We start from the raw sequence: 43843 nt of genomic DNA on the forward strand, positions 1-43843 counted from the left end.
CACGGTCACCAAAACGCCCGAAGAACGGTGTCGCCAATGCCCCACCGGCTCCGACCAGCGCGAACAAGGCAATGCCGCGCTGGCCGAGCAGGAAGGGCGGCTGGACCAGCCGCAGGGCGACCACCGTCCAGATCAGGCTGAAGCTCGCCATCACCAGCGCCGCCGACAGCGCGCGCCGGCGCAGCACCAGCTCCTGCCGCAACAAATGCCAAAGCGAAGTGATGAGAGCAGGATAGCTCACTCGCGCTTCCGGCCAGCGGCGCGGCAGGTTGCCGGCGAGGACGAAGGCCAGCAGTGCCATGGCGCCGGCGCTGACGACATAGAAGCCGCGCCAGCCCCAGGCATCGGCAAGGAGGCTGGCGAGCGGGCGCGCCAGCAGGATGCCGACCATCAAGCCGCTCATCACATCGCCGATCACAGCGCCGCGCTTGGCTGGCGCCACCATCGCGGCTGCGATCGGCACCAGGATCTGAATGGCCGAGCAGGCTGCACCGAGCGCGATCATCAGGACGAGCAACGCCGGCAGACTTGGCGCGACCGCGGCCAGCGCGGCGGCAAAGATCGCGCAAACCAGCATGCGCAGGATCAGCACGCGGTTCTCGACGAGATCTGCCAGCGGCACCAGCAGGATGAGGCCGACCGCATAGCCCAGCAACGGCGCCATCGCGACGAGGCCGCTCGCCACCTCCGGCAGACCGAAGCTCGCGCCGATCGCCCCGACCAGCGTCTGCGGTGCGAACAGGTTGGTGACGATGACGCCGACCGCGATGGCGAACAGCAAGATGAGCGCAGCCGATAGCCCGTGCTCCTCGGGCGCCTTCGGCAGGGATTGGCAGAGAGCCTGATCTTGGGCGGACACGGTGACAGCTCCGACATATTGACACGCATATTGTCGGAAAACTTTATTCCCTTTGAGCATTATGCTACAAATCGATTGTCACTATAATGATTATGCGAGCTTGCTATGAACCTGCGCGATCTGGAGGCCTATGTCGCCGTGGTCGAGACCGGCTCGATCATCGGCGCCTCGGCCAGGCTCAACCTGACGCAGCCCGGCGTCACCCGGCGCATCCAGAACCTCGAAGACGGCCTCGGCGCGGTGCTGCTCGACCGGCAATCCAAGCCGCTGCGGCCGACCAATGCCGGGCGCGAGGCCTATGAGCAGGGCCTGCGCGTGCTGCGCTCGGTCGCGGACCTGAAAGCGGGCGTCGCGCCGGATGGCGAGATCCGCGGCGAGTTCCGGCTCGGGATCATGCCCTATCTGTCGGAGGCCGCGCTGGCGGTGCCGCTCGACCGGCTGCGCGCGACCTTTCCGGAGCTGACCTTACGCATCACCATGGGCTGGTCGCCGCAGCTGCTCGAACAGACCCTGCGCAACGAGCTCGACGCGACCGCGCTCTGCCTCGCCGACGGGCTCGCCCCGCCGGATGGCCTCGCCTGCGACGATCTCGGCCCGCAGGAGGTGCTGCTGGTCGCGGCGCCATCCCTAAAGGTACCGCGGCCAGCCGATCTCGCCATGCTGGCCGGCTATCCTTGGGTGATGAACGCCAATGGCTGCGGCTTTCGCGCCTTCATCCGCCAGCAATTCGAGGCGGCGCATCTCCACTTCCAGGTCGGGGTCGAGGCACTCAGCGCCGATCTGCGCCTGTCGCTGGTCGCGCGCGGCCACGGCATCGGCATCGTCACGCCGGCGGCTTTCCAGAACAGCCCATGGCGCGACGCGGTCGAGATCATCGACGCGCCCGATTTCCGGCCGCGCGTGCGTTCCTGGCTGCTGCACCGCCCGCCCGCAGGACGACTGGCGCAGCCGATCGCCCTGTTCCGGCAGGCGCTGCTCGACGGGCTGCGCCCAGGGCTCGGCCTTCTCGCCTGATCAGGCAGTCTTGCGGAAGACGCGCAGCGTCTTGAACTCGCCGATCTCCTCGACTTGCCGCGACTTCGCCCAGTCCGCGATGATCGGCTTGGCACTCTCATAGGCGAAGGAGCCGGTGTAGAACAGGATGTAGCCGCCGGCATCGGTCTGGTCGGTGAAGAGCTGCATCACCTCCAAATCGGTCAGCGCGCCATAGGCGTCGTTCTTCTCGCTGCGGAACTCGCAGGAGTGGAACAGTGTGACGATGTCGAAGCGCGGCAACAGTCGGGCGTTGCTGGTGTAGATGTCGCCGAAATAGGCTGAATAGGTCTTGGTGATTGTCGGATTGTCGATCGCCAGCTTGACGAAGGCCTCGTATTCCTTGGGCGAGGCGGTGATCCCGAGCACGGTGCAGTCCAGCTCGGGCTCGGCGCAGCGGATGCCGACATAGTGATGGCCGCCGGTGCCGAAATGATAGATGCGCTTACCGGTCAAGCCCTGCTCTTCCAGCCATTCGACGAAATGCACGTCGCAGGGGCACTGCTCGACCCGCAGGCCCCAATAGACGTCCCAGATGTTCAGCATGCGTTTGACTCCATTTCGGAAGGCGCCGGCCTGGCCGGCGCGGATGAGTGGATCGGTTTGAACATCAGCCGCCGCCAGCCTCGGCCAGCGTGACCGGGCGCGGCATGTCCGACGAGGCGATGCGGGCGACGCCGCCGGCACGGCGCATGGTGAGATGATGATCGGCGGCTTCAGTGAAGCCGGGGCTCTGGCCGATCAGCAGCATCACCGCATCCGGCCGCGCCGCTCTCAGCCGCGAGAGCAGGTCGAGCGCCGCCTCAGTCTCGAGCCCGCTCGTCGCTTCGTCGAGCAAGAGGATGTCGGGGGCCGCGAGTTCGGCCCGCGCCAGAGCGAGACGCTGGCGATCGCCGGTGGTCAGCGCCTTGTCCCAGTCGCGCGAGAGGTCCAGCTGCGGCACGAGGCCTGAGAGACCGTAGTGCCGCAAGGTCGCCTCCGCCTGCGCCGCGCCGTGGCCGCCGATCGGGTCGAGAGCGGCGCGCAGGCTGCCTTCCGACAGATGCAGGTGCTGCGGCAGCACGGCGATGCGCGCCTCGTCCGGCAGGGCGACGGCGCCACGTCCCCAGGGCCAGAGGCCGGCAACGGCCTGGATCAGGGCAGCCTTGCCATGGCCGAGCTCGCCGGCAACGTGCAGTGTCGCGCCAGCGGGCAGGACGGTCGAGAAGTCGGCGAGGAGCGTGCGGCCATCGCGATCCGTGAGAGTGAGCTCGTCGAGCCGCAGGCCGCCATCGTCGCTGGTCAGGACCGCGATATCGCTCTCGGCCGCGCCGGCCTCGATCGCATGAAGCGCGATGGCAAGTTCATCGACACGCCGCGCCGAGGCAAGCCATTCGGCGATGCGCATGAAGTTGTCGAGCACCCAGTTGAATGCATTCTGCACGGCGACGAAGGCGGCGGCGACCTGGACGACGTCGCCCAGCGACATCTCGCCGGAAAGATATTTCGGCGCCGCCAGCAAAAGCGGCACCACTGGCACCAGCGCGCCGCTGCCATTGGTGATCCAGGTCAAACGGCCGCGCTGACGGATCATGGCGAGCCAGCGCGTGACCAGCGTGTCATAGGTCGCGGCGACGGCGCGGCGCTCGCCGGTCTCAGCCCGCGAGAGCGCGATCGTCTCGCCATGGTCGCGGATGCGCATCAGCGAGAAGCGCAGGCGCGCCTCGCCCTCGTTGCGGGCGGCGATCAGGCGCGGCAGCGGCCGCCCGACCCAGGTGATCAGGCCGGAGACCAGCACGGCATAGATGATCGCCGCCAGGACCATATAGGCGGGGATTTCGAAGGGAACGCCGCGGATCTCGACGCTGAGCGAGCCGCCGATCGACCAGAGAATGCCGATGAAGGTAATCGCGGTGATCACCGCCGAGAGCAGGCCAATGGCGAAGTCGACCACCGGCTCGGTCGCCCAGCGGACATCGTCGGCAATGCGATATTCCGGATTGGCCGGCTCGTAGCCGGAGAGACCGAGGCGATAGAAGCGGCGCTCGCCGATCCAGCCATCGGCGAGCTTTCCGGTGACATATGCGCGCCAATGGACCTGGAAGGTCTCGCGCGAGATCAGGATGATGACGCCGAGGCCGGCTGCGATCAGCACCAGCACCGGGAAGACCGCCATGGCGATCAGCGCGCTCTCGCCGTCCTTCTTCTCGAGCGCGTCGAAGAACCAGCCGTTCCAGCGGTTGACGGTGACATTGGCGAAGACGGAGAGGATGATCGCGCTCGCCAGCGTCAGCGACCAGAGCCAGGCCCGCCCGGCGGTACCGCCGCGCCAGAAGCCGCCGGTGAGACGGGCGAAGCTTTTTGTGACCTGCCAGTCGGATGGCGGGCCGGCAGGCACGGTGTTCGGATCGACGGCCTTCAGCACAGTCGAGTGATCCCCCCGGATCGCGACATCGGAAGCGGCACCAGCCGGGTTTTCCCGGTTCAGATGCCGCCAGCATGCCGGTTAGCCGGCCGGGGATGAACTGTGGCTGAATGGAGCTCGCGCTCCATTCAGCCTGCGTCGCCTCACGCCGCCGCGTTCGCCGGCTCGCCGAGCAGTTTCGCCAGCGCCTCCATGAGCTCCCGCGAGCCCTCCTCGCGCTGGATGGGAGCATCCTTGCCGTCGAGATAGGCGCCCTGCTCGGTGAAGACGAACCGGGTGCCGGTGCCCTCTGGAACGAACTCCATGGTCAGCAGCGAACCCGAGATCGGCGCGCCGTCGACGGTCATGGTGTAGGCGAGGATGATGCGCTCGTTCGGCTGGATCACCTGATAGACGCTGTCATTGGTGATCGGCGGACCGCCCTGGAAGCGGAAGCGGCTGCGTTCATGGCCGCCGACGCGGAAATCGACGTCGAACTGCTCGACCTCCCAGCCCTCGCCCTCGGCGAACCAGCGGCGCTTCTGGGCGGGGTCGGAAAAGGCGGCGAAGACGCGGGCCGGGGATGCGGCATAGCTGCGCTCGATGGTGAAGCTGGCATGGATGACGGGATTGGCGGTCATGGTTGTTGTTTCCTTTGAGTGGTGGTGAGGGTCGAAGCGGGTCGGGCTAGCGGAAAAGCTCGGCATCGCCGGGATTGCGCGGGAAGAACTGGAAAAAGGGCTCGGCTTCGGCCAGCACACGGGCGAAGGACGGCCTTGTCCGCAGGCGCTCGAAATAGGCGGCAAGGCGCGGATAGCCGCTCTGGAACGAGACGCAGCGCTCGGCATAGAACAGGGCCGGCGCGGCCGAGCAGTCGGCCATGCTGAAGCTTTCGCCCGTCGCCCAGGTCCGGCCGTCGAACTCGGCTTCGAGCACGCCATAGGCGCGCTTCAGCATCTGTCTGGCCTCCTCGACGCCGGGCGGGTCCTTGCTCTCCGCAGGGCGGATACGGTCGAGCACGATCTTCTGCATCGGGGTGGTGACATAGAGATCGAAGAAGCGGTCGAGCCGGCGGACATCGAGCGCGGCAACCGGATTCTCCGGCAGCAGCGCCTGCGGGCCGGCATGATGCAGAGCGAGATATTCGATGATGACGCTGCTTTCGGGTACCAGATGTGCGTCGTCTTGCAGCAGCGGGAATTTGCCGATCGGCCAGAGCGCGAGGAACTCGGCGCGCTCGCCGGGATCGCCGAGATTGACCAGCTTCGGCGTGAATGGCGTGCCGTTCTCATAGAGCGCCACCAGCACCTTCTGGCAGTAGCATGACAGTGGATGGAAATAGAACGTCAAAGACATGACAGGTCCTTCCTGCGGCCGGATCGGCGCGGGTTGAAAGGTCTGAATTGATCGGAATGGTCAGGCGGGCGTGGTTTCCCGCGCCAATTCCGCCGCGAGCCGGTCGAAGCCGATGCCGGTGCCCTGCTCGCGCATTTGCGGGCTGTCATGGCCGTCGAGGAAGACGGACTGCTCGGTGAAGGCGAGGCGGGTGCCGGCGCCTTCGCCGCGGAATTCCAGCGTCACCAGCGAGACCGAGATGCGCAGATCGTCGCGGAACATCTCGTAGGAGTAGACGAGGCGCTCACGCGGCACGATCTCATGATAGATCGCCCGCATCGCATAGACGCTGCCCGGTCCGGGCGCACCGCGCATCGTCTCGAAGCCGCCTTCGCGGAAATCGAGGCTGTATTCGCCGAGCCCGCCCTCGTCATGGCAGGTCGACCAGCGCCGTTTGGCGACCGGATCGGCAAAGGCGGCAAAGACGCGGGCCGGGCTCGCCGGATAGCGCCGCTCGATGGTGAAATCGGCGTGGATGGCGCTCCGTTCGCTCATGGTCCGTCCCCTTCCTTCAGATCCTGCTCGGCGAGGAAGGCGCCGAGCCGGTCGAAGCGTCGCTCCCAGAGGGCGCGCCTTTCGCTGATCCAGCGCTCCGCCGCCCGCAGCGCCTGCGTGTCGAGCTGGCAGGTGCGGACCCGCCCGATCTTCTGCGTACGCACCAGCCCTGCTCCCTCGAGAACGGCGAGATGCTGCACCACCGCCGACAGCGTCATCTGCAGCGGCTGGGCCAGCTCGCTCACGCTCGCCCGCCCCTCGCAGAGCCGTTGCACCATCTGCCGGCGGTTCGGATCCGCCAGCGCCTGGAACATGAGATCGAGCTGATCCGGTTGGTGAAGCATAAGCTTAAGTATCGCGGTACCTGCGTCCTGTCCAGCAGAAACTTTAGAGACTGCTAAAGTTTCTGGCCTGCGGCATGCAGCCGGCTCCCTCCGCATTGCCCCAACGGGTTCTAGCGGCTATGAATCCCGGCACGCTCCCTGACGCCGCGTGCGCCTGTTTTGACCTGCGCCAGCCGCCGGAGCTTTGATCATGCGCATCGAGAACGATCCGAAACTCGACTTCCGCGACGTGCTGATCCGTCCGAAGCGCTCGACGCTCGGCAGCCGCGCCGAGGTCGACGTCAACCGGAGCTTCCGCTTTGCGCATACCGGCCGCGAATGGACCGGTTTTCCGCTGATCGCCGCCAATATGGACGTGGTCGGCACCATGGCGATGGCGCGCGCCCTCCTGAAGCACGGCGCCATGGTTGCCCTGCACAAGCATTACGACGCCGACGAGCTGATCGCCTTCTTCAAGGAAGAAGGCTCGGCCAACGCCTTTTATTCCCTGGGCACGACCGATTCCGACCATGACAAGCTCAAGGCCGTTCACGCCAAGGCGCCGATCGACAAGATCTGCCTCGACGTCGCCAATGGCTACACCGAGAAGTTCGTCGACACCGTCAAGGCGACGCGCGAGGCCTTCCCGAACGCAGCGATCATGGCCGGCAACGTCGTCACCGGCGACATGACGGAGGCGCTGATCCTGGCCGGCGCCGACATCGTCAAGGTCGGCATCGGCCCCGGCTCGGTCTGCACCACCCGCAAGATGACCGGCGTCGGCTATCCGCAGCTCTCGGCGATCATCGAGTGCGCCGATGCCGCCCACGGCCTGAAGGGCCTGGTCTGCGGCGATGGCGGGCTGACCGTGCCCGGCGACGTTGCCAAGGCCTATGGCGGCGGCTCCGATTTCGTGATGATGGGCGGCATGCTCGCCGGCCATGACGAATGCGAGGGCGAGATCCGCTACGAGACCCATGACGGCGAGAAGGTGCCGGTCGCGATGGTGTTCTACGGCATGTCCTCGGACACGGCGATGAAGAAGTATTCCGGCGGCGTCGCCAAATACCGGGCCTCCGAGGGCAAGACCGTCGAGGTGCCCTATCGCGGCCCGGTCGAGGGCACGATGCAGGAGATCATGGGCGGGGTGCGCTCGGCGATGACCTATATCGGCGCGGTCCGGCTCAAGGAGATGCCGAAGCGCACCACCTTCATCATGGTCGGCAGCCAGCTCAACACCGTGTTCGGCAATTGAACGCACCGGACGTCGCCATAATCGGCGCCGGCCCGGCCGGGCTGATCGCCGCCGAGCGGATGGCGCAGGCCGGCTATCAGGTCGCGATCTACGAGCGGATGGTCTCGCCGGCGCGCAAGTTCCTGCTCGCCGGCCGCGGCGGGCTCAACCTGACGCATTCGGAACCGCTCGACGCACTTCTCGGCCGCTATGGCGAAGCGCGGGCCTGGCTGGAGCCGGCGATCCGCGCCTTCCCGCCGCAGGCGCTACGCGACTGGGCCGACGGGCTCGGCGCGGAAAGCTTCACCGGTTCGAGCGGGCGCGTCTTCCCCAAGGCGATGAAGGCCTCGCCACTGCTGCGCGCCTGGCTGGCACGGCTCGACGGGCTCGGCGTGCAGCTGCATGCGGGGCGGCTCTGGACGGGTTGGGACGAAAGCGGCGCGCTGCAGTTCTCCGTCCGAGGCGGTGGCGAAGAGATCGTGAGGCCACGCGCAACCCTGCTGGCGCTTGGCGGGGCGAGTTGGCCGCGGCTCGGCGCCGATGGCTCCTGGGTCGCGTTGCTGGAGCAGAAGGGAATCGCGATCGCCCCCTTACGTCCGGCCAATGCGGGCTTCACCGTCGCCTGGTCGGCGTTGATGCGAGATAAATTTGCCGGCTTACCATTGAAGCGGATTGCTCTGGGCTTTGCCGGGCAGCGCGTCCTCGGCGAGGCGATGATCGATGCTGGCGGTATCGAAGGCGGGGCGGTCTACGCTTTGTCGGGCCCGTTGCGCGAGGCGATCGCGCGCGATGGTGAGGCAATCCTAACGATCGATCTGCGCCCTGACCTGACCGAGCCTGACCTTGCAACCCGGCTGGCCAAGCGTCGGCCAGGCGAGACGCTGAGCAACCATCTGCGCAAGGCGGCCGGGCTTTCGCCGGTGGCGGCGGCTGTGTTGCGCGAGGCGGAGACGGGACCGCTGCCTACTGAACCTGAAGCGCTCGTGCGCCTGATCAAGGCGGCGCCATTGCGTCTCACCGGCATGGCCTCGCTCGCCCGCGCGATCTCGACCGCCGGCGGCGTCGGCACGGGCGAGATCGATCGGGACTTCATGCTGAAGTGCCTGCCCGACACATTCATAGCCGGCGAAATGATCGACTGGGAGGCGCCGACCGGTGGCTATCTCCTGCAGGCCTGCTTCGCCACGGGGGTGGCGGCGGCGGAAGGGATCGGGCGCTTCCTCGCCACACGTCATGCTCGGGCTTGACCCGAGCATCTCAAGCAAAATGGGGCTCAGCTAGCGCCTTCTCGTCCTGAGATTCTCGGATCTCCGCTTCGCTCTGTCCGAGAATGACGGCTGGTCAGTTCAGCCGCTTGAGCCTGTAGAGCGCCTCCAGCGCCTCGCGCGGGGTCATCTCGTCGGGGTCGAGCCCGGCGAGCGCCTCGCGCAATTCGTCGGGGCCTGTGACCTGCGCTGCAGCCGGCGCGGGCCTGCGCATCTGCACCGCAAAGAGCGGGAGATCGTCGACCAGCGCCGCGACTGGCTTCTCGCGTTCGCTCTTCTCCAATTCGGAGAGGATGGCGCGGGCTCTCTCGACCACCGCCGGCGGCAGGCCCGCGAGCTTGGCGACCTGGATGCCGTAGGAGCGGTCGGCCGCGCCGGGCACGACCTCGTGCAGGAAGACGACTTCGCCGTTCCATTCGGTGACGCGCACGGTGGCGTTGGCGACGCGGTCGAGCCGCTCGGCGAGCGCGGTCAGCTCGTGATAGTGCGTTGCGAACAAAGCCCGGCAGCGATTGGCCTCGTGCAGATGCTCGATCGCCGCCCAGGCGATCGAGAGCCCGTCGAAGGTCGCGGTGCCCCGGCCGATCTCATCGAGGATGACGAGCGCGCGCGGCCCGGCCTGGTTGAGGATCGCCGCGGTCTCGACCATCTCGACCATGAAGGTCGAACGGCCGCGGGCGAGGTCGTCGGCGGCGCCGACGCGCGAGAACAGCCGGTCGACCACACCGATATGCGCATTCTGCGCCGGCACGAAGGAACCCATCTGGGCAAGCACCGCGATCAGCGCGTTCTGGCGCAGGAAGGTCGACTTACCCGCCATGTTCGGGCCGGTGATCAGGCAGATGCGGCCGTCGCGGCTCTTGCCGGCAGCAGAAAGTTCGCTGTCATTGGCGACGAAGGGCTGGCCCTGGCGTTTCAGCGCCGCCTCGACCACCGGATGGCGACCGGCCCTGATGGTGAAGGCAGCGCCGTCATCGACCAGCGGCCTCGTCCAGCCGCCATCGATCGCAAGCTCGGCCAGGGCGGCAGCGACGTCGATCACGGCGAGCGCCTGCGCCGCCGCCTTGATCGGCTCGGCCGCGGCGAGGACCGCCTCGGTCAGCGCCGCGAAGATCGAGAGCTCCAGCCTCAGCGCCCGGTCGGCGGCGGAGGCGATCTTGGCCTCGAGCTCGCCGAGCTCGACCGAGGAGAAGCGCATCGCATCCGACATGGTCTGGCGATGCACGAAGACGGCGCGCCAGGGCTCCCTGAGGAAGGTCTCGCCAACGGCCTGCGGTACCTCGACAAAGTAGCCGAGCATGGAATTGTGCTTGATGCGCAGGGTCCGGCAATCGGTCTCGGCGGCGTAGCGCGCCTGCAATTGCGCGATCACCTTGCGCGAATCGACCTGGAGCAGGCGGAGCTCGTCGAGCGCGGGATCGAAGCCCTCGCGCACGAAACGACCGTCGCGCTTCAGCAGCGGCAGCTCGTCGGCGAGCGTGTTGGAGAGGCGGGTCGCAAGATCCGGATCGGTGCGGCCGAGCGCCAGCGCCGCCTCGCGCAACTCATCCGGCAGATCGCCCTGGCGCAGCAATGCGGCCGCGACGCCGCGCGCCGCGTCCAAACCGGCGCCGAGCGCAGCGAGATCGCGCGGGCCGCCGCGGTCGAGCGAGAGCCGCGCCAAAGCGCGGGCGATATCGGGCACGCGGGCGAGGTCACGCCGCAAAGCCTCGCGCAGCGACGGCACATCAACCAACAGCGCGACCGCATCATGCCGCCTGCCGATCGCCTCGGGATCGGTGAGCGGCCCGGCCAGGCGCTCGGCGAGCAGGCGGCTGCCGCCCGGCGTTTCCGTGCGGTCGATGGTGGCGAGCAGGCTGCCGGTGCGCTCACCGGCGAGGGTACGGGTGAGTTCGAGATTGGCGCGGGTCGCCGCGTCGATCAGCATGGTCGCGCTCATGCCCTCGCGGACGGGCGGCGACAACGGAGGGCGGGCGCCGAGCTGGGTCCGCTCGACATAGGCGAGCGCGGCCGCAGCAGCGGCGATCTCGGCGCGGCTGAAGGCGCCGAAGGCATCGAGCGTGGCGACGCCGAAGAACTCCTTCAGCCGGCGCTCACCGGAGGCCGGGTCGAGCCCTTCGCGCGCCAGCGGCGTCACCGGCGCGGCGACATCGCGCCAGAATTCCCTGAGCTCGGGGTCGTCATGGATGGCGTCGGGACAGACGATCTCGCGCGGCTCCAGGCGGGCGAGCTCGACGGCAAGGCCGCGCTGGTCGGTCTCCAGCACGGCGAAGCGGCCAGTCGAGATGTCGAGCGCGGCGATGCCGTAGGCATAAACCTCGTCCGAGAGCCGGCGCCGGGCGACGGCGACGAGCAGGCTCGCCCGGCCGGGATCGAGCAGGCGCTCCTCGGTGATGGTGCCCGGCGTGACGAGACGGACGACGTCGCGCTTCACCACCGATTTGGCGCCGCGCTTCTTGGCCTCGGCGGGGTCTTCGGTCTGCTCGCAGACGGCGACGCGGTGGCCGGCGGCGATCAGCTTTTGCAGATAGTCGTCGGCGCGTTCGACCGGCACGCCGCACATGGCGATGTCCTCGCCCAGATGCTTGCCGCGCTTGGTCAGCACGATGCCGAGGGTGCGCGAGGCGATCTCGGCGTCCTGGAAGAACAATTCGTAGAAATCGCCCATCCGGTAGAACAGCAGGCAGTCCGGATTATTGGCCTTGATCTCGACGTACTGCGCCATCATCGGCGTGACGCGGCCGGCATCGGCCGCAGGGGCGGGCTTGGCTTCCGCGATGTCGTCTGGCGTGGTGTGGCGCATGGGGCGCGCACGCTAGCAAATCGCGCCGGCAAGACCATCCGTTAGGACTGCTTTCAACATATTTAAGCAGGGTCCGCAGGCCGTTCCGGCCAAGGGCCCGTCATGTCGCTGTTCATCAATCTGATCGAAAGCCTGTCCTTTCTCCTGCTGGCGGCCCTGATCCTGACGGCAAGCGCCAGCTGGATCGACCGGCGCCCGCTGCTCCGCCAACTCGCCGTGGGCGTGCTCTTCGCGGCCGGGGCGCTGTGCAGCATGGCTAATCCCTTCGTGATCCAGCCCGGGCTCGTCGTCGATTCCCGCAACACTTTCGCGATCCTGGCCGGGCCGATCGGCGGGCCGATCGCGGCCGTACTGGCTGCCGTCCCCCTCGTCGCAGCGCGCTACAATCTCGGCGGCGTCGGCATGCCGACCGGGATCGCCGGGATCGTCCTGCACGCGGTCGCGGGCGTGATCTATGCCGCCTGGATCGGCCGGCAGAAGCGCGCGCTGACGCTCGGCGACCTCGCCTGGCTCAGCCTGGTCAGCGCGGGCTGCCTGCTCGCCTCGACCATCTTCATGCCGCACTGGGCCGCGGCGGAGCGTTTCCTGCGCGAGGCGGTGCCGATCATGATCGTGGTCAGCACGATCGGGACCATCCTGGTCGGGCTCGTCCTCAGCAACGACCGCGAGCGGCGCGAGACGGCCTATCGCTACAAGACGCTGCTCGATCATGTCCCCGGCACGCTCTATCAGCGGATCGACCGGTCGGACGGCGAACGCCGCTACCGCTTCGTCAGCTACCGCCTGGATGAATTGCTCGGCATCGGTCGCGAGGCGATCGAGCGCGATCCGGAGGTCCTGTTGTCGAAAATCCTGCCGGAGGACCGGCAGCGCTGCTCGTCGACGGGCGAGGAGGAACAGACCAACGAGTTCGGGCACCGGCGCACCGAATTGCGCTACAGCGGGGCCAATGGTTCCGTCGTCTGGCTGCGCAGCGAGGCGACGCGGCGGCGCCTGCCCGACGGCACCACGATCTGGGACGGCATCCTGCTCGACGTGACCACGGAGAAGACGCTGGCGAGCGGCCGGCAGGAAATCGAGACGCTACGCAAGGCTGCGCTGGAGGAGCTCGCCGTCAATCTCGAAGTGACCGTGGGCAAGGCGCTGCACCGGGTCGGCGACTCCGCCCGCAGCATGCTGGAGGCGGCGCAAGGCATGGCCGCCAATGCCGACCGCACCACCGCCCGCGCCGGGGAAGCGACGGAGCAGGCCGAGCTCGCCTCGCAGCGCGTCGGCAGCGTCGCCCATGCGGCCGAGCGGATCGACGCCTCGATCCGCGAGCTGACGCGCCAGACCGATCTCGCCGCGCAGACCGCCCGGCAGGCGGCAAGCCATGTCCGCTCGACCAGGACCGATGTCGACGGGCTCGCGGTCGCCGCCGACAAGGTCGGCGCCGTGCTCGCCTTCATCGAGGACATCGCGGTACGCACCAACCTGCTCGCCCTCAACGCGACGATCGAGGCGGCGCGCGCCGGCGCCGCCGGGCGCGGCTTCTCTGTCGTCGCCGGCGAGGTCAAGAACCTCGCCGAGCAGACCCAGCAGGCGACGCAGGACATCGCCGCAACGCTGCAGGAGATCCGCAGCGCCGCCGCCGCCGTCGCCGGTGCCGTCGGGCAGATCGAAGGCACGATGGGCACGATCGAGACGACCTCGGACGCGATCGCGCAGGTCGTCACCCGCCAGGGCGGGATCGCCTCGGGCATCGCCCTCGACGCCCAGGCCGTCGCCGGCTCGGCCGCCACCGTCACGCAGAACGTCGCCAGCGCCGGGGGCGAGGCCCGCGCCACCGGCGAGGCCGCCGCGCGCGTCGTCGCGGCGGCGCGCCTGGTCTCCGAGCAGGCGGTCGAGCTCGACCGCTATGTCGGCGACAGCGTCGCGCGCATGCGCGCCGGCCTCTGAGCTCTCCGGATCCCGCGGCGATCCCTGCCGTCGCGGTAAAACTGCTGTCGCGCAATCGCGCTTGTCGAGCAAAGCGGGGCTGCCCTATGGTCGTTTCCCCCTGAGGAAACGCCTGTGAAAAAGAACAAGCGCATGAACGACCGCTCCCCGCCGACCAAGCGCACCCGTCCGACCTTCACCGACCAGGAGGCGCTGCTCTTCCACTCGCAGGGGAGGCCGGGCAAGCTCGAGATCATTCCAACGGTACCGATGGCGACCCAGCGCGACCTGTCGCTGGCCTATTCGCCGGGTGTCGCGGTGCCGGTCCTCGCCATCGCCGAAGACCACAGCCGCGCCTATGACTACACCGCCCGCGCCAATCTGGTCGCGGTGATCTCGAACGGCACTGCCATTCTCGGTCTCGGCAATCTCGGCGCGCTCGCCTCCAAGCCGGTCATGGAAGGCAAGTCGATCCTGTTCAAGCGCTTCGCCGACGTCGATTCGATCGATCTCGAGGTCGACACCGAGGACGCCGACAAGTTCATCGAGGCCGTGCGCTATCTTGGCCCCTCCTTCGGCGGCATCAATCTCGAGGACATCAAGGCGCCGGAGTGCTTCATCATCGAGCAGCGCCTGCGCGAATTGATGGACATCCCGGTCTTCCATGACGACCAGCACGGCACTGCGATCATCGCCGCCGCAGGCCTGATCAACGCGCTCGACCTGACCGGCCGCGACGTCAAGTCGACCAGGCTCGTCATCAATGGCGCCGGCGCCGCCGCGATCGCCTGCATCGAATTGCTCAAGGCGATGGGCTTCAAGCCCGACAACGTCATCCTCTGCGACACCAAGGGCGTGATCTACCAGGGCCGCACCGAGGGCATGAACCAGTGGAAGTCGGCCCATGCGGCGGTCACCGACCGGCGCACGCTGGCGCAGGCGATGGAAGGGGCCGACGCCTTCTTCGGTCTGTCGCAGAAGGGCGCGGTGACGCCGGAGATGGTCGCCTCGATGGCGGAAAACCCGATCATCTTCGCCATGGCCAATCCCGATCCGGAGATCACGCCGGAGGAGGTGCATGCCATTCGCGAGGACGCGATCATGGCGACCGGGCGTTCGGATTATCCGAACCAGGTCAACAACGTCCTCGGCTTCCCGTTCATCTTCCGCGGCGCGCTCGATGTCCGTGCCACCACGATCAACATGGAGATGAAGATCGCCGCAGCCGAATCCCTGGCGCAGCTCGCCCGTGAGGACGTGCCGGACGAGGTCGCGGCCGCCTATCAGGGCGCGCGCCCGCGCTATGGCAAGGACTACATCATCCCGGTGCCGTTCGACCCACGGCTGATCCATGTCGTGCCGATGGCGGTCGCCAAGGCAGCGATGGATACCGGCGTCGCCGGCAAGCCGATCGTCGACACCGGCGCCTACAAGGCGCAGCTCTCGGCGAGGCGCGATCCGGTCACCGGCGCGCTCAACCGCATCTTCGAGCGCGTCCGGCGCTATCCCAAGCGCGTCGTCTTCGCCGAGGGCGAGGAGGAGCAGGTCATCCGCGCCGCCGCCTCCTTCGTCAATCAGGAGCTCGGCAAGGCGATCCTGGTCGGGCGAGAGGAGCGTATCAACGAAACCGCCGAACATCTTGGCGTCGATCTCGCCGCCAAGGGCATCGAGATCCAGAACGCCAGGCTCTCGCACCGCAATTCGGCCTATGCACAGTATCTCTACGAGCGGCTGCAGCGGCAGGGCTATCTCTTCCGCGACTGCCAGCGCCTGATCAACCAGGATCGCAATCATTTCGCCGCGGCGATGGTCGCGCTTGGCGACGCCGATGCGATGGTCACCGGCGTTACCCGCAACTACTCGATCGCGCTGGAAGAGATCCGCCGCGTCATCGACGACCGGCCGGGCCACCGCCTGATCGGCGTCTCGATCGCGATCACGCGCGGACGCACCGTTCTGGTCGCCGACACTGCGATCACCGAGATGCCGACGGCGCAGGAGCTCTCCGAGATCGCGATCGAGGCGGCCGGCGTCGCACGCCGCCTCGGCTACGAGCCCAAGGTCGCGATGCTCGCCTTCTCGACCTTCGGCCATCCGGCAGGGGAACGCTCCGAGAAGGTGCGCGAAGCGGTGACGATCCTCGACGGCCAGCGCGTCGATTTCGAGTATGACGGCGAGATGGCTGCCGATGTCGCGCTCAACCGCGACCTGATGGCGCAATACCCGTTCTGCCGCCTGACCGGGCCGGCCAACGTGCTGGTGATGCCGGCGTTCCACTCGGCCTCGATCTCGACCAAGATGCTGCAGGAACTTGGCGGCGCCACCGTGATCGGTCCGCTGCTGGTCGGCCTCGACAAGCCGGTGCAGATCGTGCCGCTCGGCGCCAAGGATTCCGACATCGTCAACATGGCGGCGCTGGCGGCGTTCAACATCGGCGGGTGAGGAGCTGCCGTCATGCTCGGGCGAAGACCCGAGCATCTCATGACAAAAAGGCGCCCTTGAAGGGGCGCCTCATCCTGCAGGAGATTCTCGGGTCGGCGCTGCGCACCGCCCGAGAATGACGCCCTGTCGCCGCGTCAGTTCGTGCGCGGGCCGAGATCGCGCGGGGCGGCGTTGACGGTGACGATCTGGCCGTTGCGCAGCTCGAGCACGGCAAGGCCACGCTCGTTCAAGCCATCCGGGCGGAAGCGGAAGACGCCATCGGCACCGGCGAAGCCGGAGGCGTTGGTCAGGACGCTCTCCGAGAAGCGCTGGCTGCCTTGTGTGCGGGCGAGCGCCGCCGCCAACGAGACTGCGTCATAGGACAAGGTCGCCGTGCGGGTCGGGGCGCTGTTGAAGCGCTTCTGATAGCGGCCGGCGAAGGCGTTGAAGCCGGCGGTGTCGGGCGAGGCGAACCAGCCGCCCTGGATCGCCGGGACGCGCGCGACATTGGCGTCGTTCCAGACGCCGGTGCCGAGCGGCTTGACCTTGGCCGGGTCGTAGCCGGCCTGCTGCAGGAGAAGGCCGAGGCTCGCCATCGTCGCCGCATCGGCCGGCACGAACAGCGCGTCCGCCTGCTGCAGCGCCGGCGCCAGCCGCGTGGCGGCGGCGCGCATGCTGTTCTGGTCGGAGCCGAAGCGCTCGATCACCACGACGCGGGCGCCGCGATTGGCCACGGCCTGCTGGAAGGCGCCCTCGACGACCTTGCCATAGGCGGTCTCGGGCACCAGCGCCGCGAAGGACTTGCGCCCCTGTGCTGAGGCGTAGGTGATGACGCGGTTGACGTCGTTCTCAGGCGGGAAGGAGAGCAGGTAGACGCCGCGCGCGGCGACGTTGCTGTCGCTGGAAAAGGCGATGACCGGCTTGCCGGCTCCGCGGGCAACCTGGCCGACGGCCTGGACGGAAGGCGCAAACAAGGGGCCGATGATCAATTCGGCACCTTCGCGCAGAGCCTCCTGCGCCGCTGCCTGAGCGCCGTCCGGCGTGCCGCGATCATCCTTGACCAGCAGCGTCAGGTCGGCGCCGGGGAATTCGGCGAGCGCCATCTCGGCGGCGTTCTTGAGCGAGTTGCCGACGGTCGCGCCGGAACCCTCGGCGGTCAGCGGCAGGATCAGGCCGACCTTGACCGAGCCGGTGCCGATGGTCGGGCCGCTGGGCGGCGCGTTGCCGCCGGCCTGGGGCGCGGAGGGGCCATCGAAACCGGGGAAGCCACCGGTGCCGCCGCTGCAGGCGGCGAGCGCGGCGCCGACACCGGACAGCAGGATCAGCCGGCGGCTCGGCGGAGTGAGGAGCTTGCTCTGACGCGACACGGCTTTCGTCTCCACTCCTCGGCGAGGCACGAGACGCGCCCGCATCGGCTGAATCTCGTTCCGAACCGTGAACAAGTCCTGCCAGTGAGCAAGGCTATTTTCAAGTTGTTAACTCTAGGTTGCTGGGCAGAACGCCGGGGAATGGTGGCATCTTATCGATCGGTGTGGCAGTTTCGCCGCCATGTCCGGCATGTCTTCCGCCCCGCCTCCCGTTGGTCGCGCCCCGAGCTATGCGGCCTTCGGGCTCCGGGCCGAGGCCGAGCCGCTCGCGCCCGGGCTGCACATCGTCGCGACGCCGATCGGCAATCTCAAGGACATCTCTTTCCGGGCGCTGTCGACGCTCGCCGCCGCCGACGCCGTGCTGGCCGAGGACACAAGAACCTCGAAGACGCTGCTGGCTCATTACGGCATCGCGACGCCGCTTCTGCCCTATCACGAGCACAATGCCGCGCAGATGCGCCCGAAGATCCTGGAGAGGCTGCGCCAAGGCGGCAAGCTCGCGCTGATCTCGGATGCCGGCACGCCCCTCGTCTCTGACCCCGGCTACAAGCTCGTCGCCGAGGTCGTGGCGGAAGGTTTGCCGGTCACCGGCATTCCCGGCCCTTCCGCCGTGCTGGCGGCTTTGGTGCTGGCGGGGCTCCCGACCGACCGTTTCTTCTTCGAGGGCTTTTTGCCGCCGAAAACTGCGGCCCGGAAAGCCCGCCTCACCGAGCTTGCCGCCATTCCCGGCACGCTCGTCTTCTTCGAATCGCCGCGCCGGCTCGCCGAGATGCTGGCCGACGCCGCTGCGGTGCTCGGCGCGCGCTCCAGCGCGGTCGCACGCGAGCTGACCAAATATTACGAGAACGTCCGCCGCGGCCCGCTGCCCGAGCTCGCGACCCACTACGCCGAGGCCGAGGAGGCGCGTGGCGAGATCGTCGTGGTGATCGGCCCGCCCGACGCTTCCGCGGCAGCCGCGCAGGGCGACACGCTCGACGAAGCCTTGCGCACCGCGCTCGCCAAGGTCTCGCTGAAGGAAGCGGTGGCGCAGGTCGCGGCCGCCAGCGGCCAGCCGCGCCGCGTCGTCTATGCCCGCGCCCTCGAACTGACGCGCACGCCATGAGCGAGGCGCTGCGCAGCCGCCGCGCCCGCCATTCCGGCCTGTCCGGCCGCCGCGGCGAATGGCTCGCAGTCGCCTTTCTCAGCCTCAAGGGCTATCGCCTGCTGCAGCGCCGGTTCGGCGGCAAGGGCGGCGAGATCGATCTGATCATGGCGCGCGGGAACAACATCGTCTTCGTCGAGGTCAAGGCGCGCGCGGCGCTCGACGATGCCGCGAGCGCGATCACACCGGACAAGCGCCGGCTGATGGAAGCGCGCATCAGGCAATGGCTGGCACGCAATCCCTGGGCGATGCAGCGCAATTTGCGGGCCGACGCCGTCTTCCTCGCGCCTTGGCGGCTCCCCCGCCATGTCCCGCGCGTGTTCGAGCTCGTGCTCTGACGCAAGGCGAGCCCTCTTGCGCTGCCGCGGTACCGCAGCCGATATAACGGCCGCAACCGGAGCTTCCGCCATGCCGCTGAACGTCGCCATCCAGATGGACCCGATCGAAAAGGTCCGCATCGCCGGCGACACCGGCTTCGCCCTGATGCTGGAAGCGCAGGCGCGCGGCCACAGGCTCTTCACCTACACGCCCGACAAGCTGACCTTGCGCGACGGCAAGGTCACCGCCGTGATCAGCCCGGTCGAGGTGCGCGACGTCGAGGGCGACCATTTCACGCTCGGCCAGTCCGAGCGGACCGACCTCTCGACGCTCGACGTGGTGCTGCTGCGCCAGGACCCGCCCTTCGACATGGCCTATGTCTCCTCGACCCATATGCTCGAGCGCATCCATCCGAAGACGCTGGTGGTCAACGACCCGACCGAGGTCCGCAATGCGCCCGAAAAGCTGTTCGTCACGCATTTCCCCGAGCTGATGCCGCCGACGCTGATCACGCGCGACCGCGCCGAGATCGAGGCCTTCCGCGAGGAGTTCGGCGAGATCGTGATGAAGCCGCTCTACGGCCATGGCGGCGCGACCGTGTTCAAGACCGGCAAGGGCGATCCGAATTTCGGCTCGCTCTACGATCTGTTCGCCAACCTCTTCCGCGAGCCTTGGGTGATTCAGGCCTTCCTCAAGGAGGTCACCGAGGGCGACAAGCGCATCATCCTGATCGACGGCAAGGCGGCAGGCGCAGTCAATCGCGTGCCGGCCGTGGGCGACCTGCGCGCCAACATGGTGCGCGGCGGCGCGGCCAGGCCGACCGACCTGTCGAAGCGCGAACTCGAAATCTGCGAACGCATCGGCCCGGCGCTCAGGGAGCGCGGCCTCTTGCTGGTCGGCATCGACGTGATCGGCGGTAAGCTGACCGAGATCAACGTCACCGCCCCGACCGGCGTGCGCGCCATCAAGAAGCTCGGTGGCCCCGATCTCGCGGCCCAGCTCTTCGATGTGATCGAAGCGAAGCGCGGCGCAAAGTAATTCAGGCGGCGACGCCGGACGTCCCGTTCAGCGGATTGTCCGGGTCCCAGCCATATTTCATCGTCTCGAAGCGCATCGCCATCGCGTCGACCAGCAGGAGCTTGCCGACCAGCGGCTCGCCAAAGCCGGTGATCGCGCGGATCACTTCCAGCGCCATCAGCGAGCCCATCATGCCGGCGAGCGCACCGAGCACGCCGGCCTCGGCGCAGGGCGCGACCGTGCCGGGCGGCGGTTCGTTCGGGAACAGGCAGCGATAGGTCGGGTTGGGCTGCCCGTCCGGACTCGTCTCATGCGCGCGGATCGTGGTCAGCGAGCCGTCGAAGCGGCCGAGCGCCGCCGTCACCAGCGGCTTCTTCTCATGGAAGCAGGCATCGGAGACGGCATAGCGCGTCGCAAAATTGTCCGAACCGTCGGCGACGACATCGTAGAAGGCCACTAAGGCACGCGCGTTGTGCGGGTCGATCCGGGTGACATACTCCTCGATCTCGACCCGCGGGTTGAGTCGCGTGACGAAATTGGCGGCGGCGACCACCTTGCGCGCCCCGATATCCTCCGAGCCGAAGATGATCTGCCGCTGCAGGTTCGAGAGCGAGACATGGTCGTCGTCGACGATGCCGATCGTGCCGACGCCGGCCGCCGCGAGATAGGGGATCAGCGGCGCCCCCAGCCCGCCGGCACCGATCACCAGCACCCGGGCGCGCTTGAGCTTGGCCTGGCCGGGGCCGCCGATCTCCGGCAGCACCAGATGGCGGGCATAGCGCTCGATCTCGGCATCGTTCAGCGTCATGGCCGGCAAGCTAGGCCGATCCGCTCGCGCCAGCAATCGGGTGCCCTGCCGTGACAGGAAGCGGGTGTCTGCACGAGCCGCCAGCCTGCGATCACCCGCGCCGCATTCCCTGAACAAGGACACAGGACATGACGGCACTGAAGGACAAGGTCGCGATCGTCACCGGCGCGAGCTCTGGCATCGGCCGGGCGGCGGCGAAGCTGTTCGCCTTGGAGGGCGCCAGGCTGGTCATCACCGCGCGGCGGCAAATCGAGCTCGACAGGCTAGTAGACGAAATCGCAGCGGCGGGCGGCGAAGCGATCGCAGTCGCAGGCGACATCCGTCAGGAGGCGCTGGCGCAGCGCCTGGTCGAGACCGCGACCGAGCGCTTCGGCGGCCTCGACATCGGCTTCAACAATGCCGGCATCATCGGCGAGCTCGGCCCGATCGGGCAGATGGCGAGCGAAAGCTGGCATGAGGTGATCGAGAGCAACCTGACCAGCGCCTTTCTCGGCGCGAAGTACCAGGCGCCGGCGCTGGAAGCGCGCGGCGGCGGCTCGCTGATCTTCACCGCGAGCTTCGTCGGTTACACCGCCGGCCTCGCCGGCATGTCGGCCTATGCTGCCAGCAAGGCCGGGCAGATCGGCCTGGTAAAGGCGCTCGCGGCCGAGCTCGGCGGCAAGCGCATCCGAGTCAACGCCCTGCTGCCGGGGGGCACCGATACACCAGCCGCAACCACCAATGCGCCCGGCGCCGGCCCGGAGGTACTCGCCTTCGTCGAGGGCATCCACGCGCTGAAGCGGATGGCGCAGCCCAAGGAGATCGCCCGCGCCGCGCTGTTCCTCGCCTCGGATGCGTCGAGCTTCGTTACCGGCACGGCCTTCCTCGCCGATGGCGGCGTCTCGATCCAGCGTGGCTGAGGCGACTGTTCATATGTGACACATATCGCCGGGCGGGCCTGCAAGCCCGCTTGGCCCCGTCCGCAAGCCGTGCCATCGTGACCGCAGGCAGGAATGGCGCAACCATTCCGCGTGTGACAGGGGAACGGCTCGATGCGTTTGAAATCTCTCGCGCTCGCTCTGGCGGGCGTCGCCCTTTCGGCCATGGCGGCCATGGCCCAGACCGCGATCAAGCCGGCGATCGTCTATGACAAGGGCGGCAAGTTCGACAAATCCTTCAACGAGGGCGTCTTCGTCGGGGCCGAGAAGTTCAAGGCCGAGACCGGCGTCGAGTTCCGCGATTTCGAACCGACCAACGACGCGCAGATCGAGCAGGCGCTGCGCCGCTTCGCCCGCGACGGCCATTCGCCGATCATCGCTGTCGGCTTCTCGCAGGCGACCGCGCTGCAGAAGGTCGCAGCCGAGTTCCCGAACCTGAAGTTCACCATCATCGACATGGTGGTCGAGCTGCCGAACGTGCAGTCGGTCGTGTTCAAGGAGCATGAGGCCTCCTATCTCGTCGGCCTCCTCGCCAGCCTCGCCTCGAAGACCGGCAAGGTCGGCTTCGTCGGCGGCATGGACATCCCGCTGATCCGGAAGTTCGCCTGCGGCTATGTCCAGGGCGTCAAGGCCGGCAAGAAGGACGCCGAGATCTTCCAGAACATGACCGGCTCGACCCCGGCCGCCTGGAACGATCCCGTCAAGGGCGGCGAGCTCGCGAAGTCGCAGATCGACCGCGGCGCCGACGTGATCTACCACGCCGCCGGCGGCACCGGCATCGGCGTGCTGCGCGCTGCGGCGGATGCCGGCAAGCTCGGCATCGGCGTCGATTCCAACCAGAACATGCTGCATCCCGGCAAGGTGCTGACCTCGATGCTGAAGCGCGTCGACGTTGCCGCCTACACCTCGTTCAAGGAGGCGCGCGACGGCACCTGGAAGCCCGGCGTCTCGGTGCTCGGGCTGAAGGAAGACGGCGTCGGCTGGGCGCTCGACGACAACAACAAGGCGCTGATCACGCCCGAGATGAAGGCCGCCGCCGACAAGGCCCGCGCCGACATCATCGCCGGCACCGTCAAGGTCCACGACTACATGTCGGATTCCAAGTGCACGATGTGAGCCGGCACCACCGGTGACGAGCCCGCACCCCGCCATCGAGCTCAGCGGCATCAGCAAGGCGTTCGGCCCGGTCAAGGCCAACAAGGACGTCTCGCTCTCGGTCGCCGCCGGCTCGATCCACGGCATCGTCGGCGAGAACGGCGCCGGCAAGTCGACGCTGATGTCGATCCTCTACGGCTTCTACGAGGCCGATGCCGGCGAGATCCGGGTCGGAGGAGAGGCGCGAAGGATCCGCTCCTCGTCGGATGCGATCGCCGCCGGGATCGGCATGGTCCACCAGCACTTCATGCTGGTCGAGCCGCTCAGCGTCGTCGAGAACATTGTGCTCGGCGCCGAGGGCGGAGCGCTGCTCAAGCGCGGCATCGGCAAGGCCCGGGCCGAGCTGGCGCGGCTGTCCCAGGAATACGGGCTCGCCATCGATCCCGACGCGATCGTGGGGGAGCTTTCGGTCGGCCTGCAGCAGCGCGTCGAGATACTGAAGGCGCTCTATCGCGGCGCGCAGGTGCTGATCCTCGACGAGCCGACGGCGGTGCTGACCCCGGCCGAAGCCGACCAGCTCTTCGAATTGCTGCGGGCGCTGAAGGCGCAGGGCAAGACGGTGATCCTGATCACCCATAAGCTGCGCGAGATCATGGCGGTGACCGACCGCGTCTCGGTGATGCGGCGCGGCGAGATGGTCGCCCATGTCGAGACCGAACGGACCTCGCCGGCCGAGCTCGCCGAGGCGATGGTCGGCCGGCGCGTGTTGCTGCGCGTCGAGAAGGCGCCGCGCCAGCGCGGGGCACCGGTGCTGGAGGCGGCCGGCCTTTCCGTGATCGACGAGCGTGGCTGCGAGACGCTGCGCGACGCCAGCCTGACCCTGCATGAAGGCGAGATCGTCGGCATCGCCGGCGTCGCCGGCAACGGCCAGAGCGAATTGCTCGATGTGCTCGCCGGTCTGACCCAGCCGGCGCGCGGCGTGATCCGGCTCGGCGGGACGATCCTCAACGCCACCGACCGCAACCCGGCCAATCTGCGCAAGCTCGGCCTGATGCATATTCCCGAAGACCGGCTCAGGACCGGCCTCGTCACCGCCTTCGCCGCGGCCGAGAACGCGATCCTCGGCTATCATGACGACCCCGCCTTCGGGCGAGGCCCCTTCCTGTCGCCGACATTGGTCGAGCAGCACGCCCGCGCCGGCATGCAGGATTACGACGTCCGTCCTGTCGATCCAAACCTGAAGACCGCCAAGTTCTCCGGCGGCAATCAGCAGAAGATCGTGCTCGCCCGCGAGATCGAGCGGGCGCCGAAGGTGCTGCTGGTCGGCCAGCCGACGCGCGGGGTCGATATCGGCGCGATCGAGTTCATCCACCGCCGCCTGATCGCCCTGCGCGATCAGGGCGTCGCGATCCTGCTCGTCTCGGTCGAGCTGGAAGAGGTGATGGCGCTCTCCGACCGGATCCTGGCGCTCTGCGGCGGCCAGATCACCGGCGAGCGCGAGGCGGTGGCGACCGACGAGCGCGATCTTGGCCTGCTGATGGCCGGCGTCAGCGAGCGCGCGGCATGAGCGCTGCCCCGATCGATCTGCCGCGCTGGGCCGATACCGCCCTCGTCCCGCTGGTCTCGGTCGCGGCGGCGCTCGTCGTCGCCGGGCTCGTCGTGCTCTCGATCGGCGAAAGCCCGCTGGAGGCGACGACGCTGCTGCTGAAGGGCTCGCTCGGCAGCCTCGAAGGCCTCGGCTTCACGCTCTACTACACCACCAACTTCATCTTCACCGGCCTTGCCGTCGCGGTCGCCTTCCATGCCGGCCTGTTCAATATCGGCGGCGAGGGCCAGGCGACCATCGCCGGCATCTTCGCCGCGCTCGCCTGCCTCTGGCTCGCGCCGCTGCCGGGCATCCTGCTGGTGCCGCTCGCCATCCTCGCCGCGGCGGCGGGCGGGGCGCTCTGGGCCTTCATCCCCGGTTATCTCCAGGCGACACGCGGCAGCCATGTCGTGATCACCACGATCATGTTCAACTTCATCGCGGCGACGCTGATCGTCTATCTCCTGGTCGAGGTGATGGGGAAAGCGGGCTCGATGCAGCCGGAAACCCCGGACTTCCCGAAGCAGGCGGTGCTGACGCCGATCCACGAACTGCTCGGCGCCTTCGGGCTGAAGCTGCCGTCGACGCCGCTCAACACCTCGTTCCTGCTGGCGCTGGCCTCGCTCGTTGCCGTCTGGGCGCTGATCTACCGCTCGCGGCTCGGCTATGCGATCCGAACCGTCGGCGCCAATCCCCGCGCTGCCGCCTATGCCGGCATCTCGCCGGCGCGGATCATCATGGTGGCGATGGCGATCTCGGGCGCGCTCGCCGGCGGGCTCGCGGTCAACGAAGCCATGGGCGTGCAGCACCGGCTGGTGCTCGATTTCACCGCCGGCTACGGCTTCGTCGGCATCGCGGTGGCGCTGATGGGGCGCGGCCACCCGGTCGGCGTCGGCCTCGCCGCTTTGCTCTTCGGCGTGCTCTATCAGGGCGGGGCGGAGCTCTCCTTCGACAAGCCGACCATCACCCGCGACATGGTCGTGGTGATCGGCGGCATCGTCATCCTCTTCGCCGGCGCGCTCGACGGCTTGTTCCGGCGGCTGGTGGCGAGCGTGCTCGCTCTCGGGCGCGGAGGCTAGGCGATGGAGATCGTCCAGACGCTCGCCGTCATCCTCGATTCGACGATCCGGCTGTCGATCCCGCTGCTCTGCGCCGCGCTCGCCGGGCTCTGGTCGGAGCGCTCCGGCGTCGTCGACATCGGTCTCGAAGGCAAGATGCTGATCGCCGCCTTCGCCTCGGCGGTGGTCGCCTATCACAGCGGCTCAGCCTGGGCCGGCCTTGGGGCCGGCATGCTCGCCGCGATCGCCTTGTCGCTGGTGCACGGCTTTGCCGCGATCACCTGGCGCGGCAATCAGATCGTTTCCGGCGTCGCGATCAACATGCTGGCAGTCGGGCTCACCGCCATCCTCGGCAATGCCTGGTATGGCCAGGGCGGGCGCACGCCGAACCTCGAAGGCGCGGCGCGCTTCCCCGAACTCGATTTGCCTTTCGTTGGCGCGCTCAAAGACATCCCGGTCTTCGGCCCGATCTACGACATCGCGATCTCCGGCCATACTGCGCCGGTCTATCTCGCCGTGCTCGCCCTCGTGCTGACGGCGCTGACGCTGAAGCACACACGCTTCGGCCTGCGCCTGCGCGCCGTCGGCGAGAACCCGGCCGCGGTCGACACTGCCGGCGTCTCGGTTGCCGGTTTGCGCTATGCCGCGGTGATCATCTGCGGCGCGCTCTGTGGCCTCGGCGGCACCTATCTCGCCGTCTCGCAATCGGCCGGCTTCCTGCCGCAGATGACCGCAGGCAAGGGCTTCATCGCGCTTGCCGCGGTGATCTTCGCCAACTGGCGGCCCTGGCCGGCGCTGTTCGCCTGCCTGCTCTTCGGCCTGCTCGACGCGGTCGCAATCAGGCTTCAAGGCGTCAGCCTACCCGGCATAGGCTTGGTCCCGGTGCAGGCGATCCAGGCCCTGCCCTATGTGATGACCGTGGTGCTGCTCGCCGGCTTCATCGGCAAGGCGACGCCGCCGAAGGCGTCGGGCCTGCCTTATGTCAAGGAACGCTGAGTGTCCGCCGAACCCGATCTCGACGCCCTCTTCGCCGCGGCTCTCGCCGCGCAGCAGAAGGCTTATGCGCCCTATTCGCGCTTCAAGGTCGGCGCCGCCATCCTGGCCGATGACGGCAGGGTCTACCCCGGCTGCAATGTCGAGAACGCCGCCTATCCCGTCGGCGCCTGCGCCGAAGCCGGCGCGATCTCGGCGATGATCGCCGGCGGCGCGCGGGCCATCCATGCGATCGCCGTCATCGGCGACGGCGCCGAGCTCGTGACGCCCTGTGGCGCCTGCCGCCAGCGCATCCGCGAATTCGCCGCGCCGGAGACGCCGATCGCCATTGCCGGGCCCGAGGGCATCCGCGCGCGCTTTTCGCTGGCCGAGCTGTTGCCAGCCTCGTTCGGACCGGCCAATTTGCCGACCTGATTTGCGGGCGCCCTCAAGGCGACCCGATGAGCGCGGCCAACGCGCCGATGGAGCAACAACATGGCGGCTGATGCGCTTTTCGACCAAGCGGCATCGACACTGATCGATCGTGGCATCGATGGCGGCATCGACTGCGCCATCGTGCTCGGCACCGGGCTCGGCCGGATCATCGACGACATGGTCGAGCCGATCTCGATCCCGTTCGAGGAGATCCCCGGCTTCCCGAAAGGCTCGGTCTCCGGCCATGCCAAGCGGTTGAGCTATGGCGTGCTGCACGGCAAGCGGGTGCTGGTCTTCGAGGGCCGCGCGCATTTCTACGAGACCGGCGATCCTGCCATCATGCGCGTGCCGCTCGGCATGCTCGCCGCTTTCGGCTCGCCGCCGCTGGTGCTGACCAATGCCGCCGGCTCGCTGCGTCCGGACCTTCGGCCCGGCAGCCTGGCGCTGATCACAGACCACATCAACTACAACGGCCCGAACCCGCTGGTCGGCGATACCGGCGACGGCCGCTTCGTGCCGATGATCGACGCCTATGATCCGCATCTGCGCGCCCGGCTGAAGAAGGCGGCCGCCGCGAGCGGTGCCAATATGGGCGAGGGCGTCTATATGTGGTTCTCCGGACCGAGCTTCGAGACGCCGGCCGAGATCAAGATGGCCAAGACGCTCGGCGCCGACCTCGTCGGGATGTCGACCGTGCCTGAGGTGATTCTGGCGCGGCGCTACGGCTTGCGCGTCGCTGGCCTCTCGATCATCACCAATATGGGCGCCGGCATCCTCGGCGGCGCGCCCAGCCATGGCGAGACGCGCGACGTCGCGGCGACCGCGACCACGGCGCTGCGCCGCGTGCTGCGTTCCTTCCTGAGCGAGCTCTGATCATGTCGGATGCCGATCTCGCTTTGCGTGCGCTACGCCTGCTCGACCTGACGGATCTCTCCGACCAGGCGAACGAGACCGGCACGCTGCAGCTCTGTGCCCGCGCTGTCGCGGCGCCCGGTCCGGTCGCGGCGATCTGCATCTGGCCGCAATTCCTCAAGCTGGCGCGCCAGACGCTGAAGGCGTCGCCGGTCAGGATCGCCACCGTGATCAACTTCCCGGCCGGCAACAGCAATTGCAACCTGATCGGTAGCGATATCACCGAAGCCATCGGCGATGGCGCCGACGAGATCGATCTCGTGCTGCCCTGGCGGGCCTTCCTCGCCGGAGATGCCGAGATCGCCCGCGAAATGGTCGCCGAAGCGCGCGGCAGCTCAGGCGACAAGACGCTGAAAGTCATCCTCGAAACCGGCGAATATCCGGATCAGACTTCCGTGCGCGCCGCTTCCAAGCTCGCCATCGCGGCGGGCGCCGACTTCATCAAGACCTCGACCGGCAAGACCAAGACCTCCGCCACGCCGGCGGCCGCCCGCACCATGCTGGAGGCGATCAAGGCCTCGGGGAGGCCGGTCGGCCTGAAGCCTTCCGGCGGTCTGCGCACGCTCGCCGACGCGAAAACCTATCTCGACCTCGCCGACGAAATCATGGGGCCGGGCTGGGCGACGGCAAAGACCTTCCGCTTCGGCGCCAGCGGCCTCTATGGCGTGCTCGCCGACATCATCGCCGGCACCGCCCCGGCCGAACGGACCGACGGAGCCTATTGATGCGCCTGCCGCAGGAGATCATCGCCGCCAAGCGCGACGGCGAGCGCCTGGGCGCTAACGACATCCGCCAGATGATCGCGGGCCTGACCGACGGCTCGGTCAGCGAGGGCCAGGCCGCCGCTTTCGCCATGGCGATCTTCTTCCGCGACATGGATGCCGAGGAGCGCGTCGCGCTGACGCTGGCCATGCGCGATTCCGGCACGGTACTGGACTGGCGCGACCTGCCGGGCCCCGCGCTCGACAAGCATTCGACCGGCGGCGTCGGGGACACGGTCTCGCTGCCGCTCGCCGCGGCGGTCGCGGCCTGCGGCGGCTATGTCCCGATGATCTCCGGCCGTGGCCTCGGCCATACCGGCGGCACGCTCGACAAGCTCGACGCCGTGCCGGGCTATGTCACCCAGCCGGGGATCGACCTCTTCCGCCATGTCGTGCGTGAGGCCGGCTGCGCCATCATCGGCCAGACCGCCGATCTCGCCCCGGCCGACAAGCGGCTCTATGCGATCCGGGACGTCACCGGCACGGTTGAATCGATCCCGCTGATCACTGCCTCGATCCTGTCGAAGAAGCTCGCTGCCGGCCTCTCCGGCCTCGCCATGGACGTGAAGTTCGGCTCCGGCGCCTTCATGCGCGATTTCGACAGGGCCGAGGCGCTGGCGCAGAGCCTGTCGGATGTCGGCAACGGCGCCGGCCTGCCGACGCGGGCGCTGCTCACCGACATGAGCGAGCCGCTCGCTTCCGCCGCCGGCAACGCGCTCGAAGTGGCCTATGCGCTCGACCATCTGACCGGGCGGCGGCGCGAGCCGCGCTTCCATGATGTCACGGTGGCGCTCTCGGCCGAGATGCTGCTGCTCGGCCGGCTGGCGGCGACGCGCGAGGAGGCGATTGCGAAGATCGAGGACGCCTTCGCCAGCGGCGCGGCGGCGGAGCGCTTCATCCATATGATCGCGGCGCTCGGCGGCCCGGCCGACCTGCTGGAGCATCCCGAACGGCATTTTCCGCGGGCGCCGATCGTCCGCCCGGTCTTCTCCGACCGTCCCGGCCTGGTCGAGGCGATCGACACGCGCGGAGTCGGCCTCGCCGTGGTCGCGCTCGGCGGCGGGCGCACCCGCCCGCAGGACGAGATCGATCATGCCGTCGGGATCACCGAGCTCGCCGGGCTCGGCGAGCGCGTCGGGCCCGACCGGCCGCTCGGTATCATCCATGCCCGCAGCGAGGCCGGCTTCGACGCCGCCCGCATCCGCCTGAAGAGCGCCTATCGCCGCGGCGAGACCGCTGTTACGCGTGGGCCGCTGATCATCCCTGCCTAGGAGTCTTTTCGCCCATGAGCCTGCTTCTGGCGATCACCGGCTGGCATGTCGAGAGCTGGCGCGAGCGCTTCGCGGCGCTGCTGCCCGACCTGCCGATCGTCACGCTCGGCGAGCCCTTCGACCGGCGCGCCGTCCACTATGTCGCGAGCTGGAAGCACCCGGAGGGCAGCCTCGCCGGCCTGCCCAATCTCGCCGCGATCTTCTCGCTCGGCGCCGGCGTCGACCACCTCTTCACCGACAGCCGGCTGCCGCAGGCGCCGATCGCCCGGGTGATCGACCCCGACCTGACGACGCGGATGAGCGAATATGTCGTCATGCACTGCCTGATGCAGCTGCGCCAGCAGCGCCGCTATGAGCGGCAGCAGCGCGAGAAGTCCTGGGACGACGACCGCCACCAGCCGGCGGCGCGCGAGGTCCGCGTCGGCGTCATGGGGCTTGGCGAACTCGGCCAGGATGCGGCGCGCAAGCTGCAGGTGATCGGCTTCGACGTCGCCGGCTGGAGCCGCTCGCCGAAGACGATCGATGGGCTCGCGACCTTCTCGGGCGAGGACGGCCTCGCCGCCCTCCTGGCCCGCACCGACATCCTAGTCGTCCTGCTGCCGCATACGCCGGAGACGGAGGGCATCCTGAACCGCCCGCTGCTCGCCCAGCTGGCGCGCAATGGCCGGCTCGGCGGGCCGGCGCTGATCAATGCCGGCCGCGGGAAATTGCAAGTCGAGACGGACATCCTCGCGGCACTGGACGCCGGCGAGCTCCGGGAAGCGGTGCTCGACGTGTTCGAGACCGAGCCGCTGCCGAAGGAGTCGCGGCTCTGGACCCATCCGGCCGTGACGGTGACGCCGCACAACTCCGCCATGTCGGCGCCCGAGACCGTCGCCGACCAGATCGCAGCGCAGATCAGGCGGCTGGAGGCCGGCGGCGAGCTGCAGAACGTCGTCGATCCCAGCCGGGGTTACTGATGCGACACGTACCCGTCATTGCGAGAAGCGTCAGCGACGAAGCAATCCAGGAGCCGCTGGGCTCTACGTCCCCCTGGATTGCTTCGCTGCGCTCGCAATGACGGTCAGCCCAGCCTGCGGATCGCAGTGATCGGGCCACCATTGCGAGCAAGGATGCGGTCGCGCGCCGGGTGCAGGGGTTCGCTGATCACACTCATCGTATAGGCGGTGGCGTGCAGCAGCGTGTCGGGGTCCGTCATGATGCCGACATGGCCCTTCCAGAAGACGAGATCGCCGCGGCGCAGGCCGGCGAGGCCATCGTCGAAGGCGACGGCCTCGCCCAGTCCCCGCTCCTGCATATCGGAGTCACGCGGCGCGGCCACGCCGGCAGCCGCCAGCGAGAGCTGGACCAGGGCCGAGCAGTCGAGGCCGAGGCTGGTCTTGCCGCCCCAGAAATAGGGAACGTTGAGGAAGCGCTCGGCGACAGCGACGAAATCCGGCTCATGCCGGTCGCGCGGGCTCAGATGCTGCTTGAAGATGTGGCCGCCATGGCCGGTGGTGAAGAAGTCGCCGCTCTCGCCGATGACCGCGACCCCGGCATTGAGCGACAACGCCTCGAGCGGCGGCAGTTTGATCGAGGCGCCGGGATAGACGAAGGTCCGGAGAGCGCAGACGTGATGCGTCGGCACCGACGCATCACCGGCGAGACAATCCTCCGGCAGGTAGCCGACATAGGAATCGCCGACGAGCTGGCCCCAGGCCCAACCCTCATGCTGCTCGTAGACCCTGACCGCCTCGCCGGCGAGCGCCTCGGTGTCCAAAGGCGCGTCGGGCCTCGGCTCACGCCGCAGCGGCGCCGACGGCGTCACTACCCGCATCGGGATCGGATCGACGAAGGCGAGCGCCTCGACCTGGCCGTCGAGATGACGGGCGGCAAGGTCCGGGCGGGCGGGGGTGAGGCGGCGGTCGAGATTCGTGCTCATGCCGGCACTGTAACCCTGTCCGGTTAACGGGCGAAGCGCTCAGGTTGGCCCCAGTTCACGCGCCCGGGCCGTGACGAGATCAGCGAGATGCTCGACCGCCAGGGCGCCCGCGACGGTCCGCTGAATCACCACGTTGCGCTTGTCGAGCTCATCGCGCTTGCGGCTGACCAGGCCGAGCTTGCCCATGCTGTCGAGGGCGCGGGTGATCACCGGCTTGGTGACGCCGAGCCGCGCCGCGAGGCCGCGCACGGTGTGCGGCGGCAATTCGAGATAAATGGTCAGAAGGATCGCGGTCTGGCGCACCGACAAATCGGCTTGCGTGTCGCGCACCAGATCGAGATGCACCTCGCGCCAGAGCCTGAGCGCCTGCGTCGGCTTGATCTCCAGCACCATGCCGTCCCCGATCGTTACGGGGCCGTATCATTATCGCACCCGGATCGCCGCGCAAGCAGAGCCGCGCGGCAGGCTTAACGCACGCCGTAGAGCTGCTTCGCCAGCGCGTAGGTCAGCCGCGCCGCCTGGCATTCGCCGCCTTCGGGCCGGCCGGGCTTGGTCGACGGGTTCCAGCCATAGATGTCGAAATGGGCGTAGGAACGGCTCTTCTCGACGAAGCGGTTGAGGAAGAGTGCGGCAGTCACCGAACCGGCGAAGGCGCCGCCGGAGACGTTGTTGAGGTCGGCGATCTTGGAATCGAGCATGCCGTCATAGGGCGGCCAGAGCGGCATGCGCCAGACCGGATCGTTCACCGCAGCGCTCAGGCGGGCAATCTCGGCGGCGAGCCCGTCGTCATGGGTGTAGAAGGGCGGCAGATCGGGCCCGAGCGCGACGCGGGCGGCACCGGTCAGCGTGGCGTAGTCGATCAGCAGTTCCGGCGCCTCCTCGTCGGCGAGCGCCAGCGCGTCAGCAAGGATGAGCCGCCCTTCCGCGTCGGTGTTGCCGATCTCGACGGTCAGCCCCTTACGGCTCTGCAGGACGTCGCCGGGCCGGAAGGAGGCGCCGGAGACGGCGTTCTCGACCGCCGGCACCAGCAGGCGCAGGCGCACCTTGAGCTTCGCGCGCATGATCATGCTGGTCGCCGCGATCGCCGCCGCGGCGCCGCCCATGTCCTTCTTCATCAGCAGCATGCCGGCATCGGTCTTGAGATTGAGCCCGCCTGTGTCGAAGGCGACGCCCTTGCCGACGAGGGTGACCTTCGGGTCGCCCTGCTGGCCCCAGCGCAGCTCGATCAATCGCGGCGCCCGGGGCGAGGCCCGGCCGACCGCGTGGATCATCGGGAAATTGGCCGCGAGCAGATCGTCGCCGACCGTGCTGGCGACCTCGGCACCATAGGTTTCGCCGAGCCCACGCACGGCCGCCTCGATCTCGGCCGGGCCGAGATCGGCAGCCGAGGTGTTGACGAGATCACGCGCCAGCGCGCTGGCCTCAGTGAGATTGGCCAGCTCATCGCCATCGACGCCCTCGGGCAGGACGAGCCGCGCCAGAGCCGGCTTGGGCTTGCGATAGCGCTCGAAGCGGTAGGCGGTAAGCAGCCAGCCGAGTGCGGCGAGGCCGGCATCGCCGATATCACCCGCCAAGGCGTAGTCACCCGCCGGCAAGGTGGCGGCGAGGCGACCGGGCGCAAAGGGATCGCGCCGGCGCGGCCCGGCGGGCTCGACACCGAGCAGCACCGCGGCGAGAGCGCCGGCGGCATCCGGCAGCAGGGCATGCTGGCCGGGCCGGGCCTCGAACCCCTGCGCCTGGGCGAAGCTGCGCGCCAGCGGCGCGAGCCCGTCGCGCAGGGCCGGCCAATCGGCCTTGGCGACGCAATGGACGGATATGGCGGGTGTTCCGGCAGGCAGCAGCAACGGGTGCACGATCGACGAACCTCGAATGACGGAATTCCGGGCGCCAGCATGCAGGGCAGGCCCCGATCCGCATGATTAACAGTCCGTTAGGGTTAACGTTTTATCACCGAGGGCAACAGCTTTCCCGTACCGGCGAGGCATTCTGAGCCTATGTCCATCCGCTTCCGCGCCCTCCGTTTCGGCCATCTCGCCGCAGCTTCGGCCCTCTGCCTCGCGCTCGGCGCCTGCCAGATGCGCGGCGGTCCCGGCGACGTCACCGGCTCGATCGGTACCCGGCAGACCCAGCCGCGCACCGAGGCGCAGTGGCGTGGCGAAGAAGCCGACTGGGGCAAGCGCTATGAAGCGAACCAGCGCGACCGCAACGCCGCCTTCTTCTATGCACGGGCCCTGCGCGCGCTCGACAAGAACGCCCAGGCGCTCGCCGTCCTGGAAGGCGCCGTGATCATCCATACCGACGATTCGGAGCTGCTCGGCGCCTATGGCCGCTCGCTGGCCGATAATGGCCGCCTGAAGCAGGCGGACGATGTGCTGGGCCGGGCCCATACGCCGGAAAAGCCGGATTGGCGCATCCTGTCGGCGCAAGGCACCGTCGCCGACCAGCTCGGCGAGCATGATCGCGCCCAGCAGCTCTATGCGGCCGCGCTCAAGCTCGTGCCGAACGAGCCGACGGTGATGTCCAATCTCGGCCTGTCGCTCGCCTTGTCGAAGCGTCTGCCCGACGCCGAGCGCGTGCTGCGCGATGCCGCGACAGCGCAGGGCTCCGACGGCAGGGTGCGCCAGAATCTCGTCCTGGTCCTCGGCCTGCAGGGGCGTTTCCAGGAGGCCGAGCAGCTCGCCCGCCAGGACATGAGCCCGGCCGAGGCCTCGGCGACCATCGCCTATCTGCGCCGCTCGGTCAGCCAGCCCAACAGCTGGGAAATGCTGCGCGGCAAGGCGAAGCCGGCGGCGCGTACGGCGACGCCCGAAACGGCCGCCCAGCCAACCGGCTGATCGCCGGGCCGGCTTGGACTTACAATGGCTGTGATTGCGCCGAATGTTTCGCCGCCATCAGCCAACACCCCCCCTGCCGTTCCCCGACCCTTTGGCTCGCCTTGCAGGAACGAGGCGTTAAGGCCCGTCCGGGCGCAATCGTCAGAAGGCCCTGAGGGCCTTCAGCACCGCCGGGGTCATGATCACCACGAAGAGCACCGGCAGGAAGAACACGATCATCGGCACGGTCAGCTTCGGCGGCAGGGCGGCCGCCTTCTTCTCGGCCTCGTTCATCCGCTGATCACGGCTTTCCTGCGCAAGCGTGCGCAAGGCGGTGCCGAGCGGCGTGCCGTAGCGCTCGGCCTGGATCAGCGCGGTGCAGACCGACTTCACCGATTCCAGGCCCGTGCGCGCCGCAAGGTTCTCATAAGCCTGCCGACGTTCGGAGAGATAGGAAAGTTCGGCCGTGCAAAGCGCGAACTCTTCAGCCAGCGGTACCGACTGGCTGCCGATCTCGCTCGAGACCTTGCGGAAGGCGAGCTCGATCGACATGCCTGATTCCACGCAAATCAGCATCAGATCGAGCGCATCCGGAAAGGCGCGCCGCATCGACAACTGGCGCTTGGCCATCGTGTTGGACAGGTAGATTTCAGGTGCCTTGATGCCGAGATAGGCGGCGCCGATCACGATCCCGGCCCGCACGATGACCGTCTGGCCGAGATCATTGAGTACGAACAGGTAGAACAACGCGAACAGGAAGAGGCCAATCGGAGTGACCAGCCTGAAGAAGAGGAAGCCGACCTCGGCCTGCTGACCGCGGAAGCCTGCCATGGTGAGCTGCTTCTTGGCGGTCTCGGTCCCCAGCCAATCGCCGAGTTTGAAGCGCTCGACGATATTTCGCATGAACGCCTTCGGCTCCTGCCGGAGCGAGACCTTGTCCACCTGGCGCGCCAGCCGGTCGCGCTCCCGGGCGCGGATCTTGTCGCGTTCGGTGGCGACGGATTTCATGCGCTTGCCCAGCACATTGCCTTCGAGCAGGGGCGCCGCCACGGTCATGATCGTGACGGCCACGGCCACTCCGCCGATCAGGGCAAACAGGATCCTCATGTCGGTGAGGGTCTCGATCAGGAGCGCGACCATGGTGAAAGCTCCTCAGATCTCGAAGTTGATCATCTTGCGCATGACCAGCACGCCGGTCATCATCCAGACGCCGCAGACGGCCAGCGCGATGCGCCCCGGATCCGTGTAGAAGAGGGCGTCCATGTAGCCTGGGCTCGTCAGATAGACGAGGCCGGCGACGGCCGGCGGCAAGCAGCCGATGATTGCGGCGGATGCCTTGGCCTCCATCGACACAGCCTTGATCTTGTCGCGCATCTTGCGGCGCTCGCGGATCACGCGTGACAGGTTGGCCAGGGTCTCGGCGAGATTGCCGCCGGTCTTCTGCTGGATCGCCAGGACGATGCCGAAGAAATTGGCCTCCGTGCAGGGCATGCGCTCGTACAGCTTGGTGGCGGCGTCGGTCAGCGACAGGCCGAGCGTCTGCGCTTCGACGATCAGCCGGAACTCGGACTTGACCGGCTCCTGGGCCTCGCTGGCAATGATGCGCAGGCAATCGTTCAGCGGCAGGCCCGATTTGATGCCGCGCACGATGACGTCGAGCGCGTTCGGGAATTCGTTGATGAAACGCAGCATCCGCTTCTTGCCGAGATAGGCCAGATACCAGCGCGGCAGGCCGAGCAGGCCGACCAGCAAGCCGACCAGCATCATGACCCAGTTGCCCGAGATGATCAGGAGTACGATGGCCAGGACAATGCCCATGACGACGCCGAGCAGCCAGTACTGCTTGCGCGACCAGGACAGCCCGGCCTGTTCGATCCGGCCTTCGATGGTGATCTTGTGGCGTGCCTTCTCGCGATTCTCGATGTCCTTCAGGCTCTGCGCGACCTGCCCGCGCCGGGCCTGGCTCTGCGATTCGCGATCGGCCGCGGCGCGGACCGCGGCCGGAGCGGCGAACTCACGGCGGCGCTGTTCGGCGCGCGCCTGGCCGCTGAGCCTCGGATAGAACAGGGCGTAGGCGATGCCGCCCGCCGAGATGGCGGCGAGGATGGCGGCGGCGATCTGGCCATAGTCCATGACGTGCCCTGCTCCCGATCAGGCGTCGGCCCGGCCCTCGGCCTCGAGCTGGTCGAGCGCCGCGGCGAGCCGCTGCTCGTCGCCGAAATAGCGCGCACGCTCCCACAGGCGTGGTCGGCCGATGCCGGTCGAGCGATGCCGCCCGATCAACCGCCCGTTCGGATCTTCGCCGATGATGTCATAGAGCATCAGGTCCTGGGTGATGATCACATCGCCTTCCATGCCCATCACCTCGGTGATGTGAGTGATGCGGCGCGAACCGTCACGCATGCGCTGGGCCTGGATGATCACGTCGATCGAGGAGCAGATCATCTCGCGGAGCGTCTTCGAAGGCAGGCTGAAGCCGCCCATGGTGATCATCGATTCGATACGGCTCAGGCATTCGCGCGGCGTGTTGGCGTGCAGCGTGCCCATCGAGCCGTCATGGCCGGTGTTCATCGCCTGGAGTAGATCGAAGGCCTCGGGTCCGCGCACCTCGCCGACGATGATCCGCTCAGGGCGCATGCGCAGGCAGTTCTTGACGAGATCGCGCATCGTCACTGCACCCGTACCCTCAAGATTGGGCGGGCGGGTCTCGAGGCGCACCACATGCGGCTGCTGCAGCTGGAGCTCGGCCGCGTCCTCGCAAGTAATGACGCGCTCGTCGTGCTCGATATAGTTGGTCAGGCAGTTGAGCAGCGTCGTCTTGCCCGATCCGGTGCCGCCGGAGATCACGACATTGCAGCGAACACGCCCGATGATCTTCAGGATTTCGCCGCCCGGAGGCGAGATCGCTCCGAAACGCATGAGCTGATCGAGCGTCAGCTTGTCCTTCTTGAACTTGCGGATGGTGAGCGCCGGCCCGTCGATGGCGAGCGGCGGCGCGATGACGTTGACGCGAGAGCCATCGGCGAGGCGCGCATCGCAGATCGGCGAGGCTTCGTCGACGCGGCGTCCGACCTGGCTGACGATGCGCTGGCAGATGTTCATCAGCTGCGCATTGTCGCGGAAGCGGATGCTGGTCAGCTGGATCTTGCCGCTGGTCTCGATATAGGTCTTGCCGGACCCGTTGACCATTATGTCGGCGATGTCGTCTCGGGCCAGCAGCGGCTCGAGCGGTCCGTAGCCGAGCACGTCGTTGCAGATGTCGTCGAGCAGCTCCTCCTGCTCGGCGATCGAGAGCACGACGTTCTTCAGCGAGATGATCTCGTTGATGATGTCGCGGATTTCCTCGCGCGCGGATTCGCCGTCGAGCTTGGCCAGCTGCGAGAGATCGATCGCTTCGATGAGAGCACCGAAGATCATGCTCTTCATCTGGTAGTATTCGTCGGACTTCGGCGCCTCCGTCGGCACGGACGGCGGCGCCGGCTTGCGCGCCTCGACCGCAGCCGGGCGCTGCTCCGCCCCGCGCACCGGCGCAGGCGGCGCTGCGTGCGGTGCGCTCGTCAGAGCCGGTGCGCTCGCCTGTCGCTTGCCGAACATGGTCAGGCCTTCCGACGCATCAATTTGGCCATCAGCGGTTCGAACAGGCTGCGCTTGCCGCGCCTCTGCTCGCCGCGCCCGGTGAGAGCCGTCCCGATCTGCACGAAGGCGTCGGCCACCTTGCTGCCCGATTGGACCTCCGCGATCATCTGGCCGTTGTTGGCCGCAGTGCCGAAGAGCTGGGCATCGAACGGGATCGAGCTCATCACCTCGATCCCGAGTGCCTTGGCGAATTCGGCCGCCTCGATCTCCGGCCGCTTGGGCAAGCCGACTTGGTTGAGGATCAGGCGGGGCATCGCATCATTCGGCCGGGCAGCCCGCAGCAAGTCGACGAGGTTCTTGGCGTTGCGGAGCGAAGCAAGCTCGGGGGCGGCGACGATCGCGACCTCGTCGGCCCCGACCAGCGCCCGCTTGGCCCAGCCGGCCCACAGATGCGGCACGTCGAGCACGATGCAGGGCACGCTGGTGCGCATCAGGTCGAACAGCAGATCGAACGCGTCCTCGCCGAGATCGATGGTGCGGTCGAGCATCGCCGGGGCGGCGAGCAGAGAGAGATTCTCGCTGCAGCGCGACAGCAGCCGGTCGAGCATGTTGGCGTCGAGCCGCTCGGGCGCGAACACGGCGTCGGCGATGCCCTGCGGCGGATCCTGGTTGAAATCGAGCCCGGCGGTGCCGAAGGGGATGTCGAGATCGGCGATCACCGTCGAGGCGTCAAGATTGCGGGCGATCGCCCAGGCGACGTTGTGCGCGACGGTGGAAGCGCCGACGCCGCCCTTGGCGCCGACGACGGCGATGGTGCGCCCGAGCGTCGCCGACCCCGACGCCGCGTAGAGCTCGGACAACGTGCGCAGCAGGTCGAGGACCCCGAACGGAGCGACGAGATAGTCGCTGACGCCGCGCCGGATCAGCTCGCGATAAAGCTGGATATCGTTGACATGGCCGATGACCACGACCTTGGTGCCAGGATCGCAACTCTCAGCAAGCGCATCGAGATTGCCGATCAGCACAGCCGGTTCCCTGATCGTCTCGAGCACGATCACGTTCGGCGTCGGCGCGCCCCGGAACGCTTCGACCGCCGCCGCCGGGCCACCCATCTGGATGCGGGCCTGGACCTTGTCCATACGCCTGTCGGTGGTCACCGCCTGCATCGCGGCGGCGACGTCCTGCGTCTCGCAGAAGGCCTGCAAGGTGACGCGCGGCAGCGGTGCGATGATCTCCTCGCCGCCCGTCTCCGGCTCAAATCCCGGCGTGCTCGCCATCATTTGCCTCCGACGGCGTCGCTGATCTTGGTTTGCTCCTGGCGATACTGCGTCGAGGGATCCTTGCCCTCGCGCAGCTTCTTGATCGCCTCCATGCGCTTTTGCGTGTCGAGCCGGCCCTCGCCGCGCGCGCGCACCAGATCGAGCGGATCGGCGATCTGCGCCGCGAGATTGGCCTGGGTGGCGCAGCCGAAGTTCCAATAGGGCTCGTTCATCGCATCCGTCTTGTAGCTGGAGGCGCCGAGATCGGTCGGCCACTGCCCGCAGGAATGCGGGAGTCCGGCCTGCAAGGAGGCGTAGGTCAGACGGATCGGCGAGGCGAGCTCGGGATCGGCGATGCGATACGTCCTGACCGAAAGCTGGCCAGGCGATACGCCGGCCCGGGCGAGCGAGCGGCGGATACCGTCGAGCGTGTCGTGGGTGGCAAGATCGCGCCCGGTCCCCGTCGGGACCTCGGCGACCAATCCGCCCTTGCCGCTGCGGCGATAATCCTCGCCGAAGCGGGCGACGTCGTCGGCTTGGCGCGGATCCAGCCCGCCGCCGGCCCGGCCGACGAAGACATCGAGCGAACGCGGCGCGTCGCGCAGCACGATCGGATGGCGCTCGCGGGTGTCGACGGGAACCCCGGAGGTCGAGAGGTCGCCCTTGGCGCAGGCCCCGAGCAGGAGCGCGGCGCCGAGCACAGCGGGCAGCGTGGCCCGGCCTGCGCGGAGCGGCTTGCTGGTCACGATCATGATCGCCATCCTCGTCGCGGCCCCGTCATCAATCGGCGATGAAGCCGACGCGGCCCTTGTAGGCCTGCGGAATCGGCCCGCCGCTCGTCGACCCGTACATCTTGTTCAGCCGGCCCATCAGGATCGTCTGGGCGTCATGCGCCTCGACGAAGCCGTCATCCGGCCGCTGCAGCCCGTTGGGGCCGACCGGCTTCACGATGTAGGGCGTCACCGCGATCATCAGCTCGGTCTCCTCGCGCTGATAGTCGCGCGAGCGGAACATCGCGCCGATGATCGGAATGTTCATCAGCGCCGGCAGTCCGTTGATCGCCTGGCGCGAAACGCGCTGGATCAAACCGGCCGTCGCCAAGGTTCCGCCCGAAGGCAGCTCCACCGTCGTGTCCGATCTACGGACGCGAAAGCCGGGCGCGTTGACCGCCGTGCTCTCGGTGGGGTTGAGACGCAGCTGGTTCTCGAAATCGAGCTCTGTGACCTCGGTGGCGATCCGCATCGAAATCTTGCCCTCGGACATCACGATCGGCGTGAAGTTCAGGGAGACGCCGACGGATTTGTAGGTGATGTTGAGAACGCAGCGATTGTTGTTGTCGCAGGTGTAGCCACTCGGAACCGGGACCTCGCCGCCGGCGCTGAACTTGGCGCTTTCGCCCGAGATCGCCGTCACGGTCGGCTCGGCCAGCACGCGGGACAGGCCAGCGCGCTCGAGCGCTCGCATCGTGATATTGGTCGAGTTGCCGATGCCGGCGCCGATCGCGGTTGCAGCCAGCTGCTGCGGCTGCAGCGAGAACGGCGTGTCGATCTTCGGACTGATGCTGAAGTTGCCGAGTTTCCATTCGCCAGTCGAGTTGATGCCGAGCTGCTTGATCGCCTTGCGGGCAATCTCGGACACCGTGACCTTGACCATGACCTGGTCGCGGCCGCGAATCGTCAGCGAGTTGATCACCGCGCCTTTGCTCGCGTTCGCGCCTTCGCCGGAGATACCGACAAAGGCATTGGCGATGTCCATGGCCTGCGTCGCTTCGGAGGCGCTCGCGACATTGCCGACCAGCAGGATCGAGTTCCCGGCCGGCTTGACCTGGATGTCAGCGCCCGGCATCGCCGTGCGCAGCGTTGTGCGGAGCACGTTGAGATCGCGGCCAACCTCGATCTCCAGCGCCGTGATCTGCCTGCCCTCGGCGTCCATCACGAACATCGAGGTCGAGCCGTCGGCCATGCCGATGACGAAGAGCTTGCGGGCCGAGCGCACCACGGCGTTCGCCACCTTGGGATTGGCGACGAAGACCTCCTTGGCGTCGCGCGGCAACTCGACGATCAGCGAGCGGCCGATCGAGAGGTCGAGGCGCCGCGAGATCGCATGCTCGCTGGCGCCGACATTCAGCACCGGTGCAGCGCCCTTGCTCTGCGCCAGAACCGGCGTGCCGGAGATCGGCATGGCCAGCGACAGGACCGCCAGCGATAGCGCGAAGGGGTGCTTGCGGAGACGGCCGCGATCTGGGTTCGGCATCGGGGTCATGGCTTCACCGCCTTGGTGACGACGCCGTAGCGCACGAGGGTCAGCCCCCCATCCTCGCTGGGCGAGCTCTTGTCGCCGGCGTCCTGGAGACTGCGCAGCGACAGCGACAGGCTGCTGGTCTTCTGCGCCAGGGTGACGGCCTCGACCTGCTTGGGATCGAGCTCGAGCGTCGCGGTCTCGCCGACGACGACCTTCTCGCCATTCTTCTCCTGGATGTTCTGGCCGATCGCCAGCACGCGGACATTGGCGATCAGGGTCTCGCTGACCGGCGCCGAGCCATCCCTGGAGTTGCTGTCGTCACGGGTCGTGCGGATCACGTCGACGCGATCATTGGGCAGGACGAAGCCGCCGGCAGTATTGGCGCCACGATTGTCGGTGGTGATGGCAACGGCACGCTTGCCCGGCGGCAGGATCGCCGAGAGGAAGCCGGAATCGGCCTTGAGCAGCTTCTCGCGACGGATCGGCTCCGAGCCGTAGAGCGGCGCGCGGGCGATCTGGCCGACGAATTCGGCCTCGCCCCCGGGAAGATCCTGGCGGCGGATCACCTCCGAGGGCAGGCTCGCCAGCGGCCAGGCCAGCCATTTGAGGTCGCCAGCCGAAAGCTTGTTGCCGAGCGGGATGTCGGCGGCCGCCACCAGCACCTCGACCGTCGGCGCCGGCTCGTATTTCGTCTCGGACGGCGTCGTGACCTTCGGCGGTTGGCTGATCAGGAGCGCTGCCCCGAGGCCGGCGACGACCGCTATGGCGAGAATGATGATGCGGGCGGAACTCATGGCACAGGATCCTTGGTCGGCATGCGCCAACCCTCAGCCGGATCGTGGCCTTCGAATCGTCAACTTATGGTTAACCGGAGGTATCTTTTTGTGCGGATCGACCGCGCCGGAGCAGGACCGCGCCGTCAGAAACCGATCGCGGCGCGCCAGATCGTAGTGTCCGGCAACACGACGAGTGCGGCGAACGCGAGGGCGATGCCATAGGGCACACCCTCGTTCTTGTCATGCAGGCGCTGCGCCCACCCCCAACCCAATGCCGGCCGGGGCAAGGGCATTTTCCTCAGGCTGAGCAGCGCGAGGGTAAGGGCTCCGCCGGCGACCGCAGAGATGAAGACATAGGGCAGCAGCTGATCGAACCCGAACCAGAGCGCCGTCACCGCGGCAAGCTTGGCATCGCCGCCGCCGATCCAGCCCGCCGCGAAGAAGCCGAAGCTGACGCAGAGGACGACGAAGCCGGCAGCCAGATGCCAGCCCAGCTGCGTCCAGCTCAGGCCGACGCTGGCCGCGCAGATCGCGAAGCCGGCGACGAGAACCAGGCAAAGCCGGTTGGAGATCGTCATCGACACCATGTCGCTGGCCGCGGCATAGGCCATCGCAGCTGGAAAGACGACGAGAACAGCGATCATCGATAGCGACATGACGCCCATCCGAATACGGCAAACGCGAGAGACGATAGGTCGGGCCCTGTCACCAAAGCCTTACCAGGACAGCGCAGAAGCAAGCCCAGTTCGCTTCCCAAAAGAAAAACGCCTCGGAGGACTCCGAGGCGTCTTTTGTCGTTGCAGGGCGGGCGCTGCCGCGCTGCGTTCTTACTTGAGGCCGGCGAGAACCGCCTGGAACTTGGTATCGAGAGCCGGACCGATAGCGGTCCAAGTGCCGATGCAGACCACGGCAATCAGCGCGGCGATCAGGCCGTATTCGATGGCGGTCGCGCCCGACTCATCCTTGGCGAAGCGCGCAAGCAGATTCTTCATGATCGTTTCCTTTACCATCGCGCTCGGCTGCAACGCCGTCGCTGACGCGTCGGTGTTCTTACTTGAGGCCGGCGAGAACCAGGTCGAACTTGGCCTTCAGCGCCGGGCCGATCGCGGTCCAGGTGCCGATGCAGACCACCGCGATCAGGGCGGCGATCAGGCCGTATTCGATGGCGGTCGCGCCCGACTCATCCTTGGCGAAGCGCGCAAGCAGATTCTTCATGATCGTTTCCTTTACCATCGCGCTCGGCTGCAACCGCCGTCGCTGGCGCTTCGGTTTTCTTACTTGAGGCCGGCGAGAACCAGGTCGAACTTGGCCTTCAGCGCCGGGCCGATCGCGGTCCAGGTGCCGATGCAGACCACCGCGATCAGGGCGGCGATCAGGCCGTATTCGATGGCGGTCGCGCCCGACTCATCCTTGGCGAAGCGCGCAAGCAGATTCTTCATGATCGTTTCCTTTACCATCGCGCTCGGCTGCAAC

General features: G+C 67.9%; 43 protein-coding genes (1 of these 43 cut by a window edge). 19 read left to right on the top strand and 24 right to left on the bottom strand.

The window, feature by feature from the left end; all coding sequences use genetic code 11:
• A protein-coding gene (locus AC3WLC_RS24475; protein WP_493686651.1) for an MFS transporter crosses the window boundary here: on the bottom strand, positions 1–826 show its 5' portion. Its footprint begins 365 nt before the window's first position; 826 of the gene's 1191 nt are visible here — the first part of the coding sequence; the start codon lies at positions 824–826; its stop codon lies off the left edge, out of view.
• 138 nt (positions 827–964) lie between these two features.
• Between AC3WLC_RS24475 and AC3WLC_RS24480 the strand changes: the two genes are divergently transcribed.
• Positions 965–1873 (top strand): LysR family transcriptional regulator, encoded by a 909-nt coding sequence (locus AC3WLC_RS24480; RefSeq protein ID WP_493686510.1) that lies wholly within the window; start codon positions 965–967, stop codon positions 1871–1873.
• On the opposite strand, the gene AC3WLC_RS24485 is transcribed toward AC3WLC_RS24480, so the two are convergent.
• The 6 genes from AC3WLC_RS24485 to AC3WLC_RS24510 all read right to left on the bottom strand — a co-directional run bounded on the left by AC3WLC_RS24485 (position 1874) and on the right by AC3WLC_RS24510 (position 6508).
• Positions 1874–2437, bottom strand: a complete 564-nt coding sequence (locus AC3WLC_RS24485) for a hypothetical protein (RefSeq protein ID WP_201303009.1) — start codon at positions 2435–2437, stop codon at positions 1874–1876. It lies immediately after the preceding gene.
• Positions 2438–2501: 64 nt separating this feature from the next.
• Positions 2502–4295 (bottom strand): ABC transporter ATP-binding protein/permease, encoded by a 1794-nt coding sequence (locus tag AC3WLC_RS24490; protein WP_493686511.1) that lies wholly within the window; start codon positions 4293–4295, stop codon positions 2502–2504.
• Positions 4296–4438: 143 nt separating this feature from the next.
• A complete protein-coding gene (locus AC3WLC_RS24495) occupies positions 4439–4915 on the bottom strand; it encodes an SRPBCC family protein (RefSeq protein ID WP_493686512.1) in 477 nt (158 codons plus the stop codon).
• A 46-nt stretch (positions 4916–4961) separates the two neighbouring features.
• Positions 4962–5630, bottom strand: coding sequence for a glutathione S-transferase family protein (locus AC3WLC_RS24500; RefSeq protein WP_493686513.1), 669 nt, complete (start codon positions 5628–5630; stop codon positions 4962–4964).
• Positions 5631–5690: 60 nt separating this feature from the next.
• The gene (locus AC3WLC_RS24505) at positions 5691–6164 is read right to left on the bottom strand and encodes an SRPBCC family protein (RefSeq protein ID WP_493686514.1); all 474 of its coding nucleotides are present in this window, start codon (positions 6162–6164) and stop codon (positions 5691–5693) included.
• Positions 6161–6508, bottom strand: a complete 348-nt coding sequence (locus tag AC3WLC_RS24510) for an ArsR/SmtB family transcription factor (RefSeq protein ID WP_493686515.1) — start codon at positions 6506–6508, stop codon at positions 6161–6163. The genes AC3WLC_RS24505 and AC3WLC_RS24510 overlap by 4 nt, the downstream gene beginning before the upstream one ends.
• A gap of 190 nt (positions 6509–6698) precedes the next feature.
• On the opposite strand from AC3WLC_RS24510, the gene AC3WLC_RS24515 reads away from it, so the two are divergent.
• Together AC3WLC_RS24515 and AC3WLC_RS24520 are read left to right on the top strand one after the other, a co-directional pair.
• Entirely contained in the window at positions 6699–7742 is a 1044-nt protein-coding gene (locus AC3WLC_RS24515; RefSeq protein WP_493686516.1) for a GMP reductase, read from the top strand.
• A complete protein-coding gene (locus AC3WLC_RS24520) occupies positions 7739–8968 on the top strand; it encodes a TIGR03862 family flavoprotein (RefSeq protein WP_493686517.1) in 1230 nt (409 codons plus the stop codon). The genes AC3WLC_RS24515 and AC3WLC_RS24520 overlap by 4 nt, the downstream gene beginning before the upstream one ends.
• A 94-nt stretch (positions 8969–9062) precedes the next feature.
• Here AC3WLC_RS24520 and mutS read toward each other — a convergent pair whose 3' ends face one another.
• Entirely contained in the window at positions 9063–11789 is a 2727-nt protein-coding gene (gene mutS, locus AC3WLC_RS24525) for a DNA mismatch repair protein MutS (protein WP_493686518.1), read from the bottom strand.
• 102 nt (positions 11790–11891) lie between these two features.
• Here mutS and AC3WLC_RS24530 point away from each other — a divergent pair, with 102 nt between their 5' ends.
• Positions 11892–13727: a methyl-accepting chemotaxis protein gene (locus AC3WLC_RS24530; protein WP_493686519.1), complete on the top strand. Its 1836-nt coding sequence runs from the start codon at positions 11892–11894 to the stop codon at positions 13725–13727.
• A 132-nt stretch (positions 13728–13859) separates the two neighbouring features.
• Complete coding sequence (locus AC3WLC_RS24535; protein ID WP_493686520.1) at positions 13860–16148, top strand: NADP-dependent malic enzyme; 2289 nt, start codon at positions 13860–13862, stop codon at positions 16146–16148.
• 134 nt (positions 16149–16282) lie between these two features.
• Here the strand turns inward: AC3WLC_RS24535 and AC3WLC_RS24540 are convergent, their stop codons facing one another.
• A complete protein-coding gene (locus AC3WLC_RS24540; protein ID WP_493686521.1) occupies positions 16283–17494 on the bottom strand; it encodes a penicillin-binding protein activator in 1212 nt (403 codons plus the stop codon).
• A 190-nt stretch (positions 17495–17684) separates the two neighbouring features.
• Here AC3WLC_RS24540 and rsmI point away from each other — a divergent pair, with 190 nt between their 5' ends.
• From rsmI to gshB, 3 genes are all read left to right on the top strand, one after another.
• A complete protein-coding gene (gene rsmI / locus AC3WLC_RS24545; RefSeq protein ID WP_493686652.1) occupies positions 17685–18596 on the top strand; it encodes a 16S rRNA (cytidine(1402)-2'-O)-methyltransferase in 912 nt (303 codons plus the stop codon).
• Positions 18593–18973 carry a YraN family protein gene (locus AC3WLC_RS24550; RefSeq protein ID WP_493686522.1) on the top strand — a complete coding sequence of 127 codons (381 nt, stop codon included), beginning with the start codon at positions 18593–18595 and terminating at the stop codon, positions 18971–18973. The genes rsmI and AC3WLC_RS24550 overlap by 4 nt, the downstream gene beginning before the upstream one ends.
• A gap of 70 nt (positions 18974–19043) precedes the next feature.
• Positions 19044–19991, top strand: coding sequence for a glutathione synthase (gene gshB / locus AC3WLC_RS24555; RefSeq protein ID WP_493686523.1), 948 nt, complete (start codon positions 19044–19046; stop codon positions 19989–19991).
• Position 19992: 1 nt separating this feature from the next.
• Here the strand turns inward: gshB and AC3WLC_RS24560 are convergent, their stop codons facing one another.
• Positions 19993–20778 (bottom strand): HesA/MoeB/ThiF family protein, encoded by a 786-nt coding sequence (locus AC3WLC_RS24560; protein WP_493686524.1) that lies wholly within the window; start codon positions 20776–20778, stop codon positions 19993–19995.
• Positions 20779–20906: 128 nt separating this feature from the next.
• Here AC3WLC_RS24560 and AC3WLC_RS24565 point away from each other — a divergent pair, with 128 nt between their 5' ends.
• The 10 genes from AC3WLC_RS24565 to AC3WLC_RS24610 all read left to right on the top strand — a co-directional run bounded on the left by AC3WLC_RS24565 (position 20907) and on the right by AC3WLC_RS24610 (position 30743).
• Entirely contained in the window at positions 20907–21677 is a 771-nt protein-coding gene (locus AC3WLC_RS24565) for an SDR family oxidoreductase (protein ID WP_493686525.1), read from the top strand.
• A gap of 132 nt (positions 21678–21809) precedes the next feature.
• Positions 21810–22811, top strand: coding sequence for a BMP family lipoprotein (locus tag AC3WLC_RS24570; protein ID WP_493686526.1), 1002 nt, complete (start codon positions 21810–21812; stop codon positions 22809–22811).
• Positions 22812–22824: 13 nt separating this feature from the next.
• Positions 22825–24357, top strand: coding sequence for an ABC transporter ATP-binding protein (locus AC3WLC_RS24575; RefSeq protein ID WP_493686528.1), 1533 nt, complete (start codon positions 22825–22827; stop codon positions 24355–24357).
• Positions 24354–25454: an ABC transporter permease gene (locus AC3WLC_RS24580; RefSeq protein WP_493686529.1), complete on the top strand. Its 1101-nt coding sequence runs from the start codon at positions 24354–24356 to the stop codon at positions 25452–25454. Before AC3WLC_RS24575 ends, AC3WLC_RS24580 begins: the two co-directional genes overlap by 4 nt.
• A gap of 3 nt (positions 25455–25457) precedes the next feature.
• Positions 25458–26429 carry an ABC transporter permease gene (locus AC3WLC_RS24585; protein ID WP_493686530.1) on the top strand — a complete coding sequence of 324 codons (972 nt, stop codon included), beginning with the start codon at positions 25458–25460 and terminating at the stop codon, positions 26427–26429.
• On the top strand, positions 26430–26840 hold the full coding sequence (locus AC3WLC_RS24590) for a cytidine deaminase (RefSeq protein WP_493686531.1): 411 nt from the start codon (positions 26430–26432) through the stop codon (positions 26838–26840).
• Positions 26841–26900: 60 nt separating this feature from the next.
• On the top strand, positions 26901–27713 hold the full coding sequence (locus AC3WLC_RS24595) for a purine-nucleoside phosphorylase (protein WP_493686532.1): 813 nt from the start codon (positions 26901–26903) through the stop codon (positions 27711–27713).
• Between the two features lie 2 nt (positions 27714–27715).
• Positions 27716–28477: a deoxyribose-phosphate aldolase gene (deoC, locus tag AC3WLC_RS24600; RefSeq protein WP_493686533.1), complete on the top strand. Its 762-nt coding sequence runs from the start codon at positions 27716–27718 to the stop codon at positions 28475–28477.
• The gene (gene deoA, locus AC3WLC_RS24605; RefSeq protein ID WP_493686534.1) at positions 28477–29784 is read left to right on the top strand and encodes a thymidine phosphorylase; all 1308 of its coding nucleotides are present in this window, start codon (positions 28477–28479) and stop codon (positions 29782–29784) included. The genes deoC and deoA overlap by 1 nt, the downstream gene beginning before the upstream one ends.
• Before the next feature lie 14 nt (positions 29785–29798).
• Entirely contained in the window at positions 29799–30743 is a 945-nt protein-coding gene (locus tag AC3WLC_RS24610; protein ID WP_493686535.1) for a 2-hydroxyacid dehydrogenase, read from the top strand.
• A gap of 104 nt (positions 30744–30847) precedes the next feature.
• Here AC3WLC_RS24610 and AC3WLC_RS24615 read toward each other — a convergent pair whose 3' ends face one another.
• The 3 genes from AC3WLC_RS24615 to AC3WLC_RS24625 form a co-directional block, all read right to left on the bottom strand.
• Positions 30848–31705, bottom strand: coding sequence for a C40 family peptidase (locus AC3WLC_RS24615; RefSeq protein ID WP_493686536.1), 858 nt, complete (start codon positions 31703–31705; stop codon positions 30848–30850).
• A gap of 39 nt (positions 31706–31744) precedes the next feature.
• Complete coding sequence (locus AC3WLC_RS24620; RefSeq protein ID WP_493686537.1) at positions 31745–32098, bottom strand: MarR family winged helix-turn-helix transcriptional regulator; 354 nt, start codon at positions 32096–32098, stop codon at positions 31745–31747.
• Between the two features lie 74 nt (positions 32099–32172).
• Entirely contained in the window at positions 32173–33558 is a 1386-nt protein-coding gene (locus tag AC3WLC_RS24625) for a leucyl aminopeptidase family protein (RefSeq protein WP_493686538.1), read from the bottom strand.
• Positions 33559–33699: 141 nt separating this feature from the next.
• On the opposite strand from AC3WLC_RS24625, the gene AC3WLC_RS24630 reads away from it, so the two are divergent.
• Positions 33700–34539 carry a tetratricopeptide repeat protein gene (locus AC3WLC_RS24630; RefSeq protein WP_493686539.1) on the top strand — a complete coding sequence of 280 codons (840 nt, stop codon included), beginning with the start codon at positions 33700–33702 and terminating at the stop codon, positions 34537–34539.
• A 141-nt stretch (positions 34540–34680) separates the two neighbouring features.
• Here AC3WLC_RS24630 and AC3WLC_RS24635 read toward each other — a convergent pair whose 3' ends face one another.
• The 11 genes from AC3WLC_RS24635 to AC3WLC_RS24685 form a co-directional block, all read right to left on the bottom strand.
• Entirely contained in the window at positions 34681–35658 is a 978-nt protein-coding gene (locus AC3WLC_RS24635) for a type II secretion system F family protein (RefSeq protein WP_493686540.1), read from the bottom strand.
• Between the two features lie 12 nt (positions 35659–35670).
• On the bottom strand, positions 35671–36651 hold the full coding sequence (locus AC3WLC_RS24640; RefSeq protein WP_493686541.1) for a type II secretion system F family protein: 981 nt from the start codon (positions 36649–36651) through the stop codon (positions 35671–35673).
• A gap of 18 nt (positions 36652–36669) precedes the next feature.
• The gene (locus AC3WLC_RS24645; protein WP_493686542.1) at positions 36670–38112 is read right to left on the bottom strand and encodes a TadA family conjugal transfer-associated ATPase; all 1443 of its coding nucleotides are present in this window, start codon (positions 38110–38112) and stop codon (positions 36670–36672) included.
• 2 nt (positions 38113–38114) lie between these two features.
• On the bottom strand, positions 38115–39371 hold the full coding sequence (locus tag AC3WLC_RS24650) for a CpaE/TadZ family protein (protein WP_493686543.1): 1257 nt from the start codon (positions 39369–39371) through the stop codon (positions 38115–38117).
• On the bottom strand, positions 39371–40105 hold the full coding sequence (locus tag AC3WLC_RS24655) for a CpaD family pilus assembly protein (protein WP_493686544.1): 735 nt from the start codon (positions 40103–40105) through the stop codon (positions 39371–39373). Before AC3WLC_RS24655 ends, AC3WLC_RS24650 begins: the two co-directional genes overlap by 1 nt.
• Before the next feature lie 28 nt (positions 40106–40133).
• Positions 40134–41615 carry a type II and III secretion system protein family protein gene (locus AC3WLC_RS24660; RefSeq protein ID WP_493686545.1) on the bottom strand — a complete coding sequence of 494 codons (1482 nt, stop codon included), beginning with the start codon at positions 41613–41615 and terminating at the stop codon, positions 40134–40136.
• On the bottom strand, positions 41612–42388 hold the full coding sequence (gene cpaB, locus AC3WLC_RS24665; RefSeq protein WP_493686546.1) for a Flp pilus assembly protein CpaB: 777 nt from the start codon (positions 42386–42388) through the stop codon (positions 41612–41614). The genes AC3WLC_RS24660 and cpaB overlap by 4 nt, the downstream gene beginning before the upstream one ends.
• A 125-nt stretch (positions 42389–42513) precedes the next feature.
• Positions 42514–43026 carry an A24 family peptidase gene (locus AC3WLC_RS24670; RefSeq protein ID WP_493686547.1) on the bottom strand — a complete coding sequence of 171 codons (513 nt, stop codon included), beginning with the start codon at positions 43024–43026 and terminating at the stop codon, positions 42514–42516.
• Positions 43027–43197: 171 nt separating this feature from the next.
• Positions 43198–43362, bottom strand: coding sequence for a Flp family type IVb pilin (locus tag AC3WLC_RS24675; protein ID WP_493686549.1), 165 nt, complete (start codon positions 43360–43362; stop codon positions 43198–43200).
• Between the two features lie 58 nt (positions 43363–43420).
• On the bottom strand, positions 43421–43585 hold the full coding sequence (locus tag AC3WLC_RS24680; RefSeq protein WP_493686550.1) for a Flp family type IVb pilin: 165 nt from the start codon (positions 43583–43585) through the stop codon (positions 43421–43423).
• 59 nt (positions 43586–43644) lie between these two features.
• Positions 43645–43809: a Flp family type IVb pilin gene (locus AC3WLC_RS24685; RefSeq protein ID WP_493686550.1), complete on the bottom strand. Its 165-nt coding sequence runs from the start codon at positions 43807–43809 to the stop codon at positions 43645–43647.
• Positions 43810–43843: the final 34 nt, after the last annotated feature.

This window comes from Allobosea sp. GW821-FHT03A12, from assembly GCF_058986765.1.

Coding starts and splice junctions, on each gene's coding strand:
- AC3WLC_RS24480 (WP_493686510.1), top strand. CDS start 965: ATGAACCTGCGCGATCTGGAGGCCTATGTCGCCGTGGTCGAGACCGGC.
- AC3WLC_RS24485 (WP_201303009.1), bottom strand. CDS start 2,437: ATGCTGAACATCTGGGACGTCTATTGGGGCCTGCGGGTCGAGCAGTGC.
- AC3WLC_RS24495 (WP_493686512.1), bottom strand. CDS start 4,915: ATGACCGCCAATCCCGTCATCCATGCCAGCTTCACCATCGAGCGCAGC.
- AC3WLC_RS24500 (WP_493686513.1), bottom strand. CDS start 5,630: ATGTCTTTGACGTTCTATTTCCATCCACTGTCATGCTACTGCCAGAAG.
- AC3WLC_RS24505 (WP_493686514.1), bottom strand. CDS start 6,164: ATGAGCGAACGGAGCGCCATCCACGCCGATTTCACCATCGAGCGGCGC.
- AC3WLC_RS24510 (WP_493686515.1), bottom strand. CDS start 6,508: ATGCTTCACCAACCGGATCAGCTCGATCTCATGTTCCAGGCGCTGGCG.
- AC3WLC_RS24515 (WP_493686516.1), top strand. CDS start 6,699: ATGCGCATCGAGAACGATCCGAAACTCGACTTCCGCGACGTGCTGATC.
- mutS (WP_493686518.1), bottom strand. CDS start 11,789: ATGCGCCACACCACGCCAGACGACATCGCGGAAGCCAAGCCCGCCCCT.
- AC3WLC_RS24530 (WP_493686519.1), top strand. CDS start 11,892: ATGTCGCTGTTCATCAATCTGATCGAAAGCCTGTCCTTTCTCCTGCTG.
- AC3WLC_RS24535 (WP_493686520.1), top strand. CDS start 13,860: ATGAACGACCGCTCCCCGCCGACCAAGCGCACCCGTCCGACCTTCACC.
- rsmI (WP_493686652.1), top strand. CDS start 17,685: ATGTCTTCCGCCCCGCCTCCCGTTGGTCGCGCCCCGAGCTATGCGGCC.
- AC3WLC_RS24550 (WP_493686522.1), top strand. CDS start 18,593: ATGAGCGAGGCGCTGCGCAGCCGCCGCGCCCGCCATTCCGGCCTGTCC.
- gshB (WP_493686523.1), top strand. CDS start 19,044: ATGCCGCTGAACGTCGCCATCCAGATGGACCCGATCGAAAAGGTCCGC.
- AC3WLC_RS24560 (WP_493686524.1), bottom strand. CDS start 20,778: ATGACGCTGAACGATGCCGAGATCGAGCGCTATGCCCGCCATCTGGTG.
- AC3WLC_RS24565 (WP_493686525.1), top strand. CDS start 20,907: ATGACGGCACTGAAGGACAAGGTCGCGATCGTCACCGGCGCGAGCTCT.
- AC3WLC_RS24570 (WP_493686526.1), top strand. CDS start 21,810: ATGCGTTTGAAATCTCTCGCGCTCGCTCTGGCGGGCGTCGCCCTTTCG.
- AC3WLC_RS24580 (WP_493686529.1), top strand. CDS start 24,354: ATGAGCGCTGCCCCGATCGATCTGCCGCGCTGGGCCGATACCGCCCTC.
- AC3WLC_RS24585 (WP_493686530.1), top strand. CDS start 25,458: ATGGAGATCGTCCAGACGCTCGCCGTCATCCTCGATTCGACGATCCGG.
- AC3WLC_RS24595 (WP_493686532.1), top strand. CDS start 26,901: ATGGCGGCTGATGCGCTTTTCGACCAAGCGGCATCGACACTGATCGAT.
- deoC (WP_493686533.1), top strand. CDS start 27,716: ATGTCGGATGCCGATCTCGCTTTGCGTGCGCTACGCCTGCTCGACCTG.
- deoA (WP_493686534.1), top strand. CDS start 28,477: ATGCGCCTGCCGCAGGAGATCATCGCCGCCAAGCGCGACGGCGAGCGC.
- AC3WLC_RS24610 (WP_493686535.1), top strand. CDS start 29,799: ATGAGCCTGCTTCTGGCGATCACCGGCTGGCATGTCGAGAGCTGGCGC.
- AC3WLC_RS24615 (WP_493686536.1), bottom strand. CDS start 31,705: ATGAGCACGAATCTCGACCGCCGCCTCACCCCCGCCCGCCCGGACCTT.
- AC3WLC_RS24620 (WP_493686537.1), bottom strand. CDS start 32,098: ATGGTGCTGGAGATCAAGCCGACGCAGGCGCTCAGGCTCTGGCGCGAG.
- AC3WLC_RS24630 (WP_493686539.1), top strand. CDS start 33,700: ATGTCCATCCGCTTCCGCGCCCTCCGTTTCGGCCATCTCGCCGCAGCT.
- AC3WLC_RS24635 (WP_493686540.1), bottom strand. CDS start 35,658: ATGGTCGCGCTCCTGATCGAGACCCTCACCGACATGAGGATCCTGTTT.
- AC3WLC_RS24640 (WP_493686541.1), bottom strand. CDS start 36,651: ATGGACTATGGCCAGATCGCCGCCGCCATCCTCGCCGCCATCTCGGCG.
- AC3WLC_RS24645 (WP_493686542.1), bottom strand. CDS start 38,112: ATGTTCGGCAAGCGACAGGCGAGCGCACCGGCTCTGACGAGCGCACCG.
- AC3WLC_RS24650 (WP_493686543.1), bottom strand. CDS start 39,371: ATGGCGAGCACGCCGGGATTTGAGCCGGAGACGGGCGGCGAGGAGATC.
- AC3WLC_RS24655 (WP_493686544.1), bottom strand. CDS start 40,105: ATGATCGTGACCAGCAAGCCGCTCCGCGCAGGCCGGGCCACGCTGCCC.
- AC3WLC_RS24660 (WP_493686545.1), bottom strand. CDS start 41,615: ATGACCCCGATGCCGAACCCAGATCGCGGCCGTCTCCGCAAGCACCCC.
- cpaB (WP_493686546.1), bottom strand. CDS start 42,388: ATGAGTTCCGCCCGCATCATCATTCTCGCCATAGCGGTCGTCGCCGGC.
- AC3WLC_RS24670 (WP_493686547.1), bottom strand. CDS start 43,026: ATGTCGCTATCGATGATCGCTGTTCTCGTCGTCTTTCCAGCTGCGATG.
- AC3WLC_RS24675 (WP_493686549.1), bottom strand. CDS start 43,362: ATGAAGAATCTGCTTGCGCGCTTCGCCAAGGATGAGTCGGGCGCGACC.
- AC3WLC_RS24680 (WP_493686550.1), bottom strand. CDS start 43,585: ATGAAGAATCTGCTTGCGCGCTTCGCCAAGGATGAGTCGGGCGCGACC.
- AC3WLC_RS24685 (WP_493686550.1), bottom strand. CDS start 43,809: ATGAAGAATCTGCTTGCGCGCTTCGCCAAGGATGAGTCGGGCGCGACC.